The sequence below is a fragment of the Tenacibaculum agarivorans genome, assembly GCF_001936575.1.
GTDB lineage: Bacteria > Bacteroidota > Bacteroidia > Flavobacteriales > Flavobacteriaceae > Polaribacter > Polaribacter agarivorans.
Window position 1 is genome coordinate 57,672 of record NZ_MSMP01000010.1, and the last position, 57,671, is coordinate 115,342.

The 57,671-nt window shown below is 30.4% G+C and carries 49 protein-coding genes and 1 tRNA gene (2 of these 50 cut by a window edge); 16 read left to right on the forward strand and 34 right to left on the reverse strand.

The window, feature by feature from the left end:
* The 3 genes in view from rfbB to BVC87_RS09305 are tightly spaced (at most 8 nt apart) and all read left to right on the forward strand, a layout consistent with a single transcriptional unit that may run on beyond the window.
* Positions 1–505, forward strand: partial view of a dTDP-glucose 4,6-dehydratase gene (rfbB, locus tag BVC87_RS09295; protein WP_075342099.1) — the final stretch only. The gene continues 545 nt to the left of window position 1, outside the view; 505 of the gene's 1,050 nt are visible here — the last part of the coding sequence; the start codon falls outside the window, past its left edge; its stop codon occupies positions 503–505.
* An 8-nt stretch (positions 506–513) separates the two neighbouring features.
* On the forward strand, positions 514–1,464 hold the full coding sequence (locus tag BVC87_RS09300; protein ID WP_075342100.1) for an NAD-dependent epimerase/dehydratase family protein: 951 nt from the start codon (positions 514–516) through the stop codon (positions 1,462–1,464).
* A gap of 5 nt (positions 1,465–1,469) precedes the next feature.
* The gene (locus BVC87_RS09305) at positions 1,470–2,018 is read left to right on the forward strand and encodes a sugar transferase (RefSeq protein ID WP_075342101.1); all 549 of its coding nucleotides are present in this window, start codon (positions 1,470–1,472) and stop codon (positions 2,016–2,018) included.
* 47 nt (positions 2,019–2,065) lie between these two features.
* Here BVC87_RS09305 and BVC87_RS09310 read toward each other — a convergent pair whose 3' ends face one another.
* The 6 genes from BVC87_RS09310 to porU all read right to left on the reverse strand — a co-directional run bounded on the left by BVC87_RS09310 (position 2,066) and on the right by porU (position 11,936).
* Positions 2,066–3,931, reverse strand: coding sequence for a PBP1 and LysM peptidoglycan-binding domain-containing protein (locus BVC87_RS09310; protein WP_075342102.1), 1,866 nt, complete (start codon positions 3,929–3,931; stop codon positions 2,066–2,068).
* 26 nt (positions 3,932–3,957) lie between these two features.
* Positions 3,958–5,493: a glutamine-hydrolyzing GMP synthase gene (guaA, locus tag BVC87_RS09315; RefSeq protein WP_075342103.1), complete on the reverse strand. Its 1,536-nt coding sequence runs from the start codon at positions 5,491–5,493 to the stop codon at positions 3,958–3,960.
* A gap of 49 nt (positions 5,494–5,542) precedes the next feature.
* Positions 5,543–6,607 (reverse strand): 3-oxoacyl-ACP synthase III family protein, encoded by a 1,065-nt coding sequence (locus BVC87_RS09320; RefSeq protein WP_075342104.1) that lies wholly within the window; start codon positions 6,605–6,607, stop codon positions 5,543–5,545.
* 258 nt (positions 6,608–6,865) lie between these two features.
* Positions 6,866–7,348 (reverse strand): cytidine deaminase, encoded by a 483-nt coding sequence (cdd, locus tag BVC87_RS09325; RefSeq protein WP_075342105.1) that lies wholly within the window; start codon positions 7,346–7,348, stop codon positions 6,866–6,868.
* Positions 7,349–7,429: 81 nt separating this feature from the next.
* Complete coding sequence (porV, locus tag BVC87_RS09330; RefSeq protein ID WP_075342106.1) at positions 7,430–8,512, reverse strand: type IX secretion system outer membrane channel protein PorV; 1,083 nt, start codon at positions 8,510–8,512, stop codon at positions 7,430–7,432.
* A 43-nt stretch (positions 8,513–8,555) separates the two neighbouring features.
* On the reverse strand, positions 8,556–11,936 hold the full coding sequence (porU, locus tag BVC87_RS09335; RefSeq protein ID WP_075342107.1) for a type IX secretion system sortase PorU: 3,381 nt from the start codon (positions 11,934–11,936) through the stop codon (positions 8,556–8,558).
* Positions 11,937–12,114: 178 nt separating this feature from the next.
* Here porU and gldJ point away from each other — a divergent pair, with 178 nt between their 5' ends.
* Together gldJ and BVC87_RS09345 are read left to right on the forward strand one after the other, a co-directional pair.
* Positions 12,115–13,809, forward strand: coding sequence for a gliding motility lipoprotein GldJ (gene gldJ / locus BVC87_RS09340; RefSeq protein WP_075342108.1), 1,695 nt, complete (start codon positions 12,115–12,117; stop codon positions 13,807–13,809).
* A gap of 63 nt (positions 13,810–13,872) precedes the next feature.
* Positions 13,873–15,129, forward strand: a complete 1,257-nt coding sequence (locus BVC87_RS09345; RefSeq protein ID WP_075342109.1) for a UDP-N-acetylmuramoyl-tripeptide--D-alanyl-D-alanine ligase — start codon at positions 13,873–13,875, stop codon at positions 15,127–15,129.
* A gap of 12 nt (positions 15,130–15,141) precedes the next feature.
* Here BVC87_RS09345 and BVC87_RS09350 read toward each other — a convergent pair whose 3' ends face one another.
* The gene (locus BVC87_RS09350; RefSeq protein WP_075342110.1) at positions 15,142–15,990 is read right to left on the reverse strand and encodes an N-acetylglucosamine kinase; all 849 of its coding nucleotides are present in this window, start codon (positions 15,988–15,990) and stop codon (positions 15,142–15,144) included.
* Between the two features lie 145 nt (positions 15,991–16,135).
* On the opposite strand from BVC87_RS09350, the gene BVC87_RS09355 reads away from it, so the two are divergent.
* Positions 16,136–16,879 carry a tyrosine-protein phosphatase gene (locus tag BVC87_RS09355; protein ID WP_075342111.1) on the forward strand — a complete coding sequence of 248 codons (744 nt, stop codon included), beginning with the start codon at positions 16,136–16,138 and terminating at the stop codon, positions 16,877–16,879.
* Here the strand turns inward: BVC87_RS09355 and BVC87_RS09360 are convergent.
* From BVC87_RS09360 to BVC87_RS09415, 12 genes are all read right to left on the reverse strand, one after another.
* The gene (locus BVC87_RS09360) at positions 16,872–19,256 is read right to left on the reverse strand and encodes a GumC family protein (protein WP_075342112.1); all 2,385 of its coding nucleotides are present in this window, start codon (positions 19,254–19,256) and stop codon (positions 16,872–16,874) included. The two genes, BVC87_RS09355 and BVC87_RS09360, sit on opposite strands and share 8 nt — an antisense overlap.
* A gap of 1 nt (position 19,257) precedes the next feature.
* Complete coding sequence (locus tag BVC87_RS09365; RefSeq protein WP_075342113.1) at positions 19,258–20,034, reverse strand: polysaccharide biosynthesis/export family protein; 777 nt, start codon at positions 20,032–20,034, stop codon at positions 19,258–19,260.
* 29 nt (positions 20,035–20,063) lie between these two features.
* Complete coding sequence (locus tag BVC87_RS09370) at positions 20,064–21,965, reverse strand: polysaccharide biosynthesis protein (RefSeq protein WP_075342114.1); 1,902 nt, start codon at positions 21,963–21,965, stop codon at positions 20,064–20,066.
* 64 nt (positions 21,966–22,029) lie between these two features.
* On the reverse strand, positions 22,030–22,545 hold the full coding sequence (locus BVC87_RS09375; protein ID WP_075342115.1) for a hypothetical protein: 516 nt from the start codon (positions 22,543–22,545) through the stop codon (positions 22,030–22,032).
* Positions 22,546–22,598: 53 nt separating this feature from the next.
* Positions 22,599–25,748 (reverse strand): cytochrome c biogenesis protein CcsA, encoded by a 3,150-nt coding sequence (ccsA, locus tag BVC87_RS09380; protein WP_075342116.1) that lies wholly within the window; start codon positions 25,746–25,748, stop codon positions 22,599–22,601.
* Between the two features lie 108 nt (positions 25,749–25,856).
* Positions 25,857–26,735: a phosphatidylserine decarboxylase gene (locus BVC87_RS09385; protein ID WP_075342117.1), complete on the reverse strand. Its 879-nt coding sequence runs from the start codon at positions 26,733–26,735 to the stop codon at positions 25,857–25,859.
* Positions 26,736–26,740: 5 nt separating this feature from the next.
* On the reverse strand, positions 26,741–28,804 hold the full coding sequence (gene scpA, locus BVC87_RS09390) for a methylmalonyl-CoA mutase (RefSeq protein WP_075342118.1): 2,064 nt from the start codon (positions 28,802–28,804) through the stop codon (positions 26,741–26,743).
* Positions 28,797–30,149, reverse strand: coding sequence for a methylmalonyl-CoA mutase subunit beta (locus tag BVC87_RS09395; protein ID WP_075342119.1), 1,353 nt, complete (start codon positions 30,147–30,149; stop codon positions 28,797–28,799). Before BVC87_RS09395 ends, scpA begins: the two co-directional genes overlap by 8 nt.
* Positions 30,149–30,463 (reverse strand): FtsB family cell division protein, encoded by a 315-nt coding sequence (locus BVC87_RS09400; protein WP_075342120.1) that lies wholly within the window; start codon positions 30,461–30,463, stop codon positions 30,149–30,151. The genes BVC87_RS09395 and BVC87_RS09400 overlap by 1 nt, the downstream gene beginning before the upstream one ends.
* 3 nt (positions 30,464–30,466) lie before the next feature.
* Positions 30,467–31,072, reverse strand: coding sequence for a uridine kinase (udk, locus tag BVC87_RS09405; RefSeq protein WP_075342203.1), 606 nt, complete (start codon positions 31,070–31,072; stop codon positions 30,467–30,469).
* Between the two features lie 87 nt (positions 31,073–31,159).
* Positions 31,160–31,233, reverse strand: a tRNA-Thr gene (locus tag BVC87_RS09410).
* A 57-nt stretch (positions 31,234–31,290) separates the two neighbouring features.
* The gene (locus tag BVC87_RS09415; protein WP_075342121.1) at positions 31,291–32,145 is read right to left on the reverse strand and encodes a universal stress protein; all 855 of its coding nucleotides are present in this window, start codon (positions 32,143–32,145) and stop codon (positions 31,291–31,293) included.
* 378 nt (positions 32,146–32,523) lie between these two features.
* Between BVC87_RS09415 and BVC87_RS09420 the strand changes: the two genes are divergently transcribed.
* From BVC87_RS09420 to BVC87_RS09440, 5 genes are all read left to right on the forward strand, one after another.
* Positions 32,524–33,954 carry a serine hydrolase gene (locus BVC87_RS09420; RefSeq protein WP_083629371.1) on the forward strand — a complete coding sequence of 477 codons (1,431 nt, stop codon included), beginning with the start codon at positions 32,524–32,526 and terminating at the stop codon, positions 33,952–33,954.
* 96 nt (positions 33,955–34,050) lie between these two features.
* A complete protein-coding gene (locus tag BVC87_RS09425) occupies positions 34,051–34,572 on the forward strand; it encodes an RNA polymerase sigma factor (protein WP_075342123.1) in 522 nt (173 codons plus the stop codon).
* A gap of 1 nt (position 34,573) precedes the next feature.
* Positions 34,574–35,368 (forward strand): HEAT repeat domain-containing protein, encoded by a 795-nt coding sequence (locus tag BVC87_RS09430; RefSeq protein ID WP_075342124.1) that lies wholly within the window; start codon positions 34,574–34,576, stop codon positions 35,366–35,368.
* 85 nt (positions 35,369–35,453) lie between these two features.
* On the forward strand, positions 35,454–36,368 hold the full coding sequence (locus BVC87_RS09435) for a DUF4097 family beta strand repeat-containing protein (RefSeq protein ID WP_075342125.1): 915 nt from the start codon (positions 35,454–35,456) through the stop codon (positions 36,366–36,368).
* A gap of 4 nt (positions 36,369–36,372) precedes the next feature.
* Entirely contained in the window at positions 36,373–37,191 is an 819-nt protein-coding gene (locus BVC87_RS09440) for a DUF4097 family beta strand repeat-containing protein (protein WP_159439338.1), read from the forward strand.
* 167 nt (positions 37,192–37,358) lie between these two features.
* On the opposite strand, the gene BVC87_RS09445 is transcribed toward BVC87_RS09440, so the two are convergent.
* From BVC87_RS09445 to BVC87_RS09490, 10 genes are all read right to left on the reverse strand, one after another.
* Positions 37,359–38,468 carry a serine hydrolase domain-containing protein gene (locus tag BVC87_RS09445; protein ID WP_075342126.1) on the reverse strand — a complete coding sequence of 370 codons (1,110 nt, stop codon included), beginning with the start codon at positions 38,466–38,468 and terminating at the stop codon, positions 37,359–37,361.
* 30 nt (positions 38,469–38,498) lie between these two features.
* Positions 38,499–39,224 carry a head GIN domain-containing protein gene (locus BVC87_RS09450; protein ID WP_075342127.1) on the reverse strand — a complete coding sequence of 242 codons (726 nt, stop codon included), beginning with the start codon at positions 39,222–39,224 and terminating at the stop codon, positions 38,499–38,501.
* 120 nt (positions 39,225–39,344) lie between these two features.
* Positions 39,345–40,457 carry a helix-turn-helix domain-containing protein gene (locus BVC87_RS09455; RefSeq protein WP_143569751.1) on the reverse strand — a complete coding sequence of 371 codons (1,113 nt, stop codon included), beginning with the start codon at positions 40,455–40,457 and terminating at the stop codon, positions 39,345–39,347.
* A 100-nt stretch (positions 40,458–40,557) separates the two neighbouring features.
* Positions 40,558–41,124 (reverse strand): YdcF family protein, encoded by a 567-nt coding sequence (locus BVC87_RS09460; protein ID WP_075342129.1) that lies wholly within the window; start codon positions 41,122–41,124, stop codon positions 40,558–40,560.
* 39 nt (positions 41,125–41,163) lie between these two features.
* Positions 41,164–42,030, reverse strand: coding sequence for an N-acyl homoserine lactonase family protein (locus BVC87_RS09465; protein ID WP_075342130.1), 867 nt, complete (start codon positions 42,028–42,030; stop codon positions 41,164–41,166).
* A gap of 172 nt (positions 42,031–42,202) precedes the next feature.
* On the reverse strand, positions 42,203–44,014 hold the full coding sequence (locus tag BVC87_RS09470) for an acyl-CoA dehydrogenase family protein (protein WP_075342131.1): 1,812 nt from the start codon (positions 44,012–44,014) through the stop codon (positions 42,203–42,205).
* Between the two features lie 41 nt (positions 44,015–44,055).
* The gene (locus BVC87_RS09475) at positions 44,056–44,406 is read right to left on the reverse strand and encodes a four helix bundle protein (RefSeq protein WP_075342132.1); all 351 of its coding nucleotides are present in this window, start codon (positions 44,404–44,406) and stop codon (positions 44,056–44,058) included.
* A 35-nt stretch (positions 44,407–44,441) separates the two neighbouring features.
* Complete coding sequence (locus BVC87_RS09480; protein WP_075342133.1) at positions 44,442–45,632, reverse strand: acetyl-CoA C-acyltransferase; 1,191 nt, start codon at positions 45,630–45,632, stop codon at positions 44,442–44,444.
* 102 nt (positions 45,633–45,734) lie between these two features.
* Positions 45,735–48,143, reverse strand: coding sequence for a 3-hydroxyacyl-CoA dehydrogenase/enoyl-CoA hydratase family protein (locus BVC87_RS09485; protein ID WP_075342134.1), 2,409 nt, complete (start codon positions 48,141–48,143; stop codon positions 45,735–45,737).
* A 20-nt stretch (positions 48,144–48,163) separates the two neighbouring features.
* Complete coding sequence (locus tag BVC87_RS09490) at positions 48,164–48,625, reverse strand: MarR family winged helix-turn-helix transcriptional regulator (RefSeq protein ID WP_075342135.1); 462 nt, start codon at positions 48,623–48,625, stop codon at positions 48,164–48,166.
* A gap of 181 nt (positions 48,626–48,806) precedes the next feature.
* Here BVC87_RS09490 and BVC87_RS09495 point away from each other — a divergent pair, with 181 nt between their 5' ends.
* The 5 genes from BVC87_RS09495 (at position 48,807) to BVC87_RS09515 (ending at position 53,731) form a co-directional block, all read left to right on the forward strand.
* On the forward strand, positions 48,807–49,733 hold the full coding sequence (locus BVC87_RS09495) for an ABC transporter ATP-binding protein (protein WP_075342136.1): 927 nt from the start codon (positions 48,807–48,809) through the stop codon (positions 49,731–49,733).
* 1 nt (position 49,734) lies between these two features.
* Complete coding sequence (locus BVC87_RS09500; RefSeq protein ID WP_075342137.1) at positions 49,735–51,057, forward strand: ABC transporter permease; 1,323 nt, start codon at positions 49,735–49,737, stop codon at positions 51,055–51,057.
* A gap of 11 nt (positions 51,058–51,068) precedes the next feature.
* Positions 51,069–51,896, forward strand: coding sequence for a mechanosensitive ion channel family protein (locus BVC87_RS09505; protein ID WP_083629375.1), 828 nt, complete (start codon positions 51,069–51,071; stop codon positions 51,894–51,896).
* Between the two features lie 20 nt (positions 51,897–51,916).
* Positions 51,917–52,447 (forward strand): hypothetical protein, encoded by a 531-nt coding sequence (locus tag BVC87_RS09510; RefSeq protein ID WP_075342138.1) that lies wholly within the window; start codon positions 51,917–51,919, stop codon positions 52,445–52,447.
* Between the two features lie 120 nt (positions 52,448–52,567).
* Positions 52,568–53,731 (forward strand): sigma-54-dependent transcriptional regulator, encoded by a 1,164-nt coding sequence (locus BVC87_RS09515; protein WP_075342139.1) that lies wholly within the window; start codon positions 52,568–52,570, stop codon positions 53,729–53,731.
* A gap of 3 nt (positions 53,732–53,734) precedes the next feature.
* On the opposite strand, the gene BVC87_RS09520 is transcribed toward BVC87_RS09515, so the two are convergent.
* The 5 genes in view from BVC87_RS09520 to BVC87_RS09540 are tightly spaced (at most 25 nt apart) and all read right to left on the reverse strand, a layout consistent with a single transcriptional unit that may run on beyond the window.
* The gene (locus BVC87_RS09520; protein WP_075342140.1) at positions 53,735–54,172 is read right to left on the reverse strand and encodes a hypothetical protein; all 438 of its coding nucleotides are present in this window, start codon (positions 54,170–54,172) and stop codon (positions 53,735–53,737) included.
* Positions 54,162–55,556, reverse strand: a complete 1,395-nt coding sequence (locus BVC87_RS09525; protein ID WP_075342141.1) for an ABC transporter permease — start codon at positions 55,554–55,556, stop codon at positions 54,162–54,164. Before BVC87_RS09525 ends, BVC87_RS09520 begins: the two co-directional genes overlap by 11 nt.
* Positions 55,556–56,185, reverse strand: a complete 630-nt coding sequence (locus tag BVC87_RS09530) for an ABC transporter ATP-binding protein (protein WP_075342142.1) — start codon at positions 56,183–56,185, stop codon at positions 55,556–55,558. The genes BVC87_RS09525 and BVC87_RS09530 overlap by 1 nt, the downstream gene beginning before the upstream one ends.
* A gap of 24 nt (positions 56,186–56,209) precedes the next feature.
* The gene (locus tag BVC87_RS09535; protein ID WP_075342143.1) at positions 56,210–57,412 is read right to left on the reverse strand and encodes a GTP-binding protein; all 1,203 of its coding nucleotides are present in this window, start codon (positions 57,410–57,412) and stop codon (positions 56,210–56,212) included.
* A gap of 25 nt (positions 57,413–57,437) precedes the next feature.
* Positions 57,438–57,671: the final stretch of a PhoX family protein gene (locus tag BVC87_RS09540; RefSeq protein WP_075342144.1), read on the reverse strand. 1,446 nt of this gene lie beyond the right edge of the window; only the last 234 of its 1,680 coding nucleotides appear in the window; its start codon lies off the right edge, out of view; its stop codon occupies positions 57,438–57,440.

The following is a 57,671-nucleotide window of genomic DNA, read 5'->3' on the forward strand; positions in this document are numbered from 1 at the left end:
TTGTTCAAATAATTATGGATCTTATCAATTTCCTGAAAAATTAATTCCTTTATTTATTAATAATATATGTAATGATAAACCCTTGCCAGTTTATGGTAAAGGGGAGAATGTACGTGATTGGCTTTTTGTTGATGATCATGCAAGAGCCATAGATGTTATTTTTCACAAAGGTAAATTAGGAGATACATATAATATTGGAGGATTTAATGAGTGGAAAAATATCGATTTAATAAAAGTTTTAATTAAAACGGTAGATAAACTCTTGGGGAGAGAGGAAGGAGAATCATTAAAATTGATTACTTATGTTACTGATAGAGCAGGACATGATTTTAGATATGCTATTGATTCAAGTAAATTGAAAAATGAATTAGGATGGGAACCATCTTTACAATTTGAGGAAGGTATAGAAAAAACTGTTAAATGGTATTTAGAGAATAAAGATTGGATAAATAATGTAACAAGTGGTGATTATCAAAAATATTATACAGAAATGTACAATAATTAAATTCTATAATGTCTAAAGTAATAAATCATTCTATTGATAAATCCAAAGTTTTAGTTACCGGACTTACAGGTTTTGTAGGATCTAATTTAAAAGAGTATTTAAATAATGATTATGAAGTAATAGGAGTATCTAGAAAAAAGACTTTAGATTTAATTACTTATAATGATTTAAATGTAGAATTATTAAATAAGTCGAAAGCTTTTATTCATTTAGCAGGTAAAGCTCATGATTTAAAAAATACAGCTAATGATGAAGAGTATTTTGAGGTGAATACTGAGCTAACAAAAAAAATATTTGATACCTTTTTAAATAGTAACTGCGAGATCTTTATATATATGAGTTCTGTAAAGGCTGTAGCAGATGAAATCGAAGGGGAGTTGTTAGAAGATTATAAACCTTCTCCAGTTACAGTTTACGGAAAATCTAAATTAGCTGCAGAGAATTATATTTTATCTAAAAAAGTTTCTGATAACAAAAGAGTATTTATTCTCAGACCCTGTATGATTCATGGACCAAATAATAAAGGAAATTTAAACTTGTTATATTCGTTTGTTTCTAAAGGAATTCCTTATCCTTTTGGTAAATATGAAAATAAGAGATCATTTTTATCAATTCATAACCTATCTTTTGTAATTCAACAGTTAATTCAAAATACAGATATTTCCTCAGGAGTGTATAATGTATCAGATGATAAGCCTATATCAACTACAGATTTAGTAAAAATAATAGGACAAAGCATAGATAGAAGAGTATCGATTTTAAATATACCTAAATTTTTAATAGGTATACTTGCTAAGTTAGGAGATGTTTTTCCTTCACCTATTAATTCAGAAAAGCTCCAAAAACTTACTGATAACTATATTGTTTCAAATACTAAACTAAAACAAGCCATGGCAAAGGATTTACCTCTATCAACTATGGAAGGAATAACACTAACAATTAAAAGTTTCAATAAATAAAATACATGATACGTTTATTAGATTTTATATTTTCTTTTTTAGGAATTTTATTTTTATGGCCAATAGGTCTTATAGTTTATATTTTAGGACTTTTTGATACAGGTTCTCCAATATTTAAACAGGAGAGAGTAGGAAGAAATCAAAAACCGTTTGTACTTCTTAAGTATAGAACTATGAGTATTAATACAAAATCAGTTGCAACTCATCTAGCAAGTAGTAGTTCAATTACTAAACTAGGATCTTTTCTTAGAAAATCTAAGTTAGATGAATTACCTCAACTTATTAATGTATTAAAAGGAGATATGAGTTTAGTAGGACCTAGACCAAACCTTTTTAATCAAAAAGAATTAATCAAAGAGCGTTCAGAAAAGGGAGTTTATGATTTTTTACCAGGTATAACTGGTTTAGCTCAGATAAATGAAATAGACATGTCTACTCCTAAAAAATTAGCAGAGACTGATGCAGAAATGCTTAAAACTTTGACGTTAAAAAAATATTTTTATTACATATTTGCTACAGTAGGCGGCAAAGGATCAGGAGATCGTATAAAATAAAAAAAGAGACTAAATTTTAGTCTCTTTTTTTATTATTTCATCTCTGTTTATTTAATTCTTTCCAGCGTTAAATCAGGATTATACTTCACCATAAATAATCCGTAATTAGATGTACTACCAAATAACTTCTTATCAAAAATAAATTTATTTCCTAATCGGATTGAAGCACCTTGCTTGTATGTTTTAGTTAATTCTTCACCAGATGCAAGTCGCATTAAGACATCTAAAGTAATATCAAATCCTCTAATAGCATATTCAGAAGGAATATCTTTATTGATTTTTCTATACTTCTTGGTGAACTCTTTTAAATTTTGATCTTCAGAATCTGTATAGTTATCAGTTATAAAAGCGAATCCAACTCTTGCTAAAGTATTATTATCTACATTATCATATGCAGCTCCTTTATTTATAGAGAAAACTTGTGCAGAAACTTTTTCAGGTAATACAACCATACTATTAATAGCATTTGCAACTAAAGCTTTATCATTAGACGTAATGATTACCCAATTATGAGAACCTTCTTTCATTTTGTCTGTAAAACGCTCTTTTTTAATATAACCTTCGTCAGGCTTTAATACATGTACTTCATTAATTGAGTCATGCTCTCTTAGAAGTTTAGTAATTTCTTTTGCGTGGTCATCAGAGTCAGTACTACCATCACTTACTATGAATATATTTTCTTTTGTGTAAATTTTAGTTAGATAATTTGCTAAGAATTGGCTTCTAGCATTGTTATCTGGTGCTGACTTAACAAGAGATGAAGAAGAAAATTGATCTTGTTTTTTAGAGTAATGAGGGAATACTACAGGAGCATCTGCTTTTTTAGCAACATATTCTGCTTTATCAGAATAAAAAGGACCTATAATAGCATCTACATTATCTAGCTTATCACTTTCAATAATTTGTTCAACTAAATTTCCTCTATTTCCAGTATCAAAGACAGATACATCAACATTTACTCCCGAACGTTTCACTGAATCAATAGCTATTTCACTTCCCATGTAAAAGTCTGTAATCAGATTAGCCAAATTAGCATCTCCGCTTCTTTTACTTTTTTTAGCATCAAAGATTTTTTCATATGATATGCTATCATACTCTTTTGCTCTAAAAGGCAAAAGCATAGCTAAGCGAATAGTATCTGTTGTGGCAATGGTATCAATGAACATTTTAATTTCATCAGTATCCAACTTTTCAGCAATATCTCTAATTCTTAGTACTTGTCCAACTTTTAAAACATTATCTGCAATTTCAGGATACTCTGGATTTAAATTCATTAATTCCTCTTTCGAGATATTATAGAATCGTGTTAATCCATATACAGTTTCTTTAGATTCAACAGTATGGGTAACATGATTTTTTAAATCTTCTTCTCTAGAAATATAAAATACTTTTTTCTCAGCTACTTTAACTTTTAACTCTTGCCCAACATCTAGATAGTTGTCTTTTAATCTAGGAAATTGAGGGTTAAGTTTTAATAGCTCATCCTTTGAAATATCATATGTTTTTGTGATTCTATATACTGTTTCACCAGGTTTTACAGTATGAGTTTTATATTCGTAAACAGTCCTAACGATTTGAGTTGAGTCAGGAGCTACCGTTGTATCATCATTAGTTAATTCCGTATCAGTAGCCTCTATTCCGTTGTCAGTAGTTTCTGTTGGTTTCTGAATTAGAGGAATATTTTTATTGTATTCTGGATTAGGTATAATTATAGTACTATTGGCTGAAGGAACATCACCAACGTCTGGGTTTAACCGAACTAAATCCTCAGTTTTTACATTAACACGTTTTGCGATGTCTCGCATAGTTTCCCCTTCTTTTACAGTATATGAGATATATCTTTTTTGCTGGCTACAAGAAGCCACTATTAAAGATAAAGCTATTGTAAAAGCCCAAAATTTAATTGTATTCATAAAATTTATCACAACTTAACCAGTGTTTATTCCCACTCAATTGTAGCAGGTGGTTTAGAGCTAATATCGTAAACAACTCTATTTACACCTTTTACATTATTTATTATTTTGTTAGATATATTCTGCAAAAATTCATAAGGTAAATTTACCCAATCTGCAGTCATACCGTCTGTACTTTCTACTGCTCTTAAAGCTACCACTTTTTCATAGGTTCTTTCGTCACCCATTACACCTACAGAATTTACAGGAAGTAAGATAGCTCCAGCTTGCCATACTTTGTTGTATAAACCATATTCTTTTAGTCCATTAATAAATATAGCGTCTACTTCTTGCAAAATACGAACTTTTTCTGAAGTAATATCTCCTAGAATTCTAATAGCTAATCCAGGGCCAGGGAAAGGATGTCTTCCTAACAACTCTGGATCTATTCCCATAGAACCTCCAACTCTCCTTACTTCGTCTTTAAAGATCATACGTAAAGGTTCTACCACTTTAAGTTTCATAAAGTCAGGTAAACCACCTACATTATGATGACTTTTAATCGTAGCTGAAGGGCCTCCATTTACAGAAACAGACTCAATAACATCAGGATAAATAGTACCCTGAGCTAACCATTTTGCATTTTCAACTTTAGCTGCTTCATCATCAAAAACTTCAATAAAAACTCTACCAATAGTTTTTCTTTTGGTTTCTGGGTCACTTATACCTTCAAGAGCATTTAAGAAACGTTCAGAAGCATCCACTCCTTTAACGTTTAATCCCATGCCTTCGTATTGTTTTAACACATTTTTAAATTCATCTTTTCTTAAAAGACCATTGTTAACAAAGATACAATGTAAGTTGTCACCAATAGCTTTGTGTAGTAGAACACCAGCTACAGTTGAATCTACACCACCTGAAAGGCCTAGAATGACTTTATCATCACCTATTTTTTCTTTCAATTCAGAAACAGTAGATTCAACAAACGAATTGGGAGTCCAATTCTGTCGAATCCCCGCGATATCAACTAAAAAGTTTTTAAGCAAAGTTTTACCATCCGTAGAGTGATATACTTCTGGATGAAATTGAATAGCATAAGTAGTTTCTCCTTCTATTCTATATGCTGCATTCTCTACATCATGAGTACTGGCTAACAAAATAGCATTAGCAGGTAATTCTTTTATAGTATCTGAATGGCTCATCCAAACTTGACTTCCTTCGTTAATTTCAGAAAAGAAACTTTCTTCTTTCTTAATGAAAGATAAATTAGCTCTACCGTATTCTCTAGTATTAGAAGGAGCAACGAGTCCACCTGAAAAATGAGCTAAATATTGGGCTCCATAACACACAGCTAATAACGGTTTTTTACCTCTTATTTCTGATAAATCAGGATGAGGAGCCTCTTCTGAACGAACTGAAGATGGACTTCCTGAAAGAATAACAGCTTTAAATTGTGCTAAGTCTTGTGGTATTTTATTATAAGGGTGTATTTCACAATAAATATTTAGTTCCCTTACTCGACGCGCAATTAACTGAGTATATTGCGAACCGAAATCTAGTATAAGTACGTTGTGTTGTTGCATCCGCAAAAATAATAGTTTGAATTTATTTTTTGCAGTAATTTTTTAGTTTTTAATATCGATATACTATTGCATTGATATTCATACCAGCACCAACAGAGGCAAGCATAATAACATCACCTTTTTTTACGGAATGATTTTCGATTTTATTTTTTAATACTAAATCTAGTAAGGTAGGGACTGTGGCTACAGAACTATTACCTAACTTATGGATACTCATTGGCATGATATCATTAGGTACAGATTTTTTATGAAGACGATAAAAACGTTTGATAATAGCTTCATCCATTTTTTCATTGGCTTGATGAATAAATATTTTACTTAATTCATCAATTGCAATACCGCTTTTATCTAAAGCTATTTTCATTGCTTCAGGCACACGAGTTAAAGCAAATTCATATATCTTTCTTCCAAACATTTTAATGTAACGAATATTTGGATCTTCGTTTTTATTGTAAGAATTGCCAAAGAAAAGATGATAAGCTTCGTCCTTAGCAAACGTTTGCGAAGCATGGCCTAAAATTCCACGATCAATTTCGTCTTCAAATGCTTCTACTATGCAAGCACCAGCACCATCACCATATATCATTGAGTCTCGATCGTATTTATCAATTACTCTAGATAATGTTTCAGAGCCTATAACAAGAATTTTTTTCGCTATCCTAGCTTTTATAAATGCCTGAGCTTGAATTACACCTTCAGTCCAACCTGGACAACCGAATAAAATATCGTAAGCAATACAATTAGGGTTTTCAATTTGTAGTAAATGTTTTACTCTAGTAGCTAAACTAGGTATAATATCACTCTGAATTCCGGTAGTTTTTACATCTCCAAAGTTATGGGCAACAATAATATAGTTTAATTCCTCTGGATTAATTTTAGCATTACTGATTGCTTTTTCAGCTGCAAAAAAAGCCATATCAGAAGCAGTATATTTATCTTCAGCATATCTTCTTTTACTAATACCAGTAATGGTTTTAAACTTTTCAATTATGGTGCCATTTTCAGCATTGAAAGGTGTTCCATCAGCATTTAAAAATGTATTGTTTATAAATTTATTGTTGTCCTTCTCTACAGTTGGAATATAACTTCCCGTCCCAGTTATTACTACCTTCATTGTCAAAATTTATATTTAGGGTAACAACAAATAAACAAGTTTTATAGCTGTAAACCTATTTATATGTAAAAGGATCTTTGATTTTTATTATATTCTTATTTTGAGCTTCTCTTTTTTTGAATTTAATAATTTTAAAGTATGTAAAATGAATATATCTCAATTTTGTTTTTAGTGAAAAAGCTATTTTTTTGAATTAATCTCTTTATTTCATTGTTTTTTTTGATGAAATCTTAAAAATTAACCTATGTTAATGAGAAGTTATAAATATGTGCTGTTGAACGAAAAAGGAAGTAAAGAAGCAACTGATTTTGTTTTTATAATTTTTCCAACTTCTCCCATAAATAGAATCTCTATTGGTTCGTCTTGGTTAAATTCATATTCATATAAAACTTGTCTACAAGCTCCACAGGGAGGTACAGGATTATTTACTTCTATTTCTTCGGAAGCGCCTGTCAGTGCAAGTTTTAATACTTTAACATTTGGGAATTCTGAGCTAGCTTTCCATATAGCTACTCTTTCAGCACACATTCCAGAAGGATAAGCAGCATTTTCTTGATTATTACCAGAAACTATAGTGCCATTTTCAAGTAATAAAGCTGCTCCAACTTTAAATTTTGAATAAGGAGCATAAGCTTTTTCTCTAGCTATTATAGCTTGCTCAATTAAATGCTTGTCTTTAGCATTTAATTCAGATAAGTTATCATATATAGTTGCTTCAGCAGAAAAATTAATCTTTTTCATGTATGTAAATAGTTTGAGGTAAAAAAAGCAGTCGTAATTACGACTGCTTTTTAATATTTACATAAAGATATGTATTATTTCTTAATCTTCATAAATTGCTCCTAAATCAAATGATAAAGAAAAACGTAATGTGTTTTCTAATGGATTGTTAACATCAGAAGTGTTAATCAAATATGATAAATCAACAGAAAATGCTTGAGCAGTAAACCCAGTACCTAAAGTAAAAAACTGTCTGTTTCCTTTAGTTTCACTTTCATTAAAGTAACCTGCTCTAACAGCAAATGCATTATTATATTTATACTCAGCACCTAAAGACCAATTAACTTCTCTTAACTCTTCACTAAAAGATCTATCAAGTAGAGAGGTGAACATACCTTCAAACCATCCTCTTTCTGATGCACTACCACTAGAAGGAACTAATAATTTTCTGAATTCTACGTTTACTCCTAACGTATTAAAATCGTCGAAAATGAAATCAAATCCACCACCAAGTTTAGCTATTGTTGGGATAAAATCTTCTTCACCTGGAGAATATTCAACTTTAGGACCAATATTAGCTACATTTAAACCAATGCGATAACGTCCGTTGAACGTTCCAAAGTTTTCTTCATCAGATTGATAATATGCAGCAATATCAACAGCAAAAGAATTTACAGCTTCTAATCCTGAGTTTACGTCTAAATTTGAATTCACATATTTAAGACCAACAGACATAGATATTTTATCACTCAATTTTAAAGCATAATATCCAGATATAGCTAATTCTGTTGGGTTGATACTATTTAAACTAGCTCCACTAGCATCAGTTAAATCTATTTGACCTAAAGAGAAAAACTTTAAATCCGCACCCCATGCACTAGTTTCACTAAATCTATTTACTACAGACACATTACCAGCAAAAATATCATCAGTTAAGTTACGTAACCAAGGCACATAACTTAAACCTATACTCATTCCATTTTTGTTGAATGCAATTTTAGCAGGGTTGTGGAATAAAGAGTAAGCATCTGGAGACGTTGCAACTCCAATATCTCCCATACCTCCAGCTCTTGCGTCTGAATTAATTTGTAGAAAAGGTAAGGCAGTAGTTAAAGCTCCTTCCCCTGATTGCGCAATAGACTTACCTGAAATAATAAGTAAGGCTAGTAATAGTATTTTTTTCATTTTGATTAACATTATTTAGACAAATATATGACTTTAGACTCGATTATAGTATAACTAATTTTTCGTATTTCTCTGTTGTTAGGTTGTTTACTTGTGAAGTGACTTTTAATTTATAAACATAAACTCCTTTACCAATTTTATTTCCAAAGTCATCTAAACCATTCCAAGTTATAGATCTAGATAGTCCTCCCGTGGTTTGGACTGATTGATTAATTGTTTTGATTAACTTACCAGCTACTGAGAAAATCTGAACTTGAACATCTAAAGGTTCGTTTGGTTTATTATGGTTGAACCAAAACTCGGTATAATTAACAAACGGATTAGGATAATTTAATACGTTTTCGAGTAATAGTTTAGTATCACTTACAACCTCAAAATTTAACGTAGCTTCTGAAGAATTATTATAGGTATCCCATGCTTTTATTTTTAAAGTATGGTTGCCTACTTCTAAATCTCTAAATCTGAATGTTACTTTTCCTTTAGTGAAATCATTAAGTTCAGTTTCATAAAAATCATTAAGAATAATTGGTTCCGATTGATTTCCATCTAGAATAGCAACAATATCATGGTCTACAGCAGTAACAGAAGTATTTATTCCACTAATGTCTGATAATTTTACAATTAAGTTAGGAGATGAATTGGTGGTGCCTCCATCTATGAAAGATTCATCATTCATAAAAAGAGCAACTTCAGGTCCAGTTGTATCATCAGGAGCATTCTCATTAATTCCCCCTACAGTAATGTCAAAATTCACACCTGATTTATCTTCAGATTCGTTTTGAGCATACAAACTTATTTTACCTTTTCCATTAGTGATTTTAATATCTTTAGGTACAATGAATTCAAATTCAAATTGACCGTTAGTTACTGAAGATTTTCCTCTGAAAATTTTACTTTCTTGAGAATCAAAAGTATTTGTAATTCCAAACCCATCATTATCAAGTGTGGTTTTGTCTATGGGTTTATCAAAAATTGTAGTAAAAACAGTACCATTGAAATTAGTCAATGGAGTACTACTATTATTAGTTACGATTCCCTCTAATTTTATTTTTGAAAGTGCTTTTAGGGAGTCAATAGGTTGAGAAATATCAACTCCATTAACTTTAGTGATTCGTACATCTGGTTTCGGAATAGCTAATCGCATAGCAGGGTCCCCAAAAAAGAATATAAAAAAGCGTTGACTACTAGTAGTTTCGTTTTTAGTTCTGATTAAGTTTTCTGCTATTGTATTATTATTGTTTTCAAAATCAAAAACATATTTTGCTAGCTCTTTATTGATTGCTTCTCCTAAAAAAATAAAAATTTCTCTTGTAGTAGTAATCATACTAACTGCACCACCTTCAGTATTTAAAAAAAGTTGTTCTCCTGCAGTATCTCGTAATGGATTATCAAATCTTGAAAATTCACATGTTACAGTAATGAAGAGAGGTAAGGTTTTAGCATTTTTAAATTCTTGAATTTGTGGTACTTCTAAAATTCTTTCGGAAGCAAGTCCGTCTTCACCGCCATGTCCGAAATAATCAAAAACTAAAGAACCTTTTTCCATAGCATTAGAAATAGTGCTTTTCACTTCAGGATAACGTTCGCCTCCAGAAGAAGTTTCTTGTTTAAAGGCGTCGAGATAAATTTTATTGACGTTAAAAATAGGTTTGTATTTTTTTATACTATCTGCTACTTGTTCTAAACCAGACTGTAAACTAACATCAGAATTATCATCAATATCATCCGCAATTAAAGTTACTGTATTTCTCCAGTCTCCAAAAGAATCTTTATTATAATAGCTTAATATTTTATCTACTATTGCTCTAGCTTGTTGTGGAGTAGAAACTGGTATTCTACCTGAAGCAATATCAATATCATCGTTAGATAACATTCTACCATCACTATCGTTAACCATCACATAAAAATCATCTGTAACATATGACGACACCAAATCAAAACTATCTTCAGCATGAAAAGTTGGTACAATATTATTATTTCCTCGTATTCTATCCTTAAAATCGTATGAAGAATCACCAAAGAAACAAACATATTTTAAAGGTTTGGAAGTAGAGTTGTCATATAAATATTTAATAAAATCTCTTATCCCTACTATGTCAGGAGATCCTGAAGAAAATTCATTATAAATTGCAGATAACTCAACAACTTTTGTAGTCAAGTTAGAATTATTTTGATGGTAATCTGCCAACCGTTGGGCTTCATTTAGTAATTCATTAGAAGTGATTACAAGGTATTCAATATTGGAAAGGCCATGAAGGTTTTGATTTTTTATCAAAGAGTTATTTATCGTTTCAGGAGTGAAAAAATCATTTTCATTTAATACTATATACTCACCAAGTGTTCCTCCATTGGCTTTGAAAACAAAGTTTGTGCCGCTTCCTTCATTACTCAATAGAATCGGATTTACTGAATTTGATACATCCCAAACTTGAAAAATAGCTGAAGAGTTTTCAATTTGATATGAAACAGTCTCATTTGTTTTTGCTTGATTGAAATTTCTAAATGAAAACTGTTTATTGTTAGCAACTAATCTCTTTTTACCAATAATCTCAATGTAGTCAAGGTAAGCATTAGCCGAAGGATTTCCATTGTTGTTATAAATAATATCAACATTGATATTGTTTGATGTAGTATTAGCAATGCCTCTTGTTTCTCCATACCTAACTTTAGTTAAAGAACCGTTTATTAGAGGAGGGAAATTAATATTTGTCAAATTAGCATTATTAACGGTAACGCCTATACTAGAAGATGTGTTAGATTGTGCAGCGGCAGTAACTTTTACGTTTAAGTTAGAATTAGGTACTGGATTTTCAAAAGGAATAGAAAAGTTTTGAAAGTTATTGATGCCAAAACTTTCTCCGTACCAAAGTCTACCTACAGCAAGAAGGTTTATCAATTCTTTTTCATAAAATGTAAATTCATCAAAATCAGTAAAAGTACTTGTCGCGTTAGAATTAATAGAAGGAGCAGTGTTAATTCTTTTACCAGGTGATTCAGCGATAGTTATAAAGTAGTATGATTTATCAGAATAAATATTTTGCATATGATTGGCAGTATCATTTATGATATCTGCTTTCCAACTATGCGGACCTACTCCATAAAATAATATATAATCATCATCATTAAATATATTATCATTTTCCCCACTTACAAAAATTGAATTTTCCTGTAAATCATTAAACCTAAATTCAGAAGCTAATTCAGGTAGCATATTACCACCATTTCCATATATGCGAATATTTTTAGGATTAATAGCGTTTGTTCTAATCCCTAATTGCTGTAGAAAATTAGCATCAATTTTAAATACACCAGTAGTGTTAATTGAAAATTTATACCATTCACCATTTGTTAACACGGAATTACTATTTTGGCCGTGTGAAAGTAAAGCGCAAAAAAGAAGAATAAAAAGTGACTTTTTTTCCATAAAATGTTCTAATATAACGAGACCTTTATTTGGTTAGTATTCATTTTACAAGATTAATATAATAAAGTTAAAAAACAATCGTTAAGTTTTCAGTATTTGTAACGTAATTTATTATATTTACATGTTTGTTAAGAATTATAAATGTTGTAAATTGGCACACCCTAAAAAAAAGTAATACATGAGAAGTACATTCAAGTTATTAGGTTTACTACTTATCTCCACTATTGTTGTTTCTTGTAACAGTGCAAGAAGTTCTGGTAAATCGAACTTAACGGGTTGGAATTTTAATGATCCGAACTACGGTAACTATTTAAAAGGAGAATTTAAGGATGGTAAAACTCCTCCAGGTATGGTGCATATTGAAGGAGGTACCTTTACTATGGGATTAGTTCAAGATGATGTAATGTTTGATTGGAATACTACTCCTAAACAAATGCACGTACGTTCATTCTACATGGATGAAGCTGAGGTTACGAATTCTGAGTACGCTTTATTTATGCAGTACACTAAAGATGTTTTTCCTCCAAGTGATCCACAATTCAAACATATTTATCCTTCAATTTTACCAGATACTTTGGTTTGGAGAAAAGGTTTAGGAAATACAAACTTATTATCTGAGAGTTATTTAAGACATCCTGCTTATGCTGAGTATCCTGTAGTAGGAGTTACCTGGATTCAAGCAAATGAGTATTGTAAATGGAGAACTAATGCAGTTAACTTGAAGATTTTAATGGATAAAGGTGTAATCACAAATATTTTCAAAGAAGATTCTTTAAGTTTTAAAGGAAGAAATAATTTTGATACAGATGTGTACTTAACAGATCCTTATGCATTATTTGATGGGGATTCTACAATTTATAAGAAAGGTATTCCTGTACCAAGAAAAAAAGGTGAACCAAAACCAGCAAAAGATGCTTTTAGTGGTAGACAAGTAACTTCATCTGATGGTATTTTAGCACAAAAATTTAGATTACCTACTGAAGTTGAGTGGGAATATGCTGCTAAATCTATTTTTGAAAATAGAGAGTATAATAACATTAGAGGAAGAAAGAAATATGCTTGGACAGGAAAATATACTAGAAATAGGACTAATGCTAAAAGAGGAGATCAATTATCTAACTTTAAGCAAGGAAAAGGAAACTATAGTGGTATAGCAGGTTGGAGTAGTGATGGATCGGATATTCCTAATGCTATTAAAAGTTATCCTCCAAATGCTTTTGGATTATACGACATGTCAGGAAATGTTTCTGAATGGGTGTCTGATGTTTATCGTCCAATAGTTGATTCTGAAGCTAATGACTTTAATTACTTTAGAGGTAATATATATACTAAGAAATTAATTGATGAGAATGGAAAGGTAGTGATCATTGATGATAGCGAAGTAGAAATAGATACTTTAGTAAACGGAAAAATCACACCTAAAGGTTTACCAGGAACAATAAAGTATATCCCAATTACAAAGGATGATACTTATATGAGAAGAAACTATTCTTTTGCAGATAACTCTGATTTAAATGATGGAGATAAAAAATCTACAAAAGATTTCGGAGCAGAAGATGATCAAATATTACCAAGAATGTATAATTCACCTATAAGACCTGAGTTAGAAAGAGATTCTTTAGGTAATGTAATTTCTAATTTAGAATATGATAAGAAGAAGAGATCTACTTTAGTTAGTAATAAAACAAGAGTATATAAAGGTGGATCATGGGCAGATAGAGAATATTGGTTAGATCCAGCACAAAGAAGATATTTCCCAGAATATATATCTACAAATTATATTGGGTTTAGGTGTGCGACAGACAAAGTTGGTCCAATGGTAAGAGATCAGAAAAAAACAGCTACGCCTAGGTATAGTTATTCAAGAAAATAAAAACTATAATACAAGTATTTATATAAACCTCGTTATACAACGAGGTTTTTTTATTTTTGTATTATGAAGTTAGAAGACATTTACGAGTTATACACTAAACATTATTTAGTAGATACAGATACTAGAAATATTAGAAAGAACACTATTTTCTTTGCATTAAAAGGAGGTAATTTTAACGGTAATGCTTTTGCCGAAGAAGCTCTAAATAAAGGGGCTTTATATAGTGTAGTTGATGAAAAAGAATACCAGACAAAACCAAATATAATCTTAGTTGATAATGTTTTAGAAACACTTCAGAAGCTAGCTAATTTTCATAGAAAAAAGTTGGCTATACCTATTATTGGACTCACAGGGAGCAATGGAAAAACAACTACAAAAGAGCTTATTAATGTTGTTTTAAAAGAGAAGTTTAATACCTATGCTACTAAAGGTAATTTAAATAATCATATAGGTGTTCCTTTAACATTATTAAGTATGAATCCTAATACGGAAATAGGTATAGTTGAAATGGGAGCTAATCATCACAAAGAGATTGCGTTTTTATCAGAAATTTCAGAGCCAGATTATGGTTATATTACAAATTTTGGTAAAGCTCATTTAGAAGGTTTTGGTTCTGTTGAAGGGGTTATAGAAGCAAAATCTGAATTGTATGACTTTTTAATAAAATCTGAAGGTGAAATTTTTGTGAATACTAATGATCCTATTCAAGTTTCAAAAACTAAAAATGCAGATACTATTCCTATTTCGGTGTCCATAGAATATATTGACTCAAATCCTTACGTGAAACTCAATTATAAAGGAGTTGAAATACAGAGTAACTTAACAGGAAGATATAATTATAATAATATTGCTTGTGCAATTACAATTGGTAAGTACTTCAATGTTTCTGTAGAAAGTATAAAAAAAGCAATAGAAAGTTATATACCATCTAATAACAGGTCGCAAGTCCTCAAAAAAGGAACTAATGAGATTATTTTAGATGCATATAATGCTAACCCAACAAGTATGAAAGCGGCACTAGAGAACTTTTATGAACTAAGTAGTGAAAAAAGGAAGGTGGTCATTCTAGGTGATATGTTTGAGTTAGGAAAAGATAGTGCTTATGAACATCAAACAATTTCAGATATGACTGAAGACTTTAAATTTGATTCAATTTATTTGATAGGAGAAAATTTTAGTATGACTAATGGGAATCAACTTAAATTTAAAGAGTTCAATGATTTTATCAATGAACTTTCTAGTTTTAATTTAAAAGATGTTAATATTTTAATCAAAGGCTCAAGAGGAATGGCTCTTGAGCGTATTTTAGATCATTTATAATAACCTTATTATTTAAATGTTAGCTTTATGAAAATCTAATAAATTATCGATTGGCCTTTGTATTACGTCAGTAATACTAAGGTCATATTTATTAGCAATTTTTTCTAATATATCTCTGAAATAAAAAGCAATTGATCCAATAAAATAGATAGGAGTTTCTATTCCTTTATCGTATGGTAATATTCGGAATTTAAAAAATTCTTCAAACCCCTTTTTAATAGTCTTTTTTATATATTTTTCTTCTTTAAATTCAAACATAAATTTAGCAAAAGAAGCTAAATACATATTAGGATTCGGTTCTTTATATAAATTATGTTTAATATAATCGGGGTCCAGATTAAACTCACTTTCAAATTTTTTAGCTATTTTTTTAGGCATCTGATTATAGAAAAAATCACGTAATAATTTTTTTCCAAAGTAATTACCACTAGCTTCATCCATTACGGTATAACCTAAAGAAGCGGTAATCATCTCCATAGATTCTCCATTAAAATAACAACTGTTTGAACCAGTTCCTAAAATACAAACTATAGAAGGAGATGTTCCTGAGGCTGCATAAACAGCAGCAAGCATATCTTCAGCTACATGAATATCTGCATTTACAAATATTTCTTGCATAACATCATGTAATAACTGAACGGGTTTAGGTGTTCCGCAACCAGCACCATAGAAGAATATCTGAGAAACTTCGTCTTTAATATTAATAAGCTGAAACATATTAATGATCCTATTTTTTAGTTCATCTTTAGCAATTACAGCAGGATTTAACCCTAAAGTACGTACTCTAAATACTTCATTTTTATTATTATCTAAAGCAATCCAATCTGCTTTTGTAGAACCTCCGTCAGCTATTAAAATCATATTATTTTGGTTGTTGTTTAACTCAAATATATATTTTCAAATCTTTATATACAACAGGTAATAAAAATTCAATCGTTTTCGTCAAAATAATTATTGAATTTTTGATGAAATCCTTTAATTTTACGTTGTAAATTATTTTTTGATTATGTTTTTTTTAAAAGAAAAAAGTATTCCTTTGACGGAGTTTTTTACTGATGATTTTGTAGATATTCATTCTCATCTTTTACCTGGAATTGATGATGGAGCAAAAGATATAGATCATTCGATTTCACTAATAAAAAAAATGAGCAGCTATGGTATAAAAAATTTCATTACTACTCCTCATGTACTGGGTGATGTTTATCCGAATTCTACAGAGACAATTAAGAATACACTCTTGGAAGTACAAAATGCTTTGAAAGAACATAATTTAAATGACATTAGTATTAATGCTGCAGCGGAATATATGATGGATGAAAAATTTATGGAAAGATTAGCAGTAGGTGATATTTTAACGTTAAAGGATAATTATGTATTAGTTGAAATGTCATATTTTAATGCACCTTATAACTTATATGATATTTTATTTGAGATTCAATTAAAAGGTTATAAACCTGTTTTAGCACATCCAGAACGTTATATTTTTTACCATAATGATTTTCAAAATTTCTATAAGTTAAAAAAAGCTGGATGTTTATTTCAGCTCAATTTACTATCATTAACAGAGCAATATGGGAAGAGTGTAAAAGCTACAGCAGAGAAATTAATTAAAGAAAATTTATATGATTTTGTTGGAAGTGATACACACCATCATAATCACTTGAATTTAATGCCGAAAATAGGTACAAAAAAAGTCTTGAAAAAAATTCAAGACTTTATTATAAACAATAAAAAATTTATTTTTAACTAAATAACCTTTTATACCAAGGTTTTTGTTCTTCTTGGACATTACCATATCCATATCCATATCCGTACCCATAACCATATCCATATCCTCTTTTCATGTCAGTATCGTTAAGGATGATCGCCATGTTAGGTAGTTTTTGCTCTTTATAAAGAGTATCCGGTACTGTAAGTAATCTTTTATCTAGATAATTAGCTCTAGTAATATATAAGAAAACATCTGCATATTTGGCAATTAGTAGAGTATCTGTAACCAAATTTACAGGGGCTGTATCTACTAATACATAATCGTAATCAGATCTTAATGTGCTAAATAATTCATTAATTTTATCAGACATTAGTAATTCAGCAGGGTTTGGAGGAATTACACCAGAAGCAATAATGTCTAAATCCTTAAGTTCAGGTACAGTAAACTTTAAGTTATTAAGTTCAACACTATCATTAGTTATATAGTTTGTAATACCTTTTCTATCAGGAATACCAAGGTATTCAGTAACCTTAGGAGCCCGTAAATCCATACCAACTAATATTACCCTTTTCCCAGAAAGTGCTAAAGTAGCTGCCAAATTTATAGAAACAAATGATTTCCCTTCACCACTTGTGGTAGATGTAATGAATATAGTTTTTCCTTCCTTAGACTTATTGTTAGATAGCATAAAGTCTAAATTTGTACGGATAAGTCTGAATGCTTCAGCAGTACTAGATCTTGCATCAGAATTAACGGCTATTTTTTCATTAGTTTCATTGTGAGGAACATCTCCAATAAAAGGAACTGACGTTAATTCTTGAATGTCTCTCTTTGTATGAACTTTAGTATCTAACAAGTCTCTTAAATAGATAATAATAAAAGGAATTATTAAACCTAATAAAATAGCAACTATAGCAATTACCTTTTTCTTTGGAGAAACAGGTGTTTCAGAACCATAAGCTTTATCAATAATTTTTGCATTAGGTACTGTAACTGCTAAAGAGATTGCTGTTTCTTCTTTCTTTTTTAAAAGATATGTATATAACCCGGCTATAATTTCTTGTTGTCTAGCTATGTCCAAAAATTCTCGTTCCTTAACAGGAATAGATGAAATTTTAGAATTTACAATATTAGCTTCCTTTTTAAGATTATTAAGGTTAAGTTGTATTGCACGCTCTTGATTTTGTAAACTACTTTTTAAAGCTTGTTTTAGATCATCTATATTATTTTGAACTTCAATCACAGCTAAGTTTTTCTTACCAGCACTTTTAAGTAATCTATTTTTTCTACTTAATAATTCATTGTATTCAGCAATAGATTTACCAATATTTGGATCTTCTAAACCTAAGTTAGGGGGTAAAATTCCATTCGACTTTTCTAATTCATTCCTTAAAGATTGTACAATATTTAGTTGAATATTTGCACCTATTAGTTTTTGCCTATTCACTGTGCTAGTTTCTAAAGCAAGTTGTGCCTCAGATTGTATATCTGTTATTTTATTAGCTTTTTTGAAATTCTTGACATTATCTTCTACTATAGCTAATTCTTTACCAACCTCTAGTAATCGTTCACTTATGAAATCGACAGTTTTTCTAGAAACTTCACTCTTATCTTTTTGAGCGTCTAAATTATATTTCTCTACTATTATATCTAATATATCTTCAGCTTTTTTTAGAACAGCAGATTGTAATGAAAGTTTTAAGACACTGGAGTTTTTATTAATAGAGGAAATATTAACGGCTTGGATTAAACTATCAATAATTTTATCTCTAGAGATTACAGTAATGATGATTTGTTTATCTATAATCTTGTCATTAAAGAATGAAGTTTTGCTAATACTTATTTTTCCTAATTCTTCAATATAAATTTCATCACCAAAGTTACATGATTCTTTTAGTGTATTACCTTCCTCATCTGTAATTTTAAAGTTACTTTCAGATAAGACTTTCACAAAAAAAATTCTATTAATATTAGAAGTTTTTAGAAACAATGAGTCAGAAAATGAAAGTTTAATAGGTGAAGTCTTGTAAATCTCAGAATTTTTTACTCTACCTTCAGAAATATATTTAATATTTAAATTCAATTCATCAACAACATCTCCTAATATTTTTCTAGATTTTAAGATAGCAATTTCATTATCAGGATTGTTACTAGATCCTCCACCAATGATACCTAAATCTTCAAATGCTGCTAATTCTGCAGAAATTCCAGACTTTTTATTGTCTTTTATCATTATTGTTGAACTGACAGCATATTTAGGAGTGCTATATCTAAGATATAAGAATGCAAGAACCAAACTTAAAACTACACCTAAAACAAACCATTTCCAATGAATCAAGTATTTTTCTAATTCAGCCCTAATATTTATGGTATCATTATCATTAATTTGCTGAGTATATTTATCCGGACTATTCATTTTATAATCTAGTAATTAGGGTGATTAATGATATAATAATTGATCCAACAGAGACTATTAAACCAGTATTTCTGTTAAATGCAGCATCTTGAGAAGACGCTTTATTTTGATCAACATATACTAAGTCATTTTGTTGTAAATAGTAAACAGGTGAAGTAAAAATATCATTAGATCGTAAATCTATATCAAATTGGATTTTCTTACCATCAATCTCTCTAAACACCTTTATTGTATTTCTTTTTCCTGTAATATTTAAATCGCCTGCCAAACCAATCGCTTCTAGAATGGTAATTCTTTCATTAGGAATTGTGTAAGTACCAGGTCTTTTAACATCACCTAATACTGTAATAGAATAGTTTGCTATTCTAATATTAATAGTTGGATTCTTAATATAATCTGGATCTAATTTATTTTTGATTAAGTTTATGGTCTCATTTCTAGTAAGTCCTCCTATTTTAAGTTTTCCAATAACAGGGAAATCTATATTACCTTCATTATCTACTAAATATGATTGTTGTAAAGGAGCACCTACTGCACTATTTGTAGTTGTAGAAAAACTAACAGCAGGTAAATTAAAAGGCTTAGCAGCTTCAATATCTAAAGCTGATATGGTTATTTGTAAGAGATCATCCGGTTTAAAAATGGTTTTATAACTATTAGATACTTTTGATTGATCAATCTTGTCGTTTTGAAAGTACGTAATGTCTTTTTTTGAAACGCAAGATGAAAGTAAACAAACTAATAATGTTATGAAAACAAACTTATTTGCTTTTTGCATATATTCAAATTTTTCGCGAATGTAGTGAATTAATTTAAAACCTTTTGGTCCAATTGCTCATAAATTGAATTGTTTGATTTGAATTCAGGAACAATTTGTTTTAATAATTTTACTGAAGCATTATTATTGAGATCTGAATTTTCAACACATAATGTTTCAATCATAGATTTAATATTTTTTACATTAATATTTTGAGTTTTAGCAATCATGATTTTTTCATGATAAGTTGGAGTAGTATTTTCTCCACTAGCTAATAGTTCTTCATATAACTTTTCACCAGGTCTTAATCCAGTTATAATGATATCAATATCATCAGGATAATTCAAACCAGATAGATGAATCATCCTTTTAGCAATCTCAAAAATCTTTACAGATTTACCCATATCAAAAATGTATATCTCTCCACCTTCTCCCATTGTGCCAGCTTCAATAACTAATTGACAAGCTTCAGGAATAGTCATGAAATATCTTGTAATCTCTTTATGTGTTACCGTTAATGGACCTCCATTTTCAATTTGTTTTTTAAATAAAGGTATTACAGAACCATTAGATCCTAAAACATTACCAAATCTTGTCGTAGTGAATTTAGTAGAATGACTTTGTTTACTTAAGCAACTAATATACATCTCTGCTACTCTCTTTGTAGCTCCCATAATATTAGTTGGGTTAACAGCTTTATCTGTAGAAACCATTACAAAACGATCTACATTATATTTTACAGCTAGGTCAGCAATGTTTCTTGTACCGGCAACATTTATTTTGATAGCTTCATATGGATTTTCTTCCATTAAAGGAACATGTTTATAGGCTGCGGCATGATATACTTTATCGGGCTTGAATTCTTTGAAAATAGATTCCATCCTATTAAAATCTCTAACATCTCCAACGATAGATGTGAAATTTTCCACTCCTTTACGTATCAGCTCTTGTTGAATTTCATATAAGGGGGATTCTGCCTGATCTATTAAAACTAAATGTTTATGTTTATACTTACATATTTGTCTTGAAATCTCACTTCCAATAGAACCAGCTGCTCCTGTAACTAAAATTACTTTATTATTTACATCTCTTTTAATAATTGGATTATCAATAGAAATAGGTTTTCTATCTAAAAGATCTTCAATTTTTACATTTTTAATTTGGTTAGCTTCAAAATCTCCTCCAATCCATTTAGAAAAGGGAGGAACAATTTTAGGTTTAACGCCTAGCTCTAATAGTTTATCTGTTAAATATAATAGTCTTTCAGATTTAATATTTTGAATTGAAAAAATAATCTCATCAATTTTTTTCCTTTGAACAAAATCTTTTGTGATTTCAGTTCTTTGGTAGATTTTTACTCTATCAATTTTTTTTCCTACTTTATTTTTATCATCATCAATAAAACCAATAACTTCATAATTATTTCTAGTATCTCTATTTAAAGCTCCATAAGTAATTAAACCAGAATCTCCAGCACCATAAATCATAACATTGGTGATATCTTTCAGTTCAGATGATATGATTTCATAAAAAGCTTTAAAAATGAAGCGACTTACTACTAAAACAAAAATTGTAATAAAGTAATGAATCAATATAATAGATTTAGGAATCGTAAAAAATGGAACAATTTTAAAAACATTATTTATAGCAACTAAAAAAATGGTACTCATAGAAGTTATAGTAACTCCTATAAACACGTTAAAAGCATCTTTTGTTCCAGTATGTCTAATAATTCCTTTGTTGGATCCGATTAACCAAAAACTTACCAGAGAAATCAAGCAAATTAAAGGTATCTGATAAATTAAGTTTGAAGTGTTGAAGTTTAACGAAGCATTAAATCTTACAGTATAAGCTAATATAAATGATAATGCTACTAAAATAACATCAATCAGTAAGACTAACCAATGAGAAGCATGCCTATTTAATGCCTTTAAAATAAAGTTTCTAATCATCAATTTAAAGTGAGTTCAAGTAAATATACAACTAATAAAATTAGCGTATGTTAAATAAGTGCTCTTAAATCTTTTTCATTTGCTGTTTTAGCATTTGAATTTGATCTTTTAACATACCGTGTTTGTCTAATTTTTTTGCTTCGTTCATTAGAGTAGTTGCTTCTCTTTTTCTTCTTTTTGTCATAGCAATTCCAGCCAATTGTAATTTAGCCATAGCTAAATCATGATCCATAGATAATCCAAGTTTGATAGCTTTTTTTAAATATTTTTCGGCTTGAGTAATACTTGTTTGGGATAGCATGATACCATGGAGATAATTATAGTATCCTTGTTGTTTGGTAGTTAAAGCTGTTTCAGGATTTTTAATATACGCTAACCATTTCTTCGCTCCTTCGAAATTTTGAGTTCTTAATTGTAAGAAAGCAAGCAGTATAAATTCATTTTTAAAATAAAATAAAGTAAATATTGCAGTTAAAAATAAAATAGCAATTCCATTACCGATATGACCTTGACTAAATTCATAAATAGACCATATTAATGTTAAAGCAGCTAAAACTAATTTTATATTTTTATTAAACATATTCTAATAAATTAAAGGGCAAATGTACATTTTATACTGTAAAAAAAAGAATTTTACTTTTTGTAAAACTTTTTGTTCTTAAACCAAGCTGAAAGTCCTAATATAAAAACAAATATTGTAGAATAGATTACAGACTTTGGTGTTATAACTTTGTCACCACTAGCATATGAATGTAAGCCGGATAAATAAAAGTTTACCCCAAAATACGTCATCATTATAGAGGCATAAGCAATTATAGACCATAAGTTAAAAGTGTACTTGCTTTTTAGTCCAGGAATTAATCTCATATGTAAAACAAAGGCATAAATCATAATGGAAACTAAGGCCCATGTTTCTTTTGGATCCCATCCCCAATAACGTCCCCAACTTTCATTAGCCCACATACCTCCTAAAAAGTTACCGACTGTAAGCATCACTAATCCTACAGCTAGAGACATTTCATTAATTATTGTCAGTTCTTTTAAATTAGACTCCATTTTCTTTTTATTTTTTTTGTTTGTAAATAATATTAGGGAAAGAGATATAATACCTAATATCATTCCTAAAGAGAAAGGACCATAACTAGCAACAATAATAGAAACATGAACTAATACCCACCATGAATTTAGTACGGGTACTAAATTTGCTATTTCAGGATCTATCCAGTGTCTATGAGCAAATCCAAGAATTATAGCAGAAACGAAAGTGGCAGCTCCAATAGTAAGTGTTGATCTTTTTCCTAAGAATAATCCAAAGAGCATTGTAGCCCATGCTACATAAATAACACTTTCATAGGCATTACTCCAAGGTGCATGACCAGAAATATACCATCTACCTATAAGTCCAATAGTGTGTAAAAGAAAAAGACCTATGGTAACAAAAATTAAAACTTTTGAACTAATCTTAAATATTTTTTTGTCGTAAAAGATTTGAAGAATGACAAATAAGATTAAAAGTGAACTTGAGAAACCATAATATTTAGCAAGTCTTTGGAAAATCTGAGCTTTGTTATAAGTAACTTCAGCATTAATTTTCTGTTCTGAAGGAAGTACCTTACTTCCATATTTTCTTTGAAACTTTTTTATGCCAACTAAAATTTGGTTAGCTTCAGTATAATCTTCAGTTTTTTTGGCTTCTTGAAGTAATTGTAAATAAACGGGTAAAGATTGTTTTACAAAAACAGAATCTGTTCCTTTAAAGGGAGCTTGAGAGGTTTCAGGTTGAGATACCCATTTGTTATTTTCATCATTTGGAATAGGATATATTTTTAATATTCCTCCACCAATAGCTTGATTTAATAACCATAAACGCTTTTCAATATTGATGACATCTTTTTCAAATTTATTTTGAATTTTTTTCTTTTGCGCATCAATAATCAATTGATTTATTTTTGAATTTCCTTTTGGATCATAAAAATCAACAAATCTAGCGTGGGTGGCATCTTTATCAAGTCCCAGAGTTTCTCTGATTTTATAATTTCCTTCTTCTAGATAAACTACAGGAACTTGAAACCAAAACCTAGGGAATTCAGTCATAGATAATAAAACTTGACTAGGAGTCATTCCCTTAAAATTTTCAGAACGTGCAACCTTCCTTATCAATTCTGAAGCAAATGTATGAGCTGGTTTCATTCTTCCTCCAGCATCTTGGATAACTAGTTTACTGAATTCTTCTGCGTGTTTTTTGTTGACAATATTGGCTTGTAAAATACTGTCTATTTTTTCTAAAGGAATTAGATTGTTATGGTTTTCGTGTTGACCGAAAACTGTGCTAAGCGAAAATAATAAGGGTAAAAACAATGCTGTTTTTATTTTTTTATCCTGAATTTTTTTAAGTTGCTTCTTCAAGCTATCAAATCGAGTATGTTTAGCAAATAGCATAGAAATTAAACCAATATATAAAAAAGAATATCCTAAATAAGTTACAAAAGTTCCCCAGAAGTCATGATTCACAGATAAATGTGTTTGCTCAATAGCCTCTCCTTCATTTTTATAACTAGCCTGGAAGAATTTATATCCTTTGTGGTCTAAAATATGATTCATAAAAATTCGATAATCAAAAGTTTCATTTTTGTCGATAACTGTAACTTCACTAGCAAAAGACGAAGCACTTTCTGAACCAGGGTATTTTTCTAATTGAAAGTCATTTAGTTTAACATTAAAAGGAGTTTGTAGCATTTTAGCTCCATACCAAATTCTGAAGTTTAATCCTCCAACGGAAAAATCTTGTTTACCATCTGTGTTGAATTGTCCACCTATTAATTCTACACGTTTAGTTTCATTATTTGTTGAGACATCAAAAATAACGTTATCGAATTTCTTGTCGTTCTTTTTTCCTTTAACTGTTTTAACTTCTCCTTTTTCTGCTGGACGAGGAATTACAAATTGCAAACCTTCTATGTTATGTAAAGTTAAAAACTGAAAATTTTGAATACTATCTTTTACTATAGTACCTTGTTTTTGATCAGCCATTCTAAACCAACTACCATCAGCTTTGGATGTCATTTTCAAATTTCCATTATCATAGAAGAAGTTTACATTGGCATTTTTATTAGGAGCATCAAAACCAACAAGAATATTGTGAATGTTTTCTATAGTTCCTCTTTTAATGTAGTGTTCATGTCTTGATCCACTTGAACTTTCGACAAAGAATAAGTGTTCTTCACCATTTTCATCTGTAATAAATTTTTGTTCAGCCCAAGGTATATAATTAACCAATTTAAAGTTTATCAATTGTGCAGGTTTTGTTCTGTCTGGTTGAAATTTAAAAGTAAAGTCAGATGAGTTTTTCCCCCATGCAGAAAGTAATAATTTTTTATGATATGCTTTTTGTGAAGCGTTATCGTCAATAATAGTATTTAGATACGTTGTTTCAGATAAGAAAGTATCGGTAGATTCTCCTTCGTTAATAATCATCATTCCTTCATAACCAATATATCTTGTGATTCCGGCTCCAATAATTATAAGCAGAAAAGCAAGATGAAACATAAGTACAGGCCATTTTTCTTTACGTAATAATCGATACCTAAAAATATTTCCGAAGAAATTAATGACAAAAAACACCATTATTAGTTCAAACCACCAAGCATTATAGACTAATTTTTTAGCTGTTTGTGTACCAAAATCATTTTCAATAAATGTGGCTACTCCCATGGCTATAGCAAAAGTAAAAAACAATATAGCCATTAAACGAGTAGAGTATAATATATTTAAGATTTTCTTCATTTTAAATTCGCGTAGATAAAAACTTCGCAAATTTACGGAAAGTTAATAGAATTAGTAGGAGAAGTAAGTCGTTTTTTAGTGTTTAGATTTAGTTAAAATTACAGTGTGTTATACTCCAATTTTTTCGCCCATTTTAACAAAAGTTTCAATGTTATTTTTTGTGTTTGTCAAGATATCTTCGTCTATTTTAATTTGATTTTTATCAATTAAAATTACGATGGTTGATCCCCCAAAAGCAAAATACCCCATCTCATCTCCTTTATTAACAGGTTGATTTGGTGTAAAAGTTTCTAATATACTCCCAACCATAGTTGCTCCTACTGGAGCTAATAAAATATCACCTTTTGTCTCTGTTTTTAAAATACAGTACTCACGTTTGTTTTCACAAAAAACTTTTGTAAAATTACTGGCAAGTGCGTAAGGAGAAACAGATAAATAGTCACCTTTTATTTTTACAGAAGTAGTTGGTGTACCATTGTAAGGGAAATGATAGCGATGATAATCATTAGGAGCTAAGCGTAAAATTAATAAGGAAGCATTCTTATAGGTTGAAGCTAGTTCAGCGTTATTTAAAAATTCTTTTACTGTAAATTTTCTTCCTTTCACAAAGAACTTATGTATGTCAGCAACATCTTCAAATGCTAATAACTTTCCATCTCCTGGAGAAATGAATTCACTTTCAATAGGTCTAGCTTCAGGTTTTAAAGTCCTGTAAAAAAAATCATTAAAAGAACTAAACTCATCAATAGATTTATTAGCCTCAGTCATGTCAATATTTAAATCCTTAACAAACTGAGCTATTTTTTTTGTTGATGAAGGAGCATTCATTTTTCTACCATACCATTCTGATAAAAACTTTCTTTTTACCAATGGTAGTAACAACATTTTTCCAAAAGGGTTGTTATATAGTAGTTTTAAAAAGCCTTCTCCTGGAGGTGTTTCTATTTGAACTTCTCCTGTTTTTCTATTGATGAATTTAATTTCCATACTATTTATTCTTCAATACTATCAATTAAAATTTCTAACATATCAATTGCGGCTTGTGCTATTTTTGTTCCTGGTCCAAAAACTCCAACTGCACCAGCATCAAATAAAAATTGATAATCTTGTGCTGGTATTACACCACCAACAATTACCATAATATCTTCTCTACCGTATTCCTTTAATTGTTGAATTACTTGTGGAACTAGAGTCTTATGTCCAGCCGCTAAAGATGATATTCCTAAAATGTGAACATCATTTTCTACGGCTTGTTTGGTAGCTTCTTGAGGTGTTTGAAATAAAGGCCCAACATCTACATCAAACCCTAAATCTGCATAACCTGTAGCAACTACTTTTGCGCCTCTATCGTGACCGTCTTGTCCTAATTTAGCGATCATAATTCTAGGTCTTCTACCTTCTAATTCAGCAAAACTATCTGCTAGTTCACTCGCTTTTTTAAATAAAGAATCGTCTTTTATTTCTTTACTATACACTCCAGATATGGTTTTATGTATTGCTTTATGTCTTCCAAATTCGATTTCTAAAGCATCAGATATTTCTCCTAAGGTAGCTCTTTTTCTAGCTGCTTGCACTGCTAAATCTAGTAAATTTCCATCTCCTGACTTTGCACAAATTGTTAGGTTAGCTAAAGCTTGTTCAACATCATTTGTGTTTCTTTTGGCTTTTAAGCTATTTAATCTCTCAATTTGTGATTTTCTAACAGCTTCATTATCTACTTCAAGAATATGTAAAGGATCTTCTTGTTCTAGTTGGAATTTATTAACACCAACAATAACATCCTGTCCGCTATCAATTCTTGCTTGCTTAATAGCGGCAGCTTCTTCAATACGCATTTTCGGAATTCCTTTTTCAATAGCTTTGGTCATACCGCCTAGTTCTTCAACTTCTTGGATTAATTTCCAAGCTTTGTTGGTGATCTCTTCAGTTAGTTGTTCTAAATGATAGCTACCTGCCCAAGGGTCAACTGTTTTGGTAATATGTGTTTCTTGTTGTAAATAGATTTGTGTGTTCCTAGCAATACGAGCAGAGAAATCTGTAGGTAAAGCAATAGCTTCATCTAATGCGTTAGTGTGTAAACTTTGTGTGCCTCCAAAAGCTGCAGCCATAGCTTCAATAGCTGTTCTAGCTACATTATTAAAAGGATCTTGTTCTGTTAAACTCCATCCGCTAGTTTGGCAGTGGGTTCTTAAAGCTAATGATTTTGGATTTTTAGGATTGAACTGTTTTACCAATTTAGCCCATAACATTCTACCTGCACGCATTTTTGCAATTTCGGTAAAATGATTCATTCCAATAGCCCAGAAGAATGAAAGTCTAGGTGCAAAAGCATCAATATCCATTCCTGCCGCTAGTCCTGTTTTTATATATTCTAAACCATCAGCTAAAGTATAAGCTAACTCAATTTCAGGAGTAGCACCAGCTTCTTGCATATGATAACCAGAAATAGAAATTGAATTAAACTTAGGCATGTTATTACTTGTGTATTCAAAAATATCAGCAATAATTTTCATGGATGGAGTAGGAGGGTAAATGTACGTATTACGTACCATAAACTCTTTCAAAATGTCATTTTGAATAGTCCCTGCTAGCTGTTCTGGTTTAACTCCTTGTTCCTCTGCGGCAATAATATAAAAAGCAAGTATAGGTAATACAGCCCCATTCATTGTCATAGAAACAGACATTTTATCTAAAGGAATCTGATCGAATAATACTTTCATGTCTTCTACAGAATCTATAGCAACGCCAGCTTTTCCTACATCTCCTTGAACTCTTTCGTGGTCAGAATCATAACCTCTATGTGTAGCTAAATCAAAAGCTACTGATAGTCCTTTTTGTCCGGCAGCTAAATTTCTTCTGTAAAAAGCATTACTTTCTTCGGCAGTTGAAAAACCAGCATACTGACGGATTGTCCAAGGTCTTCGAACATACATGGTTGAATAAGGACCTCTTAGGTTTGGAGCTATACCTGCAACAAAATTTTCATGAGGAAAGCTTTTATTTTTTGACTTTTGATCTTTAGGTAACTGTATATTTGAAATGTCTTTTCTACTCATTTTCTAATCGTTGTTGCTCAAGTTTTTCTGCTAATCTTTTTTGAATGATAGGTTGAATCAAAGTTTTTTCAGAACGTTTTTTTACAAAAGGAAATAATTCTAGATCATTTTTCATTTTATCATTTTCATTCTGAATTTTATTAGTTCCTAATAAAACTAGATCTCCACTATCAAAAAGTTCTTGTTCTTTACTTGCAGATTCTTCAATTTTTCGTTGAATAACACCTTCTTTGAGTTGTTTTAAAAATCCACCTCCTTGTTCTATTTGTTTGAAAATTTCAAGTGCATTCCCAGCTAATTGATTGGTTATAGATTCTATATAATAACTTCCGTCTGCAAAGTGTTGAGCGTTTTCGAAACCACTTTCTTCTTTAATTACTAATAATTGATTTCTAGAAATTCGTTCTCCAAATTCATTAGATTTATGAAAGATTTCATCGTATGCAGTATTAGAAATAGTATTTGTGCCTCCTAGAATTGCACTCATGCATTCAGATGTGGTTCTAAGCATATTTACATTATAATCGTATAATGTTTTGTTTCTTAATGAAGGTTGAGTGAAAATGTGAGCTTCAGTTTTCAAGGTCACATCATATTCGCTTAATAGTGCTTTCCAAAGTATTCTAAAGGCTCTTAATTTTCCTATTTCAAAAAAGTAATTACTGCCAATAGAAAAGTTAAAATGGATTTTATCAGCTACTTCTGGTCCAAATTTATTTAAGTATTCATTGGCATGAGCTAAAGTATACGCTAGCTGTTGTGTGCAATTTGCTCCCGCATTCTGATATGTAGAAGCATTTACAGCGATGCTATTAGTTAACTTACTAATTTTTTTTAATTCGATATAATCTGATTGTAAATTAGAAAACCAATTTCCAGTTTTTACTAAATTTCCGATGATATCATTATTTAAGTAAACGTTTTCGGAATTTGTTAAAACTGATAATTCATTAATGAAATTTGCATCTAAAAAATGAAACTTGAAGTAAACTTTTATATTAGATGTTAAGTCAATGTTCTGTAAAAGTTTTTTAGACTCAAATTTAGTGTGAATGATAAATTCAATAGCGTTAGCGCCTTTATTTAATGCATCAGTTGCTAATTTGTTTGCAATATCAATATCATCAACAAAAATAGATTCACAGATGAAAAAGTCTTCTTTAGGAAGTGAAATTTCCTGATGTACCCTATCTTCTTTTGTATAAAAAGGTTTGACAGTAATTTTTTCATCAGAGTGCCATAATAGTGTTTCGTTATAATCAAGCCCTTTTAAATCCACTTGAATTTTTTGTTTCCAGGCTTTTTTGGAAACACCTTCAAATTCATCAAATAAAAAATTATCCATTATTTTTTTACGGTATCAAATTCGATTATATAAACATCTTCATCTTTTCTTTTCATTAAATACTTTTCTCTAGCAAAACGTTCTAGCTCTAAAGAATCTTTTAATTTTTTTATAGTCTCTTTGTCTTCGGCAATCTTCTTTTTATGGTAATCAATCCATGTTTCCAACTCTTTGATATCCTTATCAAAATCTTTATGCCTTCTGTAAGAATTATCATCAAAGAATAACATCCAAACTACAAATACAGTGAGTATTAATGCATATGTAGCTCCAATAGAAATACCTAAAAATTTAAAGTTTTTCTTTAATTTCATTATTTACAAGCGCTCGCTAATTACAGTTTTAACAATATCTATGGCTACGGTATTATAACGATCATTAGGGATTATTATGTCAGCATAGTTTTTGGTAGGTTCTATAAATTCTTGGTGCATTGGCTTTAGCGTGTTTTGGTAACGAGAAAGTACTTCATTAATATCTCTTCCTCTTTCAGAAATATCTCTACGTACTCTTCTAATCAAACGTTCATCAGCATCAGCATGTACAAATATTTTTATATCGCATAAATCTCTTAGAAATTTATTGTTAAAAATAAGAATTCCTTCTACAATAATTACTTTTCTAGGGTGAGTTTTTATCGTATCTTTTGTTCTATTATGCGCAGCAAAAGAGTAAATAGGCTGCTCAATTATTTTTCCTTCTTTAAGGTCTCCTAAATGTTGTACTAGCAATTCAAAATCGATAGCACGAGGATGATCAAAGTTAATTTTTACTCGTTGATCATAGGTAAGGTTATCTGTAGCATTGTAATAAGAGTCTTGAGATATAACACAAACTTCATCTGGTGGGAGTTCATTGATAATTTGGTTTACTACAGTGGTTTTTCCACTACCAGTACCTCCAGCAATTCCTATGATAAAAATATTTTTCATTATGGTTTGTTATGTTAGCAAAGTTAGAAAAAATAGGGCATAAAAAAAGACACCGTTTACGATGTCTTTGTATTTAAGAGCCGATAGAGGGACTCGAACCCACGACCTGCTGATTACAAATCAGCTGCTCTAGCCAGCTGAGCTATATCGGCTGTTGCCTAAAAAAGCGTGGCAAATATATAATGTTTTTTGATAATGACAAATTTTTTTTAAATTTTATTTTCTAATTGTTTTGATAGGACCTTAAATGAGATAACTGGAATAGGAGAATGATTTACTACATCCTCAGTAATACTGTGGTCAAAAAGCTGAGAGAATCCATTTCTGCCATGAGTGGTCATTATGACAAGGTCGGCATCATAATTTTTAGCGAAGCTCGTAATTCCTTGCTCTATGGTATAATCTGAAATGTAATGTACATCTTCTATGTAATCAGATTCATTGTTTGCTTTTTTGAAAAATGTTCTTACAGTATTTCTCATTTCAGTAGAACTTAAGAAGTTTTTGCCAGGTGTATTTACATATACTAACTTCATTTGTAAGTTTATTCTATTGCAGAAATTTTTTATTCTTTTGTAAGGTCCGATAGAATCATCTGTGAAATCGCACGCAAAAATAGCTTTTCTAAAGCCATTATCTAGAGGTTTATCTTTAACAACTAATACAGGAACATTGGAATGACGAATCACTTTTTGAGCATTAGAACCGATAAAAAATTCTTTGAAACCACTAGCACCTTTAGACCCCATCATTACTAAATCTATATGTTCTTCATCATACAAAGAATTTAGTTCGCTGTATACATTGTAGTGTTTTATTACAGGGGTGATTTTAATATCATTTAGGTAATCTTTAGAAAGAAATTCATTGAACTTTTTTTCAGCCATTTTAAGATAAAGCACGGTTTCTTTGGTTGTGTGAGAATTGTTTATCATAGTAGATGAGAGTTCTAACATATGCACAGGAACAATTTCATACTGATATTTTCTAGCGTAATAAGCTGCTGTTTTAAGCGCGTTTTCTGAATATTCTGAAAAATCTACTGGTACTAAAATTCTTTTCATGGTACTTCGGGGTTTTAAGTTAGTGATTGAAATTTACAAAAAATTAACATTTAGATATTGTTTTATTAAGATAAAGTGTTGAATGTCTGTAGATAAAAGAGGTGTAATTGAAGTTGAATTATCCTTTTTAAAAAGAATATTTATTAACCTATGTTAAGTTTGGTCTAGAAAAGGAAAAATATACTTTGTGTTAAACAATGAAGAAAGCATAGTAATTATAATGCTTTATTGATGTTTTCAAATTATGAATATAGAGTGAACCAAATATTATGAGTGGTTTTTTAAATTGAAACCTTTTTGAAGAAAAACTAACTTTTAATATTTTGTAACATTATTTTCAAAAAGGAGTTATTCTTCTTTTAAACCAAATTTACTATCATGAAAAATAACAACCTTTTATTTGTCCTTTGCCTTATTATATTTTCAATTTCACACATGTTTGCTCAAGGAGAAGTCGTAAAAAAAATAGATCAATACATTTCTCAAGTTAAAAAAGAAAACAATATCCCAGGAGTTTCAGTATGTATTGTAAAGGATGATGCTATTTTCTATAAAAAGCATTTCGGCCTTGCAAGTATCGAGCATGATGTTCCTTTAAGTGAGCAGTCAATATTTAGAGTGTATTCACTAACTAAAACTGTTATTTCTGTCGCTATATTTCAATTAATAGAAAAAGGGAAATTATCTTTAGAAGATCCAATATCAAAGTATATATCAGGGGTGCCAACTTCTTGGAAATCTCTCCAAATAAAATATTTATTAACTCATTCTTCAGGTTTACCTGATATGAGAGTATTTGGAAGTAATAAGCAATTAACTGAAGAAAAAGCAAAAGAGAAAGCATTTAAAGAAGAGTTTACTTTTGCTAAAGGAGATAAGTATAGCTATAACCAAACTAATTTTTGGTTACTACACAGGATTATTGAAAAAATAACGAATAAGAAACTTGAAGATTTTATTAGAGAAAATCAATTTGAAGGAGAAAAAGATAATGTGTTTTTCTCTTCAGACTCTAAACTGATTATAAAAAATAGAGTAACCTCTTACTTTCCTTTTTCGACAGGCAAAATGATTATTGATTTGCCAACAATAGAAGGAGATTATATGTATGCAGCAAATGGTTTAAATATCACATTGAATGAATTTGTGAAATGGGATAAAAGACTTCGAAATAATGAGTTACTAAAAGAAAGTACAAAGCTAAAGATGTGGGAAGAATTCCCTTATCAAAAGTCAAATAAAATATTTACTTATGCCTGGGATAAATTTTTCCTGAACTACCATGAATCTTATGGCTTTACAGGATCTTTAATTACTGCATATAGAATATTTCCAAAGGATAATATTAGTGTTTTTATATTGTCTAATGGATTAGGTGAAATTTATGATATTGATGATGTAGTAGATCATGTAGCTAATATCGTAAATGGAGATATTTACAATGTGCAGGAACCTACTTTTAATACACTACATACAATTGTACTAAATCAAGGATTTGAAAAATTTAAGAAGAAATACTTTAAAATTAAAAATGGATCTCAAAGTCGAGAACTAGATTTAGAAGATGTAGTAAATAGTTTGGGATATACACTTTTGAGATCTCAAAAAAATAAAGAGGCATTGAAAATGTTTACCTTTAACACAGAAGAATATCCAAATTCAGCTAATGTATATGATAGCTTAGGAGAAATTTATTTGATGCAAAAACAATACGATTTAGCTGAGGAAAATTATAAAAAAGCTATAGCATTAGGAGGAACAAATGGTAATGCTAAAGAGATGTTAGAAAAAATTAAAGCCAAAAAATAAAAAAATCTGTAACGTTTTTAAAAATATACAGTTCTTTCTATCAAACAACTAATTAATACTTTTTAAAGTTTGGATTTACTATCAGACAGTGCATTAATGTTGAAAGTTAAATCTGGTGACAACCATACACTAGGTTTACTTTACGAACGATATAAGAAAAGATTATTTGGCTTTTTCTTTCAAATGTGTAAAGATGCCAGTTTATGTGAAGATTTAGTACAAAATGTTTTTATACGTGTATTGAAATATAAACACACATATACAGAGGAAAGCAATTTCTTATCCTGGATTTTTAAAATAGCAAGGAATGTGTACTATGATCATTTTAAAGCTGCAGCTAAAAATAAAGCATCAGATGTTGATGAGTTGTATGATTTGAAATCTTCTGATAATGTGGAAAAAGAGATGGAGCAAAATGAAAAGATGATGTTACTGAAAAAAGCGATTAGTAAACTACCAGATGATAAAAAAGAAATTATTCTTTTAAGTAAAATAAAAGGGTTGAAGCATAAAGAAATAGGAGAGGTAATTAATTGTTCAGAAGGAAATGCAAGAACTAGGGTTCATAGAGCCTTAAACGATTTAAAAGATATTTATTTAACCTTAGAAAAAAGATAGAATGATGAATTATATAGAGTTTAAAGATTGTCTTGTAGACTATGTGTCGGGAAATCTATCGGAAGAAAAGATAAATGCACTAGAATTATTTCTAAAAGAAAATCCTGAGTATAGTAAGGAAGTAGAAGAAGTCACCTTTTTTTGGGAAGGTATTGAAGAAGAAATACCTGAACCAAGTGCAGCTATGGATATCGGATTTTATACGATGTTAAATGCTCAAAAAGAGAAAAAAAATAATGTCTCAATTTTTACTAAAATTGAAAACTTCTTGTTAGGAAGTACATTTAAAAGAGTTGGGTATTCAATAGCAATCTTAACAGTAGGTTTTTTCTTGGGGAAAAGTATGGATACTGGAACATTACCTGTTGAATCAAATATTGAAGAAGTAAAAAAAGAAACCGAAAGTGTGCGTTCTCAGTTGGTATTAACCTTATTGGAACAGCCTTCAGCAAATAAAAGATTACAAGCCGTAAACGAAGTAACCAAATTAAACAAAGTAACAGAAACTATTATTCAAGCATTATTTAAAACTTTAAATAATGATGATAATGTTAATGTAAGACTTTCCGCTATAGAAGCTTTGAGTAATTATGCCGACATTCCTTTAGTTAGAGAGGGGTTAATAGCTTCAATTTTAAAACAAGAATCTCCTTTAGTACAAATAGCTTTAGCAGATTTAATGGTAGTCTTACAAGAAAAAGAAGCCATACAATCATTTGAAAAGTTAATAGATGAAGAAGATACCAATGAAAGTGTAAAACAAAAAATGGAAGAAAGTATAGAGCGTATTATTTAATACATAGATTAAGTTTTGATGTAAATGGCAAGTCCTAGGTCGCTTTTTACAAAGAACAATAAGTCATTCATCAAAAAAGTAAATCATGAAATTTATAAAAACGATTATTATAACAAGTATTCTTGGAATAGGGAGTTGGGTTCAAGCTCAAAATTATCATATCGATAAAAAACTAAAGAGTGAAGAAACACTAAAAAAAGAATTAGAATTCACTAGAAATTCATCTGAAAATATTTTAGTAGTAGATAATGTATATGGATCAATTAAAGTAGAGGGATACAATGGATCTAAAATATTAGTAGAAGTAAAGAAAAAGGTATATGCAGATACTAAAGAAGATTTAGAAAAAGGGAAACAAGAAATAGGAATTAAAACTGAAAAATTAGAAGATGCAATATATGTTTATTTAGACTCGCCTTATTCTTATTTTGATAAAGAAACAGGAATGTTTGAACATAGGGAGTTTAGTTATAACTCTAGAAGAAGTTATAAGCATAGAAAAAAACGAAACTATAAGCATCGACTAGATTTTAGTATTAAGGTTCCTAAAAATACTAGTATTGATTTACAAGCAATAAATAAAGGAGATGTTATTGTAGAAAATGTTCATGGAAAATTATTGATAGCTCATAACATTAACGGTCCAATAGATTTAATTAATGTATCAGGAAAAACAGATGTAAATGCATTGAATAAAGATATAAACATTACGTATACAGAAAACCCAAAAGAAGAAAGTTGGTTTCGATCTTTAAATGGAGATATTAACATAAAATTTAAAGAAGGGTTAGATGCAATAATCAGTTATAAAACATTAAACGGGAAGTTTTATACTAATTTCCCTATAGAAAAAACAACGCCAAAAATTATAAAGTTATCAGAGCGAAAGAAACGAGGAACAAAATATAAAATAGATACGAACAGTCATTTTAAAATAGGGAAAGGTAATGTTCATTTACATTTTGACCAGTTAAATGGAGATGCAATCGTTAAAAAATAAAATTATGAGTATTAAAAACATAAAATCAATTGCTGTCACTTTGTTAGTATTCCTATCGTATAGTGTATCAGCACAAGAAGAGGTTAAGGTACCGTTGACTAATCCTAATAAAGAAGGATTTTTAAAAGCAGAAATTATAAATGGTTCTATTACTGTAAAAGGATATGAAGGAGATGAAGTAATAGTGAAAGGAATCCAAAGAGAAGGGGAAAGAAGAAGTAGAAATAGAGGTAGAGGAAATAGAGTAGGATTAAAAAGAATATCAGCTAATTCTTTAGAATTTAGTGTAGAAGAGTTTGATAATGTAGTCCGAGTAAAGAGTTCAGTAAACGGAACTACTGATTTTGAAATTAAGGTTCCTAAGAATTTCTCTCTTAAACTCTCTACTGTTAATAGAGGAGATATATATGTGGAAAATGTAAACGGAACTATGGATATTAGTAATACTAATGGAAAAATTACTTTAAAGGATATCAGTGGTTCTGTAAGTGCCGATGCTCTTAATAAAGATATTATCGTAAGTTTTGTAAAAGTAAATCCAGATATTCCAATGGCTTTTAGTAGCTTAAATGGTGATATTGATATTACCTTACCTAAAAATGTTAAGGCAGATATTAAAGTCAAATCAGATAGGGGAGAGATTTATACTGATTTTGATATTAAAACAAGACCATCTAAAGCCAAAGTGATTAAAGGAGATCGTAAAAAAAGAAATGCGTACAGTGTTAAAGTGGAAAAATGGATTATAGGTTCTATTAATGGAGGTGGACCAGAAATTTTATTTAAAAATTTTAATGGAGACGTAATTTTAAGATCGAGATAATGATTATTTAATACATCTAATACAACTAAAGCTGTAGAATTTTAAGTCTACAGCTTTTTTGTTAATAGTTTAGCGTGAATCTCGTTTAAGAGTAAGAGCATTATTTTGATTGAAATTCATTGGACTAGTTGAAAATGAATTTTCTATGTAAGATTCACATTATTTAGTTAATAATTCATGTTTACAAACTTATTGAGTAAGTGATAATATAAAGGATCTGGAACATTATGTTTAGCCCAGCCAATTAAAGTAAGCACATCTACTTTTGTTTTGTGTGCAACAACCATATTTAGTTTTGGAATTACGGTGATAAATTGTCCACCCCAACCCGTTGCAGTGTAAGCACCTTCAAAATCAGGATTATTATAAAACTCTTCAAAAATCCACCACATGTAAGCGTATGAAAATTGTACACTTGATTTTTCTGTTCTGCCATATCTTTTATTCACTGTTTTAGTAGGGGTAACTGTAGTTGTGGTTTTTTTAATCCATTCTTTTGAAATCAATTGTTTTCCATTCCACTGACCATTATTTAACATGAGTTGTCCAATTTTGGCCATGTCTCTTGTAGATAAGTAAACGTGAAAAGCAGAATATCTAGATTTTTTAGTATTGTATTTCTTTTTCTGGTTTTTAATATTCCAATCTTGAAATCCTAAAGGAATAGCTAATTGTTGTTCTATTTCTTGGTAAATAGTATTACCCGTTTTTTGTTCTAAAATATATCCACCAACATTAAAATCCCAATTGTTATATACAAAGTATTCTCCTGGCTTTACGCTACCTCTTTTCTTTATATTATTTGTATCATATCCTCCATTGGCAGGAATATGAAAAACACCAGATCTGGCATTTATAATATGATCTACAGTAGCTTGTTTTTCTACTGGTAATAAACCGTCATCTTCATCAATGCCAATTTCTCCGATGGTTTCGTTTAAATCGATAGTGCCATTTTCTACATATTTACCGTAGAGTATACTTAAGATACTTTTTCTACAAGAAGCTAAATAATTAATTTTGGAAGTATTCCCATACTCGTAAATCACTTCACCATTTTGTAGTACTACCATACTTGTAGTGTGAAGATCTTTTAAATATTGAGTGAAGTCCTCTAATTTATCTGATTTTTCAGAAACTAAGTTTTTTTCAAAAGGTCTTCCTTTAAAAGAAGATTTACTATAAAACCAATCTTGTGGACTTGAGCAAAATGTGAAAACTGTTGTAGTTAATAAGAATAGGATAACAGCCCCAACTTTGTAGACTATTTTTTTCATTTAATTTATTTTTTAAAGTGTAGTTATTTTTTAGTTAGCATTAATTAATCTTCCAGATCCAGGGCTACTGAATGAGATTTTTGGATTACCTTTATAGAATATGTCACCACTTCCAGGCACTGAAGCGTTTAATTTTGAAGAAGCATATAACTCAACATCTCCACTTCCTGGTAGGCTGATACTGTAGTTTTTAGTATTGACTTTGAAACCACTATATTTTCCACTACCAACAAGTCGTAACTTTACATTGTTTATTGTAATATTTTCTTTGAAAATAATGTTTCCAGATCCAACAATTGTTGATTTAAGCTGGAGTATTGGGTTTATCTTATTGATATAAATATTTCCACTTCCTACTAAAGATAAATTCATATCTGATTGATTACTAAAATCATTGACATGAATAGCCCCAGAACCTAAAGTTTTAATGCCTGATATTTTAGGAAGAGTAATGTTTATAAATAAACGATAGTCTCTGTAACTGCCATTTTTTAATTTGATAATACAGTCATTTTTTACTACTTCAATTTCTAAGTAATTGTCAATGATGTTACTATCACCATTCAAAATTAACTCAAACTTATCACCTTGATTAATGGTAATTTTAGCATTGGTAAAAGTGGTGATTTTCTCGAAAGCTTTAGGCGTAATAATTTTAGTTTTTTCAACTCCGTTACCGAAAACAGTTTCTTGACTGCTACAAAAAGTAAGAAGTAAAGAGATGAGTACAAGCAACCCAATTTTTAATAATTTCATTTTAAAATATTTTGTGTTCTTACAAAGGACTAAAACGAAATATCTTGTGTTACTTGATTTTCTTGAGATTAACTCTCAAATTCATGTTTTGAGAGTTTAAAAAGAAATTAATCTTCCTAACTAAGTAGACTTTTGAAGGTTTAAATTTTTTGAAATGAATTGTTTAGGTGTAATTTGAGTTTCAGATTTGAAAATTCGATAAAAACTAGCTTCTGAATTAAAACCAGATTCTTTTGCGATCCCCAATAGGGATAAGTTTTCTAATTCTCCATTTAATAAGCGATTTTTAACTTCTTCAACTCTAGCTTCATTTAGTACTTTTCTAAAGTTTTTTTGATAGTAAGAATTTATGGTGTTAGACAGAATAGATTCGTTAATATTTAAATCTTTAGCCAATTCTTGTAGTGTTAGTTTAGGGTTCAAGTATACTTTTTTAATAGTTATAGCTTGATGTAATTTTTGAATTATGTCATTGTCTATTACGATGTCTTTTCGTTTATTTTTCTTTAATATATCCGCATTTTTAAAACCAATAATAGCTATATAGTATACCGCAGCAGAAATTAGTACGCTATTTAAATTCCATCTCCAATTGTATGAAGAGTCTAAAATTTTGTTTAATACTAAATTCAGTACATGAACCGAAGACAATGTAACAAGTAATATGGATATGTTTCTAAGAAATTTAGCTTCTAAGATATGTATTTTTGAACTTTTTGACGCGTAATAACTTTTAACAGTATTTGATGTAAAAAAGATGTAGAAATAAATAATAGAAAATATAACAAGTAAGTATTCATCTATGTTTTTAGCTAAATCAAAAAAAAGACGTTGCGCAATTACTTGTTTTTCAACATAAACTTTGGTTTGCATTATAGTTAGATATACAATAATCGAGTATAGCTGAGAAATAAAAAAAGGAATAAAATAAATCCATTTTTTTTGTACAAATCTATGTGTTGGATCAACAATAGACATCATGTAAAGATAAAATAGGGGAGGTATAGCCAACTCAACACTATTAGGGAAAAAGCCAAAACCATGTATTTGCCATAAATTGAAAGAGTGGAGTAGAATTTTAGTATTTAACCAAACAAAGCTTAAAATTCCAAGAGCTAGATATTTATTTGATTTTTTTAGCTTCGATTTTCTTAATAAAACAATACTACAAATAATTCCTGTTGTAATACCTATCAGGACCAATAAATCAAAAAAAGATAATTGTATGTTCACAAATTAAAATTCAATATTATTCGCAAGCTAGAGAAAATATTTTATTTCAGAATACTTAAATCCATTAAACGGAGTGACTACATGTATATACTTTGATGAGCTACTTTATAATAACATAAATATAATAGGCTACAAACTCCCTAAATAGTGAATAAAAATCTCGAAACTCAAAATACCAAGGACTAGCACTACTAACATTTTTTATCCCATGCTTTTGAAACAACATTTTTGTTCTTGTTAGATGAAAATATTGTGAAACAACAATGACACTTTTAAAATTTAAGCTATCTTTTATTTTAATTGTGTTATGAACTGTAGCAAGTGTATTGTTTCCAAAATTATCAATAATCACTAAAGAATCGGGAACATTATTTTTAATTAAATATTCTTTCATTTTATCTCCTTCATAAAAACCTTCTTTTCCAAGACCTCCGCTAACAACTATTTTTTTGACTTGACCATTTCTAAATAAATTTAAACCACACTCTAAGCGTTTTTGAAGTCGTTTTGATAATGTACCGTCTTCATTTACTTTATTACCCAAAATTACTGCTATATCAGCATTTTTTTCATTTTTAGACAAACCATCTAAACTCGTATACATTACATGTCCGAAAAACCATATCAGTAATATATTGATAGCTAATTTATATTTCTTTCTTTTCATAAAAATTTAATTGTTGAACATTTCTTTTTAACGATGTTATTAATCCTTTTTTAATTCAAGTTCTTCTATTAGTCTCTTACCACTTTCTATATCATGAGAAGGAAGAAAAATAACAGATTTATGTTGTGCTAATTCCAAAATCTGATTTCGAGTTTCGATACTTTTTTTATGGCTTTTTATGGTAGCAGAAAAAGTATTATCTATTAATCTATCCTGATTATAGATCAAGTCTCCAGCAAAAAAGAGTAATTTTTGATCATTTAATTTTAAAATAATAGAACTATGTCCTCTAGTATGACCTTCAGTAGCTACCATAATCAAATCTTTAGCTTTAGTTAAATAAGAAGTCTTGTTAAAGTTTTCATAGGTGTCTTCTAAACGAATAGTGACAAAATTACAATTAGGAGGAAAAAGTTTAGGAAAAGAGCTATCTTTTGTTTTCCATTCTCTTTCATTCACAAGTATAGGAGTATTAGGAAAATGTTTTAATCCGCCAGTGTGATCTATATGTAAATGAGTAAGTATAATTGTATCAATTGATGTATTGTTGATTCCAATTTTATGGAGTTGTTGGTGAATTTCTTCTTGTTCAGTTATTTCGAATTGCATTTGTTTTTCGAAATAATATTTAGAAATGAAGTTTAGATCTTTAAAATAGTTATGCTTTTTTATTTCAGCTGATAATCCAGTGTCTATTAAGAATAATCCTTCAGGATGCTCTATTAACCAGCACCAAACAGGTATAAGTGCTCCAAATTCTTTGTCCCAAAAAGATTTTAGAGTACTTAACACACCAGGATTCTTAGACAGTAAAACACTTTTTTTTACTGCTAATTGTCCAGTTTGTATAGCATGTACTGTTATATTTCCGGAGGTAGATTTAAAATTTTTTGTAATTATTTTCATTTTGAAAAATATCCCCTGTCAATTAGGTCAAACTGATTTAAAGTATTATTGATTTTTCTGAATATACTAAAATAAAAAAGATCGCTAACATTGTTAACGATCTTTAAACAAACAACTAAATTCTAAAACCTATAAAAGTTGAAGAAATTGTTAAGCCCTAAGACTAATATTATTAGAAGCAGTACTTATTTTCTGCTTTTAGCTTTTCAGCAATAGTATTACGTAACTCAACTACGTTAGGGTAGTTTGTATACTTTGTGAAACGTTTAAGTCCCATAAGCATCATACGCTGCTCATCTCCTTCTGCAAAAGAAACGATACCTTCTCTAGCACTTTGAGTAATGATTTCTACAGCGTTATATAAATATAATTTAGCCATAGCGATTTGCTCTTTTTGAGCATCTTCACCAAAACGCTTTACGTTTTTCTCAGTTCTTAAAATACCAGACTCTGCCATGTAGATCTCGATTAAGATGTTAGAAGCAGCAGTTAATAACTGTTGGTGCTTTTCTAAATCTGGACCAAATTTTTGCAATGCAGCACCAGCAACCATTAAGAATACTTTCTTTAATCTTCCGATGATATCTTTTTCTTCAGAGAATAACTCAGAGAAATCTGGAACGTCAAAAGATGGAATACCCATTAATTCATTTCCAACAGCAGTAGCTGGTCCTAATAAATCAACGTGACCTTTCATTGCTTTCTTAACTAACATTCCTACAGAAAGTAATCTATTAATTTCGTTAGTACCTTCATAGATACGAGCAATACGAGCATCTCTCCATGCAGATTCCATTGGAGTTTCTTCAGAGAATCCCATTCCACCAAAGATTTGGATTCCTTCGTCAGCACAGTTTTGAATATCTTCAGAAACAGCAACCTTTAAGATAGAACATTCGATAGCATATTCCTCAACACCTTTTAATTCAGCTTCTTGATGTGTGTTTCCTTCAGATTCACGGATAGCGATTCTATCTTCGATATTTTTAGCAGCTCTATAAGAAGCAGACTCACCAACATATGCGCTAGTAGCCATTTCAGCTAACTTAGACTTGATAGCACCGAACTCACCAATTGGAGTTTTAAATTGCTTACGCTCGTTAGCATATTTTACAGCTTCAGTAATTACTCTTCTTTGAGAATCTAAACAAGCAGCAGCTAATTTTATACGACCAACGTTTAATGCATTCATCGCAATTTTAAATCCACCACCACGCTCAGATAACATGTTTTCAACTGGAATTAAAGTATCATTAAAGAATACTTGACGAGTAGAAGAAGCTCTAATACCTAATTTGTGCTCTTCTTCACCTAAAGTAACTCCATTAGGATTGTCCTTATCATATTCTAAAATAAATCCAGTAATATTTTTATCATCTTCGATACGAGCAAAAACGATGAAAATCTCAGCAAATCCTGCATTAGAGATCCACATTTTTTGTCCGTTAATTTTATAGTGTTTACCATCTTCAGTTAACTCAGCAGTAGTTTTACCAGAGTTAGCGTCAGATCCTGCACCTGGCTCAGTTAAACAGTAAGCTCCAAAACGCTCACCCATAGCTAAAGCTGGTACATATTTTTGTTTTTGCTCTTCAGTACCATATAAAGTAATTGGCATAGTACCAATACCAGTATGAGCACCGAAAGCTGTACTAAAAGAACCTGTTCCACTAGAAATATAATCACAGACCAACATAGTAGAAACAAATCCCATTCCTAATCCACCATAAGTATCAGGAACTGCTACACCTAAGAAACCTAATTCTCCTGCTTTACGCATAGTTTCTTCAGTTAATGCATAATCCTTAGCCTCAAAACGAGGTTTATGAGGAATAATTTCACGGTCGTTAAATTCGATAACCGCGTCTCTCATCATTGTTTGCTCCTCAGTAAAATCTTCAGGAGTAAATATATCTTCGCAATTTGTTTCTTTTACTAAGAATTGTCCTCCTCGTAAAATGTCTTTATTTAATGTTTCAGCCATTTTTGTGTTAGTTTTTTTGATTCAAGAACCAAGAGTCATGATTATTTTAGTCTCGTTTGGAAGCTTGAAATCATTTTTTGTAATTGTTTAATTTTATGCTCTAATTCTTCAAATTGATCTTCAGATAAATAATTTTCGTTGAATGCAATAATCAGTTGAGTTTCCCATTCAAAAGCCGAACCTAAACTATCTTCTAGATATTTGTTAAAATGTTTATCAGTGCTCTTACTTGAACCTTCGGCTATATTGGAAGGAATAGAAATAGCACATCTATTCATCTGACTTACCAATCCAAATTTTTCAGAATCAGGAAATGTTTTTGTCAGTTTATAAGAATCAGAAACTAGACTTATACCTTCGTTCCAAATTTTTAATTTTTTGAAGTTATGCATTTGTCTTGTCTCTTGATTCTTACAAGTCTATTATCTTAATTTAAAAATTCGAAAATACCAGCAGCTCCTTGTCCAGTACCTACACACATAGTTACCATTCCGTACTTATTTTTCATTTCACGCTTACGCATTTCATCGAATAATTGAACAGATAACTTCGCTCCTGTACATCCTAAAGGATGCCCTAAAGCAATAGCTCCACCATTTACATTAATTATATCTGGATTTAAGCCTAATTCTCTAATTACAGCTAATGATTGAGAAGCAAATGCTTCGTTTAACTCAATTAAGTCAATATCATTTTGTTGTAATCCCGCTTGCTTTAATGCTTTTGGAATAGCAGCTACAGGACCAATACCCATAATTCTAGGAGGAACACCGGCAGCAGCATAGCTTACCATACGAGCAATTGGTTCAAGGTTTAATTCCTTAACCATATCTTCACTCATCACCATTACAAATGCAGCACCATCACTAGTTTGAGATGAGTTACCCGCAGTAACAGACCCATTAGCAGCAAATACTGGACGTAATCTTTGTAATCCTTCTATTGTAGAACCTTTACGAGGCCCTTCATCTTTAGTTACAGTAAACTTACGTGTTGCTTTTTTTCCTTTAGCATCGATATACGTTTCTTCAACCTCGATAGGAACGATTTGATCTTGGAAACGATCTTCAGCTTGTGCTTTTAATGCTTTTAAGTGTGAATTTAAAGCAAACTCATCTTGATCCTCACGAGAAATTTTATACTCTTGTGCTACAGCTTCCGCAGTATTACCCATTCCCCAGTAATAATCTTCATGTCCTGCATTTACAATATTGTAATTTAATTCTGGTTTAAATCCAGTCATAGGAACAGAAGTCATACTCTCAGCACCACCAGCAATAATACATTCTGCCATTCCAGATTGTATTTTAGCGACAGCCATACCGATAGTTTCTAATCCTGAAGAACAAAAACGGTTTACGGTAACACCAGGTACATCAACAGAATCTAATCCAATTAAAGAAATAATACGTGCCATGTTTAATCCTTGAGATCCTTCTGGCATTGCATTTCCTACAATTACATCATCAATACGTTTTACGTCAAACTCAGGAAGTTTTCCCATCATGTATTGAATTGTTTCAGCAGCTAATTCATCTGCTCTTTTAAATCTAAAACCACCTCTTTTTGATTTACCTACGGCAGTTCTATATCCTTTTACTATATATGCTGTTTTCATTTTATTTTGTGCTTTAGGCTCTAAGCTGTAAGCTTTTAAGCGCTAGGTTAAGTTTTTAATTTAGCCTATTGCTTTTGGCGTAAGGCTTAAAGCAGCGCAACTTTAGTTACGCAAAGGTTTACCAGTTTTTAACATGTGCTGAATACGCTCTAATGTTTTACGCTCTGTAGTTAGACTTAAGAATGCTTCGCGTTCGATGTCTAATAAATACTGTTCAGAAACTTTTGTTGGTTCTGATAAATCTCCACCAGCCATTACATAAGCTAGTTTGTTGGCAATTTTCTGATCGTGTTCAGAAATAAATCTACTAGCTTGCATAGAATCGGTAGCAACCATAAATGCTCCCAATGCTTGTTTACCTAATACTAATACATCTTTTCTTTTTACACTTTGGGTGTAACCAGCATCTGCTAAAAGTTTAGCATGTTTCTTAGCTTCAGCAATCTGACGATCTCTGTTTACCACTACAACATCTTTTCCTTGTTGTAATAACCCTAAATCAAATGCTTCGTACGCAGAAGTTGAAACTTTTGCCATACCAATAGTTAAGAAATATTCTTGAAGAACATTTAATTGAACATCACCTTTACGGAAAGTATCAGAAGCTCTTAACGCCATTTCTTTAGAACCACCTCCACCAGGAATAACTCCAACACCGAATTCTACTAATCCCATGTACGTTTCAGCAGCAGCAACAACTTTGTCTGCGTGTAATGATAATTCACAACCTCCACCTAAAGCCATACCATGAGGAGCAGCAATAACAGGAATTGAAGAATAACGCATACGCATCATTGTATCTTGGAAGTATTTGATCGCCATGTTTAACTCGTCATATTCTTGCTCAACAGCCATCATGAAAATCATACCAATATTAGCACCAACAGAGAAGTTTGCTCCTTGGTTACCCACTACTAATCCGTCAAAGTCTTTTTCAGCTAAATCTACGGCTTTGTTTAATCCAGCTAAAACATCTCCACCGATAGTATTCATTTTCGATTGGAACTCACAATTTAAGATTCCGTCTCCTAAATCTTCAATTACAACTCCTGAATTTTTGAATACTTCGTTAGATTTTCTAATGTTATCTAAGATGATAAATGCATCTTGTCCAGGCTTTTTAACCTGAGCTTTTTCATTTACATCATAATAATAGGTAGCTCCATCTTTTACTGTGTAGAAAGCAGTTTCTCCTTTAGCTACCATTTCAGTAACCCAAGCAGCAGGTTGTTTTCCTTCAGCTTTCATTAATTCGATACCTTTTTCAACACCTACAGCATCCCAAATTTCGAATGGTCCATTTTCCCAACCGAAACCAGCTTTCATGGCATCGTCAATTCTATATAATTCGTCAGAAATTTCTGGAATTCTATTTTGAACATAAGCAAACATTGCAGCAAAGTTCTTACGGTAGAATTCACCCGCTTTATCTTTACCACCAACTAATACTTTAAATCGATCAATTGGTTTGTCAATCGTTTTCGTTAATTCTAAAGTAGCAAAAGAAGCTCTTTTCTTAGAACGATATTCCATCGTATCTAAATCTAAAGTTAAGATTTCTTTTTTCCCTTCAGCATTTACTGACTTCTTATAAAAACCTTGTTTTGTTTTACTACCTAACCATTTGTTTTCCATCATTGTATTGATGAAATCTGGTAATTTAAATAAGTCGTGAGCTTCGTCGTCTGGACAATTATCATAAATTCCATTAGCAACATGTACTAATGTATCTAAACCTACAACATCTACAGTACGGAAAGTAGCTGATTTTGGACGACCAATTACTGGTCCAGTTAATTTATCAACTTCTTCAACTGTTAAACCTAATTCTTTTACTTGGTGGAATAAAGATTGAATTCCAAAAATTCCAATACGGTTACCAATAAAAGCAGGAGTATCTTTAGCTAAAACAGAAGTTTTTCCTAAGAACTTTTCACCATATTCCATTAAGAAATCTGTAACTTCTTGTTTACAATCAGGTCCAGGTACAACTTCGAATAATTTTAAGTAACGAGGAGGATTAAAGAAGTGTGTTACTGCAAAATGCTTTCTAAAATCTTCACTTCTTCCTTCATTCATAAATTTGATAGGAATACCAGAAGTGTTAGATGAAATAATAGTACCAGGAGTACGATATTTTTCTACTTTTTCGAAAACACTTTGTTTAATGTCTAAACGCTCAACAACAACTTCCATTACCCAATCTACATCTTTAATTAAATGTAAATCGTCATCAATATTACCTGTAGTAATTCTATCAGCAAACTTTTTGTTGTAGATAGGGGACGGTTTAGATTTTAAAGAAGCAGTTAACGCATCATTTACTAAACGATTACGTACAACTTTATCTTCTAATGTTAATCCTTTTGCTTTCTCTTTGTCGTTTAGTTCTCTTGGAACAATATCCAAAAGTAACACATCAACACCGATATTCGCAAAGTGGCAAGCAATACCAGATCCCATAATACCAGATCCTATAATCGCTACTTTTTTAATTCTTCTTTTGCTCATTATACTTGAATAGGTTTGATTTATACAGCTGTAGAAGACATATCATCGTTGTATATCTTTTTTTCAGCTATAAGTTTGTTTATGATTTCAGTTATTTTAAAAAATGTTTTGATTTCATTATCGGTTAAACTTTCACGTACCTTATTATTAAATTGGTATACATAACCTTTAGAAATTTCTCTTTTTTGTTTACCAAACTTAGTTAGCTTGATAATTACACTCCTACCATCGTCTGGGTTTTTCTCTCTTAGAATAAGTTTTTTGTCTTCCATAGATTTTAAAATTCTAGAAAGACTTGTAGGTTCCATTCCCATGAGGGGACCAAGAGCAGTTGAAGGAGTTCCATCTTCAAAATCAATATTAAGCAGTACAAAAGCCATAGCCATAGTGCTGTCATGCTTAGAGGCTTGCTCATTATACATTTTGGCAACAGCTTGCCAAGTTGCTCTTAATTGATGATCAATTGATTTACTTTTATCCATATTCTCGATTCCAAAGATAAGAAAATTTATTATGCATGCATAATAAATTGAAATAAATTATGCGTGCATAGTAATTTTTTAACATTAAATTAATTTGTAACATTTGTTTAGTAAGATGTACTAACTATTTGAAAAAATGTAAGTTTGTAATTGAAGATTACAGCTCAATAACCAAAAATCAATGAATAATTTATTAGAAATTAACAATGTAGTAAAACAATATGGAGGTTACACTGCATTAAATGATGTATCGATGCACATTCCAAAAGGAAGTGTTTTTGGTTTATTAGGACCAAATGGTGCAGGAAAAACATCTTTGATTAGAATTATTAATCAGATTACAATGCCAGATAGTGGTGAAATAATTTTAGATGGAGAAAAGTTAGCACCACATCATATTGAACACATAGGTTATCTACCAGAAGAAAGAGGTTTATATAAATCTATGAAAGTAGGAGATCAGGCTTTATATTTAGCTCAATTAAAAGGGATGAGTAAATCTGAAGCAAAAAAGAAACTGAAGTATTGGTTTGATAAATTTGATATTGGAGCCTGGTGGAATAAAAAAATTGAAGAACTTTCAAAAGGAATGGCTCAAAAAGTTCAGTTTATAGTAACGGTATTACATGAACCTAAATTATTAATTTTTGACGAACCCTTTTCTGGTTTCGATCCTATAAACGCACAATTAATAGCTAAAGAAATTCTTCAACTTAGAGATGAAGGAGCAACTATTATTTTTTCAACACATAGAATGGAAAGTGTGGAGGAAATGTGTGATTATATTGCTTTGATCAATAAGTCTAATAAAATTTTAGATGGAAAGCTGGATGATATCAAGCGCCAGTATAGGACTAATGTTTTTGAGATTGGATTAAAAACTGATAGAGCAGAAGAGGTGAAATTACAGTTAAAACAAAACTTTGATATAAGTCCGGCAAACTTTAAATCATTAAACGAAGGTTTAAAACTGAATGTGAAACTAAAGAGTAATACTGCAAATGATCTATTGTCGTTTCTTACGGCTAATGGAGAAGTAAATCATTTTGTAGAGTTAGTGCCAAGTGCAAATGATATTTTTATCGAAACTGTAAACAAAACAAATTAAAATGAATAAGTTAAAATTAATAATAGCACGTGAATTTATAGCTAAGGTTAAAAACAAGTCATTCATTTTAATGACATTTTTAAGTCCTGTTATTGCAATTGCCATGATTGGTTTAGTAGCATTTTTAACAAAAAAGAACGATGATAAGGTAAAAGAAATAGTATATGTAGACGAATCAGGTTTGTTTTTAGATCAAGATTTTAAAAGTACTAAAACTATAAAGTATGTAGATTTCACAAAATTAGGAGTAGATGAAACAAAAAAGAAAGTAGAAGAAGGAAATCATTATGGAATGCTACATATCCCTAAAATAGATAGTTTAGAAACATTAGCAAATTCTATAGAGTTTTATTCAAAAGATACACCTGGTTTAAGTGTAATTGGGAGTTTAGAAAGTAAAGTCAATACAAAATTGAGGGGTTTGAAAATGCAAAAGCTGGGTATTGATGAACAGAAAATAAAATTATCTAGAATTAAATCTGATATTAAATTATTTAATTTTTCTGGAGAGAAAACATCTAAATTAGCTAATGGAATTAAAATTGCAGCTGGTACCGTAGCAGGATATTTATTAATGATGTTTGTTATTATTTATGGAGCTGCTGTGATGCGAAGTGTAATTGAAGAGAAAACCAGTAGAATTATCGAGGTTATTGTTTCTTCGGTAAAGCCTTTTCAACTCATGCTAGGTAAAATTATAGGTAATGCTTCTGCTGGAATTTTACAGTTTTTTATTTGGGGGATTTTGTTATTTACGCTTAGTACTATTGCATCTGTAGTGTTTGGGTTTGATATGGGTGGAATGCAACAAGCTAATTTATCACCTGAGCAAACACAGGCTATAGAATCTATGGGGAATGATAAAGTTCAAATATTAATTCAAGAGTTATATAAACTACCAATTTTAAAATTATTCTTGTTATTTATCTTTTATTTCTTGGGTGGATACATGCTATATAGTTCGTTATTTGCTGCTGTAGGAGCTGCGGTAGATAGTGAAACAGATACACAGCAATTTATGATGCCAATAATGTTGCCTTTAATGTTAGGAGTATACGTTGGGGCTTTTACAGTAATTGATGATCCGCATGGACCAATTTCAGTAATTTTTTCTCATATTCCATTCACTTCACCGATAGTAATGTTAATGAGAGTGCCTTTTGGGGTTGCTTGGTGGGAAATTTTAGTATCAATGCTTATTTTAGTACTCACTTTTCTTGCTGTAGTATGGCTAGCATCTAAGATATATAGAGTAGGAATTTTAATGTACGGTAAAAAAACAACATATAAGGATTTATGGAAATGGATCCGTTATAGCGCATGATACAATAATAAATGAAAGAGGTTCATAAAATATTAAACTATACATTTCACTACAATGATCATATAAGTATTAGTGTAAAATCACTGCTCATTCTTGTAGCTGTGATTATGTTAGCATCCTTTTTCTTAAAAATATTTCAAAAATATATAAAAGGGAAATTACAGGCTCAAGACAAAAATAAATTTGATACTGTTTTTTCCTTTGGGAAATGGTTATTGTACATAATTATTTTCTTAATTACTTTACAAAGTTCTGGAGTTCAAATCACCGCTGTATTTGCTGCATCAACAGCTTTACTGATTGGTGTTGGTTTGGCGCTCCAGACTTTTTTTCAAGATATAATTTCTGGAATTTTCATTATCATGGATCAGAGTGTTCATGTAGGAGATTATATTGAAATTGATGGAAAAGTAGGTAGAGTAGTAGAGATTAAGCTAAGGACTACCAGAGCTGTAACTATAGAAAACAAAGTACTGGTGATTCCTAATCACATGTATTTAAAAAATAGTTTATACAATTGGACTCAAAATGGAAGTAAAACCAAAAGTACAGTTAAGGTTGGTGTTGCTTACGGTACAGATGTTCAATTGGTAAAAAAAATATTACTACAAACTGCGGAAGAGCATAAACAGATTTTAAAGAGTCCAGAACCTCTAGTTTTATTTAAAGATTTTGGAGACAGTTCACTAGATTTTGAACTGATCTTTACTATTCATAATAGTTTTCAGTTAGCTGTTATCCAGAGTGATTTACGTTTTAGAATAGAAGAATTATTTAGAGAACATAATATTAGTATTCCTTTTCCTCAAAGAGATGTACACTTATATACCAGACAATAACTAACTTTAAACTTAACGATATGAAATTTCAATTTTACCTTTTTGTATTCTCAATTTTCATTACAGGGTGTAAACCAACAGAAAAAAATAAGGATGAAAATAAAACAGAGGCTGTTGAAATTAAAAGCCCGTTTAAAGAAGAAGAGGTAAAATGGTTTAAAGATAAAGGTACTGCTTCAATTCAAGGAATAGCAAAGTTTAAATCTAAAGGCGGGGTTGTACGATTTGGAAAAGAGTTTAGAATAGAATTACAGCCGTATAGTGCATATACAAAAGAGCGATTATCTCATATTTATAAGAATAAGAATGGTGATTTTGTGTATATAGAAGATGGAGTACCAAAGTTTACTCCAGATCCTAAAGGATATCACGATACTAAAAAAACTATGTGTAACTCAGAAGGTGAGTTTGAATACAAGGATTTACCTGCTGGAACCTATTATGTAATTGCTTTTATGCTTTGGGATGAAACAGGTGGAGGTATTATGCGACGTGTTGAGTTGATTGAAGGAGAAAATAAAGTGATAGAAATGAAAAATTTTGAAGAATAAAATATTTATGAATTATAAAAATATGATTTCTTTGTTTTTTTAATAAATGGAATGTTTATTGATTAGAACTTTATAGAATCCCTAAATAGATTTAAATTTAAAGAAAAGTACACAAATAATATGTCTAAAATATTAATCATAGAAGACGAAGCTGCAATTCGTAGAGTATTAAAAAAAATTATTTCAGAAGAGAATGATGCTTATCAAGTAGAAGAAGCTGAAGATGGTTTAGCAGGAATCGAGTTAATTAAAAATAACGATTACGATTTGGTGCTATGTGATATTAAAATGCCAAAAATGGATGGTGTTGAGGTACTTGAAAAAGCGCGAAAAATAAAACCAGAAATCCCAATGGTTATGATTTCAGGCCATGGTGATTTAGATACTGCTGTAAATACAATGCGTCTTGGTGCTTTTGATTATATTTCTAAACCACCAGATTTAAATCGATTATTAAATACGGTAAGAAATGCTCTTGATAGAAAAGAGTTAGTCGTAGAGAATAAGCGTTTAAAAAAGAAAGTGAGTAAAAATTATGAGATGATTGGTGAAAGTGATGCCATAACTCATATTAAAGAAATCATAGAAAAAGTTGCAGCCACGGATGCTAGGGTATTAATTACTGGACCAAATGGAACAGGAAAAGAATTAGTAGCGCATTGGTTACATGAAAAATCAGATAGAGCTAAAGCTCCAATGATAGAAGTTAATTGTGCGGCTATTCCTTCTGAGTTAATAGAAAGCGAATTGTTTGGTCATGTAAAAGGTAGTTTTACTGGAGCAAATAAAGATAGAGCAGGTAAATTTGAAGCGGCTAATGGAGGAACTATTTTCTTAGATGAAATAGGAGATATGAGTTTGTCAGCTCAAGCTAAAGTGCTAAGAGCGCTTCAAGAAAATAGAATTTCTAGAGTTGGTTCTGATAAGGACATTAAAGTAAATGTTCGTGTATTAGCGGCTACTAACAAGGATCTGAAAAAAGAAATTGCTGAAGGACGATTTAGAGAAGATTTATACCATCGTTTAGCTGTTATTTTAATTAAAGTTCCAGCATTGAATGATAGGAGAGAAGATATTCCGTTATTGGTAGATTTCTTTGCAGATAAGATTGCAAAAGAGCAAGGGAATCCTAAAAAGGAGTTTTCAAGCAAGGCTATTAAATTATTACAAGAATACGACTGGACAGGTAATATTAGAGAATTACGCAATGTAGTAGAACGTTTAATTATTCTTGGAGAAAAAGAAGTTTCAGATAATGATGTAAAATTATTTGCAAGTAAGTAACTATTATTCTACAATAGTTACTTTACAATCAGAGAGTATATAGTTAAAATGTTCTACGTCACTATCGTTTAAGCTTAATACTCCAGTTACAGTTACTATAGTATCTGTTTCATAAGGTTGTTTAGAAGGAAATTGAAGCTCCACTGCAGTTTCAGGTCCTCCAACTCCACAAAAATAACATGAAGCCATAGGCCCTTTCGAGAGAATATAAATAGCTCCATTAGGGGCTAGATTTAAAAAATATCCTGTAATACTAATACGTTTTCCTTCTAAATTTTTAACAGATTCAGAAAACGTAGGATGTAAAAAGTAATCGTCATATTTCTTAAAATATTTTTCGGTAAATGTTACTTTAGAAAGATCTTCCCATGTAATGTTTTTCTGAGCAAATACTGGCGCTACAGATACAAAAAGAAATATGATTACAATACTATTTTTCATTACTCAATATTGTTGAAATTTTCATTTTTAAAATTGGATACACAGACAAACTTATGGAAATTATTGCTAATATAAGCACTAATAAAGCTATTGGGTACGTATCTGTAAAGGATAAACCTTGTAGCATACTCTGCTGATGACCTACTTTAAAAGTGTTTAATAAAAGCTTTAAAATTATTTTAATTACAATAACTCCCAATCCAAAAGCAGTGAATACAATGATAAAACCTTCATAGGTTACCATTTTTATCAATTGTGCATTACTAGCTCCGTATGTTCTTAATAGAGCTAAATCAAATGCACGATCTTTAACCATTTTGTAAAGACTAATAAAAATAGTTAAACCAGCTATAAATAAAATTAAATAAGCAATCCAAGTAATCGTTTTGAAACCAATTCCCGTGTAAGCATAGAGCTTATCCATTTCAAATTTTGGTAAAGCAGCTTGCATATTTGTTTGTTGGTTAATTTTTCTTGGTAATGTTAAAATTCCTCTTGGATTCTTAAAGGAAATTAATAGAGAAGTGATTTCTTGGTCCTCTTCATGCTCATCAGAATGTTCTTCATCATCGTCATGGTCTTTATGTTCTGTATGATTTTTGTGTTCATCAGAATGTTCTTCATGATCGTCATGGTCTTTGTGCTCTTCATGATTTTTGTGTTCATCGGAATGTTCTTCATGATCGTCATGGTCTTTGTGTTCTTCATGATTTTTGTATTCATCAGAATGTTCTTCATTTTTATCATGTTCTTCATTTTCATGATCATGATGGTCGTGAACGTCCCAAATACTTTCTAATTTTGTAATTATTAATCGATCAATTACTTTATATGTCGGTTTTAAAATACCAACAACAGTAAATACCTCTTCATGTACATCAATTTCATTTTCAATTAATCCATGAGAACTTAAAAAAGTATCTCCTACTGAAAGGTTGAGCTTATTGGCAACGGTAGAACCTATGATAGCTTCTAGGCTTTTATTGATTTTTTTTCCTGTCGCTAACTCACCTCCATATAATGATGTAAATTGATCAGATGTTCCAACAATTCTATATCCTTTATAATTGTCTCCGTAAGAAATTGGTACAGCAGATCCTATCATAGGATTTTTTGCTATTTTTTTTGCTTCCTTATAAGAAATATTTCCTGTAGGATCATCTAAGTGTAATACAGATGCTAATACCAATTGTAATGGACTTCCTTTGGCACCAACTACTACATCTATTTCTCCTAAATTATTTTCCGTTTGGTATTTAAAAGAAGATTTTAGTTGTTGTATTCCTAACAATAAAGCGATACTTAAAGTAAGAGTGAAGACACTAATAAAAGTATATAATGGTTTAGATTTTATATTTTCTAAACTCATTTTCCATACATTCATCATAAGTTTATTTGGTTTTGAAAGTAAGACTTTATCCTATGATCGTGTGTAATTACAATCAAGCTTGCTTGTGTTTGTTTCGCTTGTTGTTTTAGTAATTCTATTACAATTTTACAAGTTTCATCGTCCAAACTAGATGTAGGTTCGTCTGCCAATAAAATTTTAGGTTTATGTATCACTGCCATGGCAATACTTAATCGTTGTAATTGCCCTTCACTAAGTTTATTTATATTACTATTCTTGTATTCTAATATTTCTAGTTGATCTAATAATGATTCAATGTCTTTGTTTTGTACTTTAGACTTGCTAAAGAAAAGACGCGCTTGTAAATTTTTAAAAACACACAAAGATTGAATGGCATGTTTTTTTTGAAAAACAAGTCCGATATTTTTTCCTCTAAATTGATCTAATTTATTATTTGATAAAAGTTGTATTTCAGTATCATCTATGATTACTTTTCCTTCAGTAGGTTTAAGTAATCCAGCTAGTAGATGTAGAAAAGTAGTTTTTCCAATACCTGATTTACCCAAAATAAGTAAATCTTCTTTTGGACTTAAATTAATATTAGGAAAATGAAATAGTTCGCTACTATTTTGATATTGAAATCTGAGGTTTTCTGTTTGAATCATTTAATTAGATAGAACTAGTATTAGTTATACATATTGTATTGGCCACTGATCTTCTTGAGGAAATAACTGTGTCTTCCATAATTCAACTTCTTCATCGGTTAGTAAACATTCATTTAGATCAGTAATCATTTCTTCTTTTTCTAATTGTTGACCTATAAAAACTAGTTCGTTTTTACGATCACCAAAATCTGCGTCCCATTCTCCTTCTATTTGCTCTCTATTCTCTATAAAAGCTCCATAATTTACTCGTTCAGAAAAAGGCATACTTGCCCACCAAACTCCTGCACTATCAACTTTACAAGATCCCCCAGCGGAACTCCATATTAATGCCTGATCTTTTCTTGAAGCTAACCAAAATAACCCCTTACTTCTGATAATATTTTGCGGGAATTTTTGATTTAAATAATTTAAGAATCGATTGGGATGAAATGGCTTACTGCTTCTAAAAACAAAAGAGCTAATTCCATATTCTTCCGTTTCTGGAACATGTTCGTTTTCTAATTCTTTAATCCAACCCGCAGAAGCTTCAGCTTTTTCGTAATCAAATAAGTTTGTATTAATTACTTCATTTAAATCAACTTTAGATTGACTTGTTGGAATAATTCTAGCTTCAGGATTTAACTTTTGAATAATGGCACTAAGTAATTCCAAATTTTCTTTTGATACCAAATCGGTTTTATTCAAAAGAATAACATTAGCAAATTCTATTTGATCTGTCAATAAGTTTACAATAGTTCTATCATCTCCTTCGATATTAGTTAACTCTCGTGTAGCTAAATAATCAGAGCTTGAAAAATCTTTCAAAAAGTTAAATGCATCGACAACTGTAACCATTGTATCTACATAGCTAAAACGGCTCAAATCGATTGCTCCATCTTCACTCTCAAAACTAAATGTTTGTGCTACAGGAATAGGTTCACTAATTCCTGTACTTTCTATAATTAAGTAGTCGAATTTATTTTGTGAAGCTAGTTTTTCCACTTCAACCATTAAATCTTCTCTCAATGTACAGCAGATACAACCGTTAGACATTTCTACTAACTTTTCTTCTGTTCTTGAAAGTGTATTTTCATTTTCAATAAATTGAGCATCAATATTAACTTCGCTCATATCGTTTACAATAACAGCTACTTTTAAACCTTCCTTATTGTGTAAAATATGATTTAATAATGTAGTTTTTCCAGCTCCAAGGAAACCACTTAATACTGTTACAGGTAATTTTTTCATGTGTATACTTTTAGTCTAGTAGAAACTATTCAGTTTCCAACTCACTTAATTTATTCATTTTTTCGATTAAATCTCCTTGTATAGCTACTACAGCAGATTTAGGAATATTATCTTCATCAAATGGCCATGTACTTGTTGGATTTTTGATGTCTTTGGTTTGCTCACCTGGATGTTGTACACTTAAAAATAATGTTTTTCCATCTGGAGAAAACCAAGGTCCGGTTAACTCAGCATCTCTTGGTGCAGAAGCAACACGAAT

Excerpts from the sequence above, each read along its gene's own strand:
- BVC87_RS09395 (WP_075342119.1), bottom strand. The coding sequence starts at position 30,149 with ATGGATAATTTTTTATTTGATGAATTTGAAGGTGTTTCCAAAAAAGCC.
- BVC87_RS09430 (WP_075342124.1), top strand. The coding sequence starts at position 34,574 with ATGATGAATTATATAGAGTTTAAAGATTGTCTTGTAGACTATGTGTCG.
- BVC87_RS09350 (WP_075342110.1), bottom strand. The coding sequence starts at position 15,990 with ATGATTTTAATAGCTGACGGAGGTTCTACAAAAGCAGATTGGATTGCT.
- BVC87_RS09500 (WP_075342137.1), top strand. The coding sequence starts at position 49,735 with ATGAATAAGTTAAAATTAATAATAGCACGTGAATTTATAGCTAAGGTT.
- BVC87_RS09435 (WP_075342125.1), top strand. The coding sequence starts at position 35,454 with ATGAAATTTATAAAAACGATTATTATAACAAGTATTCTTGGAATAGGG.
- ccsA (WP_075342116.1), bottom strand. The coding sequence starts at position 25,748 with ATGAAGAAAATCTTAAATATATTATACTCTACTCGTTTAATGGCTATA.
- BVC87_RS09310 (WP_075342102.1), bottom strand. The coding sequence starts at position 3,931 with ATGAATACAATTAAATTTTGGGCTTTTACAATAGCTTTATCTTTAATA.
- BVC87_RS09530 (WP_075342142.1), bottom strand. The coding sequence starts at position 56,185 with ATGATTCAAACAGAAAACCTCAGATTTCAATATCAAAATAGTAGCGAA.
- cdd (WP_075342105.1), bottom strand. The coding sequence starts at position 7,348 with ATGAAAAAGATTAATTTTTCTGCTGAAGCAACTATATATGATAACTTA.
- BVC87_RS09440 (WP_159439338.1), top strand. The coding sequence starts at position 36,373 with ATGAGTATTAAAAACATAAAATCAATTGCTGTCACTTTGTTAGTATTC.
- BVC87_RS09305 (WP_075342101.1), top strand. The coding sequence starts at position 1,470 with ATGATACGTTTATTAGATTTTATATTTTCTTTTTTAGGAATTTTATTT.
- BVC87_RS09505 (WP_083629375.1), top strand. The coding sequence starts at position 51,069 with ATGAAAGAGGTTCATAAAATATTAAACTATACATTTCACTACAATGAT.
- BVC87_RS09345 (WP_075342109.1), top strand. The coding sequence starts at position 13,873 with ATGAAGTTAGAAGACATTTACGAGTTATACACTAAACATTATTTAGTA.
- BVC87_RS09355 (WP_075342111.1), top strand. The coding sequence starts at position 16,136 with ATGTTTTTTTTAAAAGAAAAAAGTATTCCTTTGACGGAGTTTTTTACT.
- BVC87_RS09360 (WP_075342112.1), bottom strand. The coding sequence starts at position 19,256 with ATGAATAGTCCGGATAAATATACTCAGCAAATTAATGATAATGATACC.
- BVC87_RS09490 (WP_075342135.1), bottom strand. The coding sequence starts at position 48,625 with ATGGATAAAAGTAAATCAATTGATCATCAATTAAGAGCAACTTGGCAA.
- BVC87_RS09535 (WP_075342143.1), bottom strand. The coding sequence starts at position 57,412 with ATGAAAAAATTACCTGTAACAGTATTAAGTGGTTTCCTTGGAGCTGGA.
- BVC87_RS09475 (WP_075342132.1), bottom strand. The coding sequence starts at position 44,406 with ATGCATAACTTCAAAAAATTAAAAATTTGGAACGAAGGTATAAGTCTA.
- scpA (WP_075342118.1), bottom strand. The coding sequence starts at position 28,804 with ATGAGTAGAAAAGACATTTCAAATATACAGTTACCTAAAGATCAAAAG.
- gldJ (WP_075342108.1), top strand. The coding sequence starts at position 12,115 with ATGAGAAGTACATTCAAGTTATTAGGTTTACTACTTATCTCCACTATT.
- BVC87_RS09520 (WP_075342140.1), bottom strand. The coding sequence starts at position 54,172 with ATGAAAAATAGTATTGTAATCATATTTCTTTTTGTATCTGTAGCGCCA.
- BVC87_RS09480 (WP_075342133.1), bottom strand. The coding sequence starts at position 45,632 with ATGAAAACAGCATATATAGTAAAAGGATATAGAACTGCCGTAGGTAAA.
- BVC87_RS09495 (WP_075342136.1), top strand. The coding sequence starts at position 48,807 with ATGAATAATTTATTAGAAATTAACAATGTAGTAAAACAATATGGAGGT.
- BVC87_RS09420 (WP_083629371.1), top strand. The coding sequence starts at position 32,524 with ATGAAAAATAACAACCTTTTATTTGTCCTTTGCCTTATTATATTTTCA.
- BVC87_RS09370 (WP_075342114.1), bottom strand. The coding sequence starts at position 21,965 with ATGATTAGAAACTTTATTTTAAAGGCATTAAATAGGCATGCTTCTCAT.
- BVC87_RS09375 (WP_075342115.1), bottom strand. The coding sequence starts at position 22,545 with ATGTTTAATAAAAATATAAAATTAGTTTTAGCTGCTTTAACATTAATA.
- guaA (WP_075342103.1), bottom strand. The coding sequence starts at position 5,493 with ATGCAACAACACAACGTACTTATACTAGATTTCGGTTCGCAATATACT.
- BVC87_RS09385 (WP_075342117.1), bottom strand. The coding sequence starts at position 26,735 with ATGGAAATTAAATTCATCAATAGAAAAACAGGAGAAGTTCAAATAGAA.
- porU (WP_075342107.1), bottom strand. The coding sequence starts at position 11,936 with ATGGAAAAAAAGTCACTTTTTATTCTTCTTTTTTGCGCTTTACTTTCA.
- porV (WP_075342106.1), bottom strand. The coding sequence starts at position 8,512 with ATGAAAAAAATACTATTACTAGCCTTACTTATTATTTCAGGTAAGTCT.
- BVC87_RS09470 (WP_075342131.1), bottom strand. The coding sequence starts at position 44,014 with ATGGCTGAAACATTAAATAAAGACATTTTACGAGGAGGACAATTCTTA.
- BVC87_RS09365 (WP_075342113.1), bottom strand. The coding sequence starts at position 20,034 with ATGCAAAAAGCAAATAAGTTTGTTTTCATAACATTATTAGTTTGTTTA.
- BVC87_RS09465 (WP_075342130.1), bottom strand. The coding sequence starts at position 42,030 with ATGAAAATAATTACAAAAAATTTTAAATCTACCTCCGGAAATATAACA.
- BVC87_RS09425 (WP_075342123.1), top strand. The coding sequence starts at position 34,051 with ATGTTGAAAGTTAAATCTGGTGACAACCATACACTAGGTTTACTTTAC.
- BVC87_RS09415 (WP_075342121.1), bottom strand. The coding sequence starts at position 32,145 with ATGAAAAGAATTTTAGTACCAGTAGATTTTTCAGAATATTCAGAAAAC.
- BVC87_RS09400 (WP_075342120.1), bottom strand. The coding sequence starts at position 30,463 with ATGAAATTAAAGAAAAACTTTAAATTTTTAGGTATTTCTATTGGAGCT.
- BVC87_RS09320 (WP_075342104.1), bottom strand. The coding sequence starts at position 6,607 with ATGAAGGTAGTAATAACTGGGACGGGAAGTTATATTCCAACTGTAGAG.
- BVC87_RS09515 (WP_075342139.1), top strand. The coding sequence starts at position 52,568 with ATGTCTAAAATATTAATCATAGAAGACGAAGCTGCAATTCGTAGAGTA.
- BVC87_RS09485 (WP_075342134.1), bottom strand. The coding sequence starts at position 48,143 with ATGAGCAAAAGAAGAATTAAAAAAGTAGCGATTATAGGATCTGGTATT.
- BVC87_RS09510 (WP_075342138.1), top strand. The coding sequence starts at position 51,917 with ATGAAATTTCAATTTTACCTTTTTGTATTCTCAATTTTCATTACAGGG.
- BVC87_RS09450 (WP_075342127.1), bottom strand. The coding sequence starts at position 39,224 with ATGAAATTATTAAAAATTGGGTTGCTTGTACTCATCTCTTTACTTCTT.
- BVC87_RS09525 (WP_075342141.1), bottom strand. The coding sequence starts at position 55,556 with ATGAATGTATGGAAAATGAGTTTAGAAAATATAAAATCTAAACCATTA.
- BVC87_RS09445 (WP_075342126.1), bottom strand. The coding sequence starts at position 38,468 with ATGAAAAAAATAGTCTACAAAGTTGGGGCTGTTATCCTATTCTTATTA.
- BVC87_RS09300 (WP_075342100.1), top strand. The coding sequence starts at position 514 with ATGTCTAAAGTAATAAATCATTCTATTGATAAATCCAAAGTTTTAGTT.
- BVC87_RS09460 (WP_075342129.1), bottom strand. The coding sequence starts at position 41,124 with ATGAAAAGAAAGAAATATAAATTAGCTATCAATATATTACTGATATGG.